Origin of the sequence: Crocosphaera sp. XPORK-15E, from assembly GCF_034931425.1 — a bacterium.
Taxonomy (GTDB): Bacteria; Cyanobacteriota; Cyanobacteriia; order Cyanobacteriales; family Microcystaceae; genus UHCC-0190.
In genome coordinates this window covers 53,589-111,259 of the sequence record NZ_JAYGHQ010000009.1, presented here as the reverse complement: position 1 = coordinate 111,259, position 57,671 = coordinate 53,589, and the positions used below count along the sequence as shown (strand labels likewise).

Below are 57,671 nucleotides of genomic sequence, written 5' to 3'. Positions count from 1 at the left end.
ACTTCCATCCCTCCATATAATAAAATAGCAGTAAATCCGGCTAAAATGACAACACGAATTAAAGGAACAAAGGCAGCACTAAGAGTAATCGCGCTTTGATTACTGCGACGATAAGCTTCACTATCTTCCCGTAAACGTTCAAGTTCATAAGCTTCTGTCGTAAAGCTTTTAATGGTTGTAATACCACTTAAATTATTAGATAAACGGCTATTTAATAAACCGACTTTTTCTCTCACTTCTGCGTAGCGAGGGGCTAATAATTTTTGAAATGTAATTGATCCCCACAAAATAAATGGGATAGGTAACATAGCCATCCATGCCGTTCCTGGGGTTAAAATAAAGAAAGCTGCCCCAATGATAATAACTGTGGTGATTACTTGTAAAATTTCATTAGCACCCACATCTAAAAAACGTTCTAATTGATTAATATCGTCATTTAAAATAGACAATAACATCCCAGTATTACGTTCTTCAAAATAAGCCAATTCTAAATCTTGAAGATGACGATAAGCATCAAGTCTTAAATCATGTTGAATATTCTGTGCTAAATTACGCCATAAACGTTCATAAGTATATTGAAATAAAGACTCTAACCCCCAAACAATAATCGAGAGAAAAGTTAAGACTAAAAGCTGTCCAAAAACATCTTTAACCCCTAAATGAGCAATAAGAGAATCTTGTTGTTTAACTACCACATCAACTGCAGCACCAATTAAGGCAGGAGGAGCTAAATCAAAGATTTTATTGAAGACAGAACAAATAACCGCTTGCCAAATTAAAAAACGATACTTTTTACCGTATTTAAACAGGCGTTGTAAAGGATTGTTAGATAGGTTAGTTTTTTTGTTTTTTGACATCAGATAGTGTATTTGAGTTTTAATCGGTTGAATTCTGGAAAAAATCGGCTCTACCGAACCTATTATATAAAACTATTAAAATCATAAACTTAAACCATTAAGGGTTAAGCTATATAGACAAAACCCGCCTACGCGGGTTCAATTTATCTTCCTTTCGGGAGGCTTAGTTTGTATAGTATCAGCTTCAGTCTGTATGTAGGTGTTGATTTAGCATAACAAGTTCGGTAGAACCATGATAGATTTGTAGCGGAACGTAAATACTTATGGATTCATTATACGCAATCAATTCCAGGAGACTAAACAATGACGACAGAAGAATGCTTGCGTGTTGGGCAACCTGCGCCCGACTTCATTGCGACAGCCGTAGTTGATCAAGAATTTCAGACTAAGAAGCTTTCTAGTTATCGTGGCAAATATGTTGTCTTATTTTTTTATCCCCTAGACTTTACTTTTGTTTGTCCGACTGAAATTGCAGCTTTTAGCGATCGCTATGAAGAATTTACGAAAATCAATACAGAAATTCTGGGGATTTCGGTAGATAGTGAATTTGCTCATCTCGCTTGGATTCAAACCCCGCGTGATCAAGGGGGTGTGGGGGATATTGCTTATCCTTTGGTATCTGATCTCAAAAAAGAAATCAGTAATGCTTATAATGTGTTAGATCCCGAAGCTGGGGTTGCTTTACGGGGCTTATTTATCATTGATAAAGAAGGAATTATTCAACACGCAACCATCAATAATTTGTCTTTTGGCCGTAGTGTGGATGAAACATTAAGGACTCTCAAAGCCATTCAATATGTGCAAAGTCATTCAGAGGAAGTTTGTCCGGCAGATTGGCAAGAAGGAGACAAAACAATGATATCTGATCCGATTAAATCTAAGGTCTATTTTTCCGCTGTTTAACCTAATTTTCCTTTGGTTCTTCTGTTGTTACCTCAGCCTAAATTAAACTCGTTTTTGGGTTGAGGTCGCTTATTTAAACCATTTAATTTGATAGAATTTATGCTCACTTCAACGGATTTTACTGGATTACTTAGCCCGCGTTTTTTTCGGAATTTTTTACCTATTCCTCCGACGAATCAGCTATCAATAGGAAGCATCGCCCCTGATTTTATTTTACCTGATATTACTCACAATTGTACCCTTAAATTATCAGATTACTTTAATCAAAAGCCTGTTATTTTAGCTTTTACTCGCATTTTTACTGAAAAGCAATATTGTCCTTTTTGTTATCCCCATATTATCAGTCTCAATCGGTATTATGAGAAGTTTTTGCAGCGAGGTGTAGAAGTTTTAATGATTACTAGCACTGATGCTAAACAAAGTCAAATTGTGGTCAGAGATTTAGGGTTAAAAATGCCTTTATTAAGTAATCCTGATTGTCGAGTCTTTCGGATGTATCATACCGGACAAGCTTTAGGCGCACCTCTCCCTGCACAGTTTCTGTTAGATAAAACTGGAAAAATACAGTATAAACATTTATTTTCTTTTATAGATACTAATGCTAGTGTTGATAAATTATTACTCAAAATAGTCTAATTACGATACTATTTATTAAAAAATATATTCTACTTTTTCATCTAAAAAAACACAGCGATCGCGGCCTTGTTCTTTCGCTTGATATAATGCTTTATCTGCTGCTGTAATTAAAGTTTTTGATAACATTTCTGGTGTGGGAATAAGGCTGGCAATTCCTACACTTAATGTAAGATTGTCACTCACTTTAGAGCAATGATGAGGAATTTTTAATTGTTCAATTTCATTGCTAATTAATTGGGCAACTTTTCTGGCACCTTTCCCATCAGTATTAGGCAAAATAATGACAAATTCTTCTCCCCCATAACGGGCCACTAAATCCCCTGAACGTTTGACTGTATTAGCGATGGTTTGAGCAACTTTAATTAAACAATCATCTCCTGTTTGATGACCATAGCAATCATTATATTTTTTAAAATAATCCACATCACATAAAATTAATGATAGGGGTTGTTTTTCCCTGATACAACGACTCCATTCATGGGCCAAAGTTTCATCAAAACAACGACGATTTGCGATTTGAGTTAAACCATCTAAATTAGCCTGAGATTCTAATTTTTCTAACAAATTTCCTTGGGCCATAGCAATACCTAATTGAGCGGCCACTGCTTCTAAAATTTCCACTTCTTCTGCTGTCCATTGACGAAAGCGATCGCATTGTTCTAAATAAATTAAGCCATTGGGTTCTAATTGATAAGAAGTTCTCACTACTATTAGTGATTTAACTCCAGCAGCTTTGAGGAAATCTTGACAATCTTCAAAAAAGGGATCTTGATAAACATTTTCAGCATAAATTGCTTTATCTTGAGCAAAAATTCTTTCAATAGCAGTATTATTTTGTAGTAAAATTTCTCGTTCCAACACTGAACTAAATCCCTGATCTAAATATTCGGCAACATAAGGTATTCTGGGAATTGGTTTAGTTATATAGGTATGAATTAAACAACGATTAACTTGAAAAGTATGGCCAATTTGTTGAGCAGCAGTTTCATAAATATCAGAAACTTTTAACGAAGAACGAATTTTTTCAGTGATTTTTTGTAGTAGTAAAGTTTTGCGTAAATTAACTTGTAATGCTGCTTCTGATTCTTGTAACTTATTATTTTGAGCAGCTAATTGTAATTCCATTTCTTTGCGTTGGGTAATATCTCGTACTGTAATAGCAAAACCATCTGCTAATTTAACGGCAATAAAATGATACCAATGATTCTGTTGATTATGTTGATAATAAAAATCTTGTTCTAGAGGTTTTCCTATTTCCACAACCTGTACAAATGAATCAAATAAATCAGAATCAAGTTTATGAAGAAACCGCCTCAGCATTAATTTACCCATTAAATCTTCTTTTTTAACACCCAAAGCTTGAGAGATAATAGGATTAACTAATAAACAACGAAAATCACCAATTTCTCCAGTTACATTACGCACAGACTGTAAAGCAGCAACCCCATCTAAGGAACTATTTAAAACACTATTAATTAAGGCGCGAGATTGATATAAAATTTCCTCTGTTTCTCGGCGTTTTTCAATTTCTTCTTGTAGTTTTTGTTCTTTTTCTTTACGTTTTTCTATCTCCTGTAGTAACTGTCTTTTCTGTTTTTGAATGGTTAATTGACTCTCAATTCTAGCGATAACTTCTTCCGGTTGAAAAGGTTTAGTAATATAATCAACTCCACCTAATTCAAAAGCTTTTATTTTATTGAATGTTTCATCTAAAGCACTGACAAAAATTACGGGAATATCTTGAGTTTTTGGATTGCTTTTGAGTCTTTCACAAACTTCATAACCATCCATTTCTGGCATTTTAATATCTAATAAAATTACATCCGGTGAGGTAGACTGAGCAGACATTAAGGCCAGATTCCCATTAATTGCTTTTCTGACATTATAGCCCTTATCAGTTAACATTTTATCTAAGACGCGCAGATTTTCGGGCTTATCATCAACAATTAAAATATCCCCTGATAAAGTTTGTTTAGTTTCAGAATTATTCATTTGACTTGCTTAATTAATCCTAAGATTTGATCAACACGAAAATCATTAACTAAGTCCCTTAAAGCTTCAGATAAATTCTGCTCTGTTGGAGGAATTTGAGCAATCAGACTTAACATAAGTTTATCATCTAAGTTGATCGCTGCTTGTTCTAACTGCCCTAACCATTCAGCAGACATCACTCTTAAATCTTCTGCTTGAAGTGTATAACTGTGTTCTTGGCTTTCAGGTTCTTTGCTCTCCTCATAAATATAACGCACTCCCAAATGTTTAGCCATAGTTTCAAAGATAACTGATTCTTTAAAAGGTTTTCTGATAAAATCATCACAACCGGCCGAAAGTACCACCGCTTTTTCTTCTTCTAAAACACTTGCTGTTAAAGCAATAACTGCTGTTGCATTACCTTTTATTGTCCCTTTTATCTGCTTTGTCGCTTCATAACCATCCATAATTGGCATTCTCATATCCATCCAAATTAAATGGGGTTCCCAATTATCCCAAATCTTAATTGCTTCTTGTCCATTACTTGCTTCTTTCAGTTCAAACCCCAAGGGTTGTAACAATTTAATTAACAATTTACGGTTATTTTCCTTATCGTCTACTACTAATATTTTATAACAGATTTGGTGAGGAGCAAGAGCAATCACATTAGGTTTAATTTCTGTGCTTTCCACATCAGCAGCATTAACTAATTTAACCGGAATTTGCCAGCAAAAAGTTGTCCCAATTCCTACTTGACTGTTAACCCTAATATCTCCCCCCATTAATTGTACAAATTTCTGACTAATAGGTAAACCTAATCCTGTCCCTTCCTGGGATTTGATACCACTTTTTGTCTGAGTAAAAGCTTCAAATAATTGCTCAATTTCCTCTGTTTCTATGCCTTCTCCTGTATCTTTTACTTCAAAAAATAGGTTTATAGTAGAGGCTTTAGCCTCATAATTATCCCTAATTTCCTGACTATTAACTGTCACTAAAACACCACCATCATTAGTAAATTTAATAGCATTATTAATTAAATTAATCAATACTTGACGTAACTTGATTTCATCGGTGCAGATATATCTAGGAACCTCCTCAGTATAATCAAAATCAAGCTCTAATCCCTTCTTTTCTGCTCTCAGATGGAACAGATCATCAAGCTCATCTAAAAGGTTATAGAGGTCAAAATTGGAGGGGTTAAGGGTGATTTTTTCCGCTTCAATTTTTGACAAGTCTAAAATATTATTAATTAAAGTCAGTAAATATTCTCCACTGCGGTTAATAATGGTGGCATTTTCTTGATTATCTGGGGAAAGAGTTTGGGAACGAGTCATCAATTGAGAAAAGCCCAAAATAGCATTAAGTGGAGTTCTTAATTCATGACTCATGTTAGCAATAAAGGCACTTTTTGCTTTGTTAGCAGTATCAGCTTTTTCTCTGGCATTTTCTAGTTCATAAGTCCTTTCTTTAACTTTAATTTCTAGGTTTTCAAAGGACTCTTTTAATTGAGATGCCATTAAATTAAATGAATTTGCTAGTTCTCCTAATTCGTCATTACGTTTAATTTCTACTGTATTATTCCATTGCCCTTGAGCAATATTTTTAGCAGCATTATTTAATTTTGAAATTGGTTCAATTAGCCAACGCGATATCACAATTCCTATGAGTATTGAAATGATTAAAGCAGCAATTGATAAAATAATTGTTCTGTAAGTATTGGCGTTAACTTCTGCCATAAAATCAGACTCAGGAATCACGGTTATAATCAGCCATTTCAATCCATATTTATCGCCAAAAGGTTGAATTTTAGTAAAATAACATTTACCTTCCTGACAAAATTTAAGTTCTTTTTTCTGATTAATATATTGTAAATCCTTAAAATATTCTGCCAAATATTTAGCTGTAATGACTATTAATTTATTATCCGTTTCTTGAGGTTCTAATCTTTTAATCTTAGTGGCTATTTCCTGCTGTTTTAATATAAATTTATAAGGGGGTTTGCCATCAGAACGAGCAATTAATAAATCATTTTGAGTTTCAACAATAAAAATTTGTGCTGAAGGAGTAATATTAATTGATTTTAAGTATTTACTAATTCCATTAAGACTTAAGTTAACGGAGAATACTCCTAAAATTTGAGATGATTTTTTTTGAAATAAAGGTAAATAATTGTTAATGGCTAAATCGGAAGATTTTCCTATTTGAAAAACAGCAGTCCATCCTGCTTTTTTGTTCTTAAGAGCATCTTGATACCAAGGTCTTTCTTTGACAGGTAAATAATTATAAGAATAAAATAAATCAAGATAATCACCCTGTTCATTTAACCGATAAAGATTCAATTTATTAATATTAGCAGAATCAGAACGACCTCCTTGTAATTGGGGAGTTTTGTTAATTTCAAAAATATTATTTCGATAAAAAGTTCTAAATATTCCCTGTTCATTCCCAAACATGATAGTATCAACTTCTGGAAACTGTATCAGTTGAGAAAATAAATGTTTTTCTAATTGAGGCAAATTGTTTAAATTTAAAAGTCCGGTTTTTACTAGATTGACATTAGTTTGGTTTATTTGAGTAGGAGTAGCTAAATAATTAGTTAAATAAAGGTCAAGGCGATTACCAGTTTCTTCTATTAATTGATTAGCTAAATTTTCAACGGATTTCTGTCCATTTTTAAAAGAAAGATAACCCACTAATCCTACGGTTCCTACAATTTGCAGCACAAAAGGAACAATAAAAACAATTTGCAAAGAAAATTTACTTAAAATATACTTGAAAAAGTTGAGTTTCATGATTAATTAATCCTGACTTATTATCAATGAATAATTATTAATCATTAATTATTCATTGATAATTGATGAATCCTATTCTATCTCTTTAATTAAAGAAATGATCCAAGCTGCCCCTAAACTGATCCATATTATCAATTCTAAGTATTTAATCCAAGAAGAAGATATCCACCAATCTTTAAATAAACTCAGCCGAAAATTTGACCAATATGCCTTAATCTGACTTTTCCACTTTGAGGGACTATCTTGAGATTTATAAGACCAATTAATTATAGACAATAAAAAAGGTAAGCCGCCAACTTTAGCACTCATTAATAGATGGAATGCTAAACTAAGAATAAGCATCAGCCAGGCAATTAGATGTCCATAATACCAACCATGATTAAGTTCTCCATTTGGCAGCCATTTTTCATCCATCATTTTGCCAGTAAACACCGCAAAGGTTAAAGAAAACAAAATTATTGTATTAACCAACCGATGGAGATGATACCACCAACCTTTTTGATTGATTTTGGTTATTTTTTCCCAACTATTAGTTTGAATTAATCGCTTTTGTCCACGATGAAAAGCATAAAACACTAACAAAGGAAAAATCAACAATGTCCATAAACCAAAAGTGCCATGAATGCCTTCGATGTCTTCAAATTTAGGTAAAGGAATTTGTCCCCATCTACCATCATAAACATCATAAGTCCAATAGGCTGTTAATAAGGCTAAAATCGTAAAAACAGCAGTTAAGCCGTGAATAATTCGTAAAAGCAGAGGTTGATAAGGTTGCCACATTTCAACAATGGATAATGAACAATGGATAATGGATAATTATAAACATTATCTAAAAAGTGCCTAGGATAGAAAAGATGATTTATCCTAAAGAATAGTGATTTAATCTTGTTATCTAAGACTATGACAGAAGATACCACCCCAAAAGCCGCTGCTACAGCCAAAAAAGAAAAGCCTCCCGCTCTTGAAGATAAACCCTTCACCGAATTTATGGAGCAACACTTTAACCCTACTCTAAAAGAAAGCTTAACTAAGCAAGGACTGACGGATCTTGAGTTATCCTTTACTAAAGCCCAAGTATCCATTCCTGGGGGAATTTCTGATGACCCCTGTTGGCAAGTTATTGGCACTTGGAAAAATGGTCAGCGTCAGTTTAAGCTATATTTTCCTGAAGAAAGTATCACAGGACAAAAAGCCTTTTCCTATGCTGTCAATGGCAAATCTCCCAGTACCATTGAATCATTTATGATTGATGAGCGAAAAATCACCCTAGATTTAATGGTGTTATACACCTTACAACGTCTCAATGGGCAAAAATGGTTAACCCGAAATTAGGGTTAAAAAATTCCATAATTCCGAACAACGGTAGGGGCGAACGGCTGTTCGCCCCTACCGAATTAAAGAGTAGAAAACTCACCCAAAATTTTAACTTCTGGTTCCAATAATAATGACCAATGAGACTGTACTTGCTCTTGGACATGATTAATAAGTCGGAAAATATCCTCTGCTTTGGCCTGACCACAATTAAGAATAAAATTAGCATGACGTTGGGACACCTCAGCATTTCCCACCCGATAACCTTTTAACCCTAATTGTTCAATTAACCAACCTGCTGTATGGGGGCCAGGATTACGAAACACACTGCCACAACTAGGTTTATCATAGGGTTGGGAACTCTTGCGGGTTTGTAAATTATGTTGAGTCGTGGCCATTACCACCTCCCGACTCAAACCAGTTTGTAATTGGAATGTTGCCTCAATAACTAACCTTTTACCACCCTGTAGAGACGAGGTGCGATAACTATAATTTAACGCTTCTGGGGTCAAGGTTTCCACTGTACCATCAGGGGAAGCAACCACCGCACTAACCAACGAGTCAGCCGCACATTGATTATGGGCCCCCGCATTCATCACCACAGCACCGCCGACGGTTCCAGGGATACCTACAGCCCATTCTAAGCCACTCCAGCCCAGTTTAGCTACTTGCCAAGCCAAACTGGCGATCGGTTGCCCTGCTGCCACTGTAACGCGGCCCATGTCCTCATTAAACTCACGATGACGGAGATGACGGGTACTTAAGACTAACCCTTCAATACCGCGATCGCTAATTAACAAATTAGACCCCGCCCCTAATAACATCAAGGGTAAATCTTGTTGCTGAAACCATTCAAAAGTTCCTTGCAATTCTTCCCAACTGCGGGGGGCCGCATACCATTGGGCCTTTCCTCCCACGCGATAGGAGGTTTGAGGGGCCAGGGAAACATTCGGATAAATTTGTCCTGCGGTGCCTGGAAGTTCAACGGGGGCGCAGGTTTCATAAAAAGCGGTGGTCATGGCTATTTGGACTCAATGAAGGTCAACTGAGAAAGACGACTAAAGGTTCGGCCAATTGTTCCAAAGTTTTGTCAAAAACTCGGTATAACTGGCAATTTTGAGGAGTATGGTTTGGTTTTAATTGCTTGGGTAACTAGCAATCACTTGGGGGATAATCTGATTGAGATTTCCTGCCCCTAAAAACAGGACTAAATCACCTGGTTGAAGGAGATCCGGTAAAACCTCAGTTAAGGTGCTTAAAGACGGCTCATACATCACCTGAGCATGATAATTCTTCACCCCTTGGGCCAGGGTTTCCCCATTAATGTTATGAAGGTTAACCTCTCCGGCACTGTAAATGTCTGTCAAAATGACAAAATCAGCATCCCGAAAACAAGTGGCAAACTCATTTAAAAATGTAGCCGTGCGACTGTAACGGTGGGGTTGAAAGATGGCAACCACACGAGAAACCGCCTTCCCATCTACTTTGGAACGAGCCGCATCTAAGGTAGCTAAAATTTCACTGGGATGATGAGCATAATCATCAATAAAGGTAATGCCATTACATTGGCCCCGATTTTCAAACCGTCGTTTTGCTCCTTCAAAGCTCCATAACCCATCAGCAATGACGGCAAACTCCAGACCTAATTTTCGTCCCACAGCCACCGCAGCGAGGGCATTACTAAGATTATGGATTCCCGGAATCCCTAGACGTAGTTGACCTAAATGGGTTCCCCGTTCCCACACTTGAGCCGTAGTACCATCAGCATCAGATTTAAGATTAGTAACAGTATAATCTGCTCCCTTATTGGGGTTAAGACTATAGGTGATAGCAGGGGTGAGTTGGGTGCTAACGGTTTCACAGTCGAGACAACCAATCAAAATGTCACATTGAGTTTCAAAAATTTGGAACGTCTTGACCACATCATCAAGGGTTTGATAGTGATCAGGATGATCTAATTCAATATTAGTAACAATGCCAATATTCGGGTAATGTTTGGTTAAAGAGCCATCGGACTCATCAGCTTCTGCTACCAGATAACCACTATCTCCTAAACGTGCATTGCCTTCCCAAGCATCCACTTCCCCACCAATAATAATAGTGGGATCAAGACCCGCTTTGAGGAGCATATAACCAATTAAACTACTGGTAGTGGTTTTTCCATGAGTACCCGCCACCGCAATACTTTGATAATCCTTAATTAAAGCCGCTAAAACATCAGAACGGTGAAAAATAGGACAACCCTTCTCGTATGCCGCCGCATATTCAGAATTACTATGGGCGATCGCCGTTGAACAAATTACTTGAGGTAAAGTTTCGTTAACTGGGAGAGTTCCCAGAGGAAAAGAAAATTTATGATTGTCCTTAGTCGCCGTTTCACTTGTTCCAGTCACCAGAGCCGGAACAGTTTCCCGTGCTTGATGGGGTTGAAACAATTCTAAATTGCTGGCCTCTTGACGACTAAAAATATAGGCTCCAACCCCCTCTAACCTTTGAGTAATATGGGTTGAGCGCAAATCAGAACCAGAAACAGGAAGTTGCCGCTTCGCTAAAACATAAGCGAGGGCAGACATCCCAATACCGCCAATGCCAATAAAATGAAAGGGCCGTCCACTAAAATCTACCGTTTTCACAATTACCTCTCCTGACACACCACACAACTAGAATAAACCGATTGGTTATTAATTTACGGGCTATGATATCAAAAACTGACTCATTGGTCATTAAAATAGCCCTGGTGCGTATGACTTACTTTGCAATCTCTAGAACCAACTTAACCGAGATAAGTTCCCAAAATCCTCAAAATTGAGGCGATTTGATCTCAATGATGAGAAAGGGTGGCAAGTCCCAAAAAAATTTTCCTCGGAAAAAAAAATTTCTCAGTTGGGGATCGAATTGATCAACCTTTAGGGTATCATTGGGGTCATTAATAATGTTTTAATCTATTTAAGTAGGACATCGAGGGTAAGACGCAGTGATTAGAGTAGCGATCAACGGGTTTGGACGGATTGGACGTAATTTCTTACGGTGCTGGTTAGGACGGGAAAATAGCCAATTAGAGCTAGTAGGGATCAATGATACTTCTGATCCCAGAACCAACGCTCACCTGCTCAAATATGACTCCATGCTCGGCAAATTAAATGCTGACATCAGCGCTGATGATAATTCACTCATCGTCAATGGCAAAACCATCAAGTGTGTTTCAGATCGTAACCCCTTAAATTTGCCTTGGGCGGAGTGGGGTGTTGATTTGATTATTGAATCTACTGGGGTTTTTGTCTCAGAAGAGGGTGCTTCTAAACATATCATTGCCGGAGCGAAAAAAGTCCTGATCACAGCCCCTGGTAAGGGCAGTAATGTGGGAACTTTTGTAGTGGGTGTGAACCACCAAGATTACGATCACGATACGAACAATATTATCAGTAACGCCAGTTGTACCACCAACTGTCTCGCTCCTGTGGTGAAAGTGTTGAATGACAACTTTGGTATCATCAAAGGCACCATGACTACAACTCACAGTTACACTGGGGATCAACGGATTTTAGACGCAAGTCACCGAGATCTTCGTCGGGCGCGAGCAGCAGCGGTTAATATTGTTCCCACCTCCACGGGAGCAGCGAAAGCGGTTGCTTTGGTTATTCCTGAGATGGCAGGAAAATTAAATGGGATCGCTATGCGGGTTCCCACTCCTAACGTTTCCGTGGTTGACTTAGTGGCCCAAGTTGAGAAAAACACCATTGCTGAACAAGTCAATGAAGTGTTAAAAGAAGCGGCTGAAGGCTCTATGAAAGGAATTATTGAGTACAATGATTTACCTTTAGTTTCTTCTGACTATCGGGGAACGGATTGTTCTGCCATCGTTGATGCTAGTCTGACGATGGTAATGGGTGGCGATATGGTTAAAGTGATTGCTTGGTATGACAACGAATGGGGTTACTCTCAACGGGTTGTTGACTTAGCTGAAGTCGTTGCCAAAAATTGGAAATAATCTCTTTATTTTCAGACGGCTCATTGTTGCTTGAAAGGCAATGAGATTTAGGGGAAGGCTAATATTAGCCTTCCTTTTTTTATTAAATCAGAAATCCGTAGCCCCTGCGGTTGCCCTTATTTTGTTAACTTACTTAGAAACAATGTCTAACCTCATTTCTCCTCCTCCTATTTACCGAGTTAGTCCCCTAACTTGGATAAAAAAAAACCTCTTTAGTACATGGTATAACAGTCTTCTAACCCTGATTAGTCTTTTATTTTTATATGGAATTAGTTCTAATTTAATTATTTGGATTTTTACCCAAGCACAATGGGGTGTCATTAGCGCAAATTTACGCTTATTTTTAGTAGGTCAATATCCCTTACCTTTATTATGGCGAACTTGGACAACCTTGGCAATTATTATGGGTTTAGGGGGCTTTTCTTGGGGGATTTTAACCCGCAGTCAACCTCTATTTACTCCCATTAATTTAACAGGTTTAGGAATTATTGCAATTCTTTTCGCTTTATTAGCAATTCCTATCAGTATTTTATCAAGTTTGAAATTACTGGGAATGCTAATTATGTTAGTTTTAATGGCATTTTTAGGACAAAAATTAAGACAAAAATTTACCAATTTAGGAACTTGGCTACCCCTATTATGGTTATTAACTTTTTTTGTTTTACTCTGGTTATTAGAAGGGGGATTATTTTTAAAACCAGTTAGATTAGATGATTTAAGTGGTCTAATTCTTACGGTTTTAACAGCAGTTGTTAGCATTGTTTTATCCTTTCCTTTGGGGGTTTTATTAGCATTAGGAAGACAAAGTTCTTTACCTGTGATTCGTTGGTTATCTATCGCCTATATTGAAGTAATACGAGGTTTACCTCTGCTTGGTATTCTCTTTATGGCTCAAGTTATGTTACCTTTGATTTTACCAGAAGGACTCCGTGTTGATCGGGTTGTTCGGGCAATTTCTGGATTTACTTTATTTAGTGCTGCTTACTTAGCAGAAAATGTCAGAGGGGGCTTGCAATCAATTCCTAAAGGACAAAAAGAAGCTGCTAAAGCGTTAGGTTTAAATACATTTTTTGTGCTTATTTTAGTGGTTTTACCCCAAGCCTTAAGAACCGTTATACCTACCATTGTCGGTCAATTTATTAGTTTATTTAAAGATACTTCTTTATTGGCAATTGTGGGATTATCTGACTTATTAGGAATGTCTCGTTCCATTTTAGCTAATCCTAAATTTATTGGCAGTGATCGGGAAGTTTATTTATTTGTCGCCATGATTTATTGGTGTTTTTGTTATTCCTTATCTTGGATAAGTCGCAGATTAGAAAAAGAAGGAAACAGAGGTTAACGTAAAAATTGTTATTTAGTGATTACCATAGTCTCAATAAGGTTATATAATACGATGGTTAAATCAAAAATTTACCCAAAAAGAGGTTCATTTGCTAACTTCATCTTCTACTGAATCACCTACTCTTGTTTTTTTCGTCCCTGGTATTATGGGGTCAAGTTTAACAATTCGTAACGATCCACCTCAACCTTGGGATAAAGAGATATGGGGAGAAAATCTCGGCATAAATATCAATACTATTAGTAATAATCCTAGCTTATTAACAATACAGGATAATAAACAAGTTGAAGCAGTTAAAGTTATTAAACGCTTTAAATATATCCCGAAAGACTTGGGAAATGTTTATGGTTCTTTGTGCGATTTTCTTGTACAACCAATATCAGAAGGTGGACTAGGATTACAGTCTGATGTGAACTTTTTTCCCTTTGCTTATGATTGGAGAAAGGATAATGAAGAATCAGCTAAAAAACTAGCGGACTTTATTAAAAATAAAGATCAAAATGGGAATAGTCGATTTCGTTTTATTGTTCATAGTATGGGAGGAATTGTTACTCGATTAATGCTTTTAGATAACCCAAAAATTGCTGAAAGAACAGAGTTACTATTTCAGATTGCATCTCCCCTATTAGGTTCAGCTAAAGCTTATTGTACCCTAAAAAAACGCCCTGAATTTAATCCTATTTTTGATTTGATTTGTCAAACGCTAGGAAACTGGGATAAAGTAGCCCAATTTCGCACGTCTATCATGGGTTTTCCCTCTGTTTATCAACTGTTACCCCCACCTGAAATCAAATCTCTTTGCGATCGCCAGGGTAATCTTTATTCTGCCCTAGACGATAGTGTTTGGCAAAAACATTTCAGGGAATATGTTCAGCAAGCGAGGGATGTTCATCAAAGACTTAAGCAATCTCAAGAGCTTAATACTAGAATTAGAACAAGATGTATTGGCTCTGGGAGATATCCAACCCCAAAACGCTATGTTATTGATCCAGAACAGGATTTTAACCTTATCATGAGACTAAGGCGAGTCCCTCTGTCTGCTGATGGAGATGACACAGTAACCTTTAGCAGTGCGATCGCTTATAGTGTATATGAACCAGAAAATCTGATTGATACTGAGCCTTGTAAACACATGACCATCTGTCATAATCAGGAGGTCTATAATATGCTTAAAATGGAGTGGAATGAAGATGAGTAAAATTGATGATCGTTACCTAAAAGAATTTCTACAAACGCTTCCTAAAGAAATTCCTAGTGTTCTTCTTTTTCATACTCCTTCAATGCCAAAACAGGGGGATAAGGTTGATATTAGATTAGAAGTGGAAGACAATCTTTCTATTAATATTCCTTTAATGATTGAATTTCTTACTCAGGAAGGGGATTTGATAATTGCTCCGATTCCTGTAGATTTATCTAGTTTAACTGCTAGTTTTACGATTCCTGAAACTATTGAACAAGGCAGTTATGTTTTAGAAGTAACCTATAACGACTGCTTTTTAGACAGTACAACGTTTAATATTGTAGATGAAGAATCTGCTCGACAGATGGCAGAATTTGAGCGAGGTTTAGAAACAGAAAATCAAGTCAAGAAATCGATTGAAGAAGGGAACTATGATAAATCTATGCAATTACAAGAAAAAGCGGCGAGACATTATGCCCATAATCCAAAACTTGCTGCACGCTCTTGGGAAGAATTGGCAGAGGTTTTATATGAGAAAGATCAATTAACATTATCTAGAGAAGCTTTAGAGAAAGCTTTAAATATTAATTTGAGTATTGAAGGATTAGAAAACAAACAGGAAATTCTGGATAGAATTAATGAGAAGATAGAAATTTTAAAACCGCCTAAAACTAAGCTCCAATTACTTAGAGAAGAAAAAGGATATTCTCAAATTAAACTAGCAGTATTAATCGGGGTAACACCTGAGACTATTAAAGCATGGGAAGAAGGAAAGGAATTGGAAGAACTAAAACAATTCTTTGAACTTGCTAACAAGTTAAAGTGCCAAATTGATGACTTTATAGAGATTAATCCCAATTTCGATAATATAACCAATAAACTCTCATCTAAACCTCAAATTAACTCAAAAATTAGAAGTCTTAGAGAGAGGAATAAGTTAAATCAAAGTCAAATAGCAAGTTCAGTTGGCAAAACACCTGACATAATTCAAAAGTGGGAAGACGGAGAGGAACTTGAAAAATTAATACAATTCTTTGAACTAGCTCAAGTGTTAGATTGTAAAGTCAGTGACTTGATAGAATTTGTTGATGTTAATGTTAAACAAAAATTACCAGAACAATTAGCAGAACTGTTGTCTAAAGTAACAGATTCTCCCGAAAACTCGACAAAAACTAAAAGTTAGTATATCTTGAGAAAGCGATAGCAGCCTAAGTATTAATAAGTATGCACTTAAATGAGTAATGTAAGGGTTATAGTAGATGCCGACTTCCTGGTTAATTCTCCAAGCAATGCGGAGAAACTGTTGTCTCTAATTAACTCCTACCGAGATCTAGACGTAACAGTTGTTGCAGAATGCTTAAAACGTGCTTGTGAATCCCATAACCCAAGTATTGATGATTATAAGGGGTGGTTATCTGATCATTTCAGAGATAGAATAAGGGTTACTTCTCGCCATGCTGTGACACAAAATGAATCACATGATGCCCATCTAGATATCGCTGGCGAACATATAGACGATTTCGAGGATCAACTTCAAATTGCTCATGCCTTGACTCTAAATATTTTGCATTTTCTTACAGATCGAACAGAAGAATTTATACAAGTTCATCTCAATACAAGGGTAAAAGTTTCATCAATAGATGATTTAGAAAAATTGTTACAAGCTTTAATGCCACCTACAGGACAAACAACACCTATAGAACAAACAACACCTATAGAATCAACAAAACCACGTTTTCCTGAAACAAACATTAAAAAAGTATTGAGTGTTGTGGTATTTGGAGTAATTGCTTTTATTGGAAAAGTATGGATTATGGCATTAGGAGTAATTGCTTTTCCTAAAAAAGTATGGATTTTTGTGGGATTAGCAGTATCTGTTTCTCTTGCTGCTGTATTTATTATTCCACCGATTCTCAACCTAGTAACTTTTCAACATTATTGTCCTTTAGATGATAATAATTCATTCATAAGTTGCGGAGAAAAAACATTAATTCCTGAACAAAATGCCAGTGAGTTATTTAAAAAATATCAAGAGAGTGCTGCTGAATCTTTTCAGAAATCCAATTATAAAGAGGCAGTAAATAATTTTAAATTTGCCTTCAACCAATATAAATATCCTGAAACTTTGATTTATCTAAATAATGCTCTCCTAGAAGCTAATGAAAAACAAGCTAATACCATTGCAGTTGCAGTACCAATTAGTAAAGCAAACGGAACAGCAACCAATGATGAAAAAGATTTAGCGAAAGAAATTCTTAGAGGAGTTGCTCATGTTCAAACCTTAGTCAATCATTGTTTATTACCTAATGATTTTACATTTTTATCAGAGAATTTGATTAAGATTATTAATAATGATACTAATAGATTATGTGATGAAATTAGAAAAGAAGGGAAAGGATTAAGAGTTTTAATTGCTGATGATGCTAATAATAAGGATCAAGCTGATAATTTAGCTTCTCAATTAAATGAATTAGAAAATAAATCTATTATTGCTGTTATTGGTCATTTTGCTAGTGATTTAACTTCACAAGTGATTGATATGTATAACAACAATAAGCTAGTTTTAATTTCTTTTGGTAGTACCAGTGAAAGTCAACAATTTTTGCAACCTGATGACTATTTCTTGAGAACAGTCCCTAGTGTCAGTTTCCATGTTAACAAATTAATCGAATACATGAAAGCGAAAGGATACAAAAATCCGGCAATTTTTTATACTGAAAGTAGTGACTTTTCTAAATCTATTTATGATCAATTTGTAATACAAGTTAAGGATGCTAATAAAAATTTAGGTGACAGTAATCAAATTAAAATCAATCCAAATTTATTGTTTGTGGGTGATAAGAATGACCCCAAGTCTTTTGCAGGGGATAATTTTAATGTTTCACACGAAATCAATAAATCTCAAAATGCAGATGTCCTAGTTTTATTTCCCGATGGACAAACCAGCAACAGTATGAATAACGCAGTCAATATAATGAAAGCAAATAAGGGAAATAAACCCATTTTAGGAACATGGACTCTCCGCAATAATCGGTTTCTTCAAGCAGCAAAAAATAATCCAGATTTTGTGATAAATAAAAAGTTAATCGTTTGGTCTTCCTATGAGAATTCACAAAAAATTAATCAACAATATATCAAAAAAGCTAATGCCTTATGGGGAGATGCTAGTAGTCCGATAACAGCACTATCCTATGATGCAGCATGGGTTTTAATTAACGCATTCCTTAAAACACCAAACCTCAACCGCACTACTTTAAAAGATACCCTAAACAATATAGAAACGGTTAAAGATGGTGCGACAGGAGACATTATTTTTGATAAAAATGGTAATCGGAAGGATCTAGAAGGGTTATTATTGCAAGTAATAAAAGATGACAACAATAAAGAAACTGGATTAAAATTTATGCCTGTACCTGAAGGAAATTAATCACAAGTAATAGTAAATATGTAGTTATACCAAATCCGCATCTCAAAACCCCTTTATTTTTACCTGAGACTCCTGTAGAGACGTTTCATGAAACGTCTCTACAAAAGGGGGTATATAAACTCCTAACACCGAACTCAGGTTAATTGCGTTACATTTCTTTAACATCCGTATCACCGATCGCAGTAATAACCTAAACTATGGTGATGGTTCTTGTTTAACAAATCAACTTTACCCTATGACATCTCTTGCCCCCCACACCAAAGCCAAAGCCCTAAAACCTGGTAGTCGTCGTCCTGCAAAAGAACTCTGTAGCGAATGTGGGTTATGCGATACATATTATGTGCATTATGTCAAGAAAGCTTGTGCCTTTCTTAACCAACAAATTGCCGAATTAGAAACCATTGCTCATGGAAAAAGTCGCAATTTAGAAGACGAAAATGATTGGTATTTTGGTGTCCATCAAGAGATGATGGCAGCGCAAAAAAAAGAACCCATTGAAGGCGCACAGTGGACAGGCATTGTTAGTACCATTGCCTGTGAAATGCTAACAAAAGGAATGGTTGAAGGAGTTGTTTGTGTCCAAAATACTAAAGAAGATCGTTTTCAACCCATGCCTGTAATTGCGAGAACCCCTGAAGAAGTTTTAGCAGCAAAAGTTAACAAACCCACCTTATCCCCCAATTTATCTATTTTAGAACAGATAGAACAATCAGGGATGAAACGCTTATTAGTAATTGGAGTGGGTTGTCAAATTCAAGCATTACGGGCAGTGGAAAAAGAATTAGGCTTAGAGAAGCTTTATGTATTAGGAACTCCCTGTGTGGATAATGTTACCCGTGAAGGTTTACAACTGTTCTTAGAAACTACAAGTAAATCTCCTGATACGGTGGTACATTATGAATTTATGCAGGATTTTCGAGTGCATTTTAAACATGAAGATGGTTCAATTGAAAAAGTACCTTTCTTCGGACTCAAAACCAATAAACTCAAAGATGTTTTTGCCCCTTCTTGTATGAGTTGTTTTGATTATGTTAACTCCTTAGCTGATTTAGTAGTCGGTTATATGGGGGCAGAATTTGGGTGGCAATGGATTATGATTCGTAATGACACCGGAAGGGAAATGTTAGCCTTAGTTCAAGAGCAAATTAACACAAAACCTGTCATCTCAAAAGGAGATCGCAAACAAGCAGTACAGCAAAGTATTCCTGCTTATGATCAAGGGGTAACATTACCAATGTGGGCAGCAAAATTAATGGGAGTTGTTATCGAAAAAATAGGGCCAAAAGGGTTAGAATATGCTCGTTTTTCTATTGATTCCCATTTTACCCGTAATTATTTATATGTTAAACGAAACCATCCCGAAATCTTAGAATCCCATGTACCTGACTATGCCAAAAAAATTGTCTCTCAGTACCAATTACCTGAACATTAACAACTGTATTCAGATTAAAACCTGATACCATGAAAACAAAGGCTGTTTACACAGCCTAATTATCAATAATTTAAGATAAAATACTCTAAAAAAGCTCAAAATTTCATCATGACTATAACCACTCCTAACCAACCCCAACCCCTCAATATTCCCCCCCGATTATTATTAGGGCCAGGGCCATCTAATGCTAACCCCCGTATCTTAGCAGCCATGAGTTTACCTGCTATTGGTCATCTCGATCCTTTTTATTTGAAAATGATGGACGAGATCCAAACTTTGTTAAGGTATGTATGGCAAACTAATAACCCCTTAACTATCTCTATAAGTGGGACAGGAAGCGCGGGAATGGAAGCCAGTTTAGCTAATGTAGTTGAACCTGGAGACGTTGTATTAGTAGGGGTTATGGGGTATTTTGGCCATCGTTTGGTGGATATGGCCACCCGTTATGGTGCAGATGTCAGAAAAATTAGCAAACCTTGGGGCCAAAACTTTAATTTAGCAGAGTTAAAACAAGCTTTAGAAACCCATAAACCTGCTATTTTAGCCTTAGTAAATGCGGAAACATCTACGGGGGTAAGACAACCCTTAGAAGGGGTAGGAGAGTTATGTCGAGAACACAATTGTTTGTTATTAGTTGATGCTGTCACCAGTTTAGGGGCAGTTCCCTTTTATTTTGATCAATGGGGTGTTGATTTAGCTTATAGTTGTAGTCAGAAAGGGTTAGGATGTCCCCCAGGATTATCACCTTTTACTATGAGTCCTCGCGCTTGGGATAAGTTGCAAAATCGCCAAAATACTGTGCCTAATTGGTATTTAGATATGAACCTTTTAAGTCAGTATTGGGGAGAACCGAGAAAATATCATCATACTGCTCCTTGTAATATGAATTATGGGTTAAGAGAAGCCTTAGCATTAATTGTAGAAGAAGGGTTAGAAAATTGTTGGCAACGACATCAAAAAAATGCCGAATTATTATGGGAAGGTTTAGCAGATTTAGGGTTAGTTTGTCATGTAGAAAAAGAGTTCCGTTTACCTACTTTAACAACGGTTCGTATTCCTGAAGGTGTCGATGGGAAAGTAGTCTCTAAACGACTTTTAAATGAGTATAATATCGAAATTGGTGGCGGTTTAGGGGAATTAGCGGGTCAAGTTTGGCGTATTGGTTTAATGGGCTATAATTCTCGCCCTGAAAACGTTTTATTACTCTTACAAGCTTTGAAAAAAGTTTTGTAAGTACATTTTTGACAATCAATTGGCTATCGGTAGGTTAGTATCATTAAAAGTATTATCTTCTAACCATTGTCTTTACAAGACTGAGAAGTTAAGTTAAGCTCAATATTGAGTCAGAAAAACAATTTCATACAAAATAAGGGTGATCAAATGAAACAAATTCATAAAATATTAGCAGGAGCAGGTCTTACCGCATTAGGAGCAGTCGGCACCAAAGCGGCAGTCGATTATTTTCGTAATCGAGGAGAAGAAAAGGTAATTGACGAATCTCAAGGCGATCAAGAGATTTCTGCTCCCGAACAAGAAGTTGCTTATGTTGTGGTTAAAGCTGATTCGGTTCAAGACTTCCTTGATACCAGTTTTGGTGAGGCAGGTCGTTATATTCCCAATCGTCCTCCCAAAATTTTTGAGTATCAAGGAGAAAGTTATATGGTAATTTGGGCCAGGGATAATAAGCAAGAAAAAAACCAAATGCTCGTATTTCAATATACCGACGAAGGACGAGATATGATTGCTAGTGTCGGTTACACTCCCGAAAAAACTGACTACAATTTGCAACTCTCCGCTACTCCCTTTGCAGTAGAAATTAATGAAAAAAAACTAGAATCGGGTAAAGGAGAGACTCAGGGAACTGATAATGTAGATTTTGTCCTATCCTAATTTTTCTCTTCACCTAGCCTTTGTTAAAACTTAACGAAAGGAACAATCCTAGTCAATTTATAGGAAAAAAAATGAGTTTATTTGAGCAAGTTCTTAGTGCCATCAATGAGCCAACCAAACAAGCGAATACAACGCAACTATCACAAATTATCGACATGGTAGAACAGTTATCTCAGATTGGAGATGTGGATAATCAAAAGCGTCAAGTTATTACTTCGATTGTGGGAAAATATGTGAGGTCTGCTTTAAAAGAAAAACAGCAAACTCAAGGAATTGAAGAAGCAGAAACGGTTATCGAAAAGTATAGCGGAATCTCACCCAATGCCGACGCAGTGAAAGCTGTCATGACTCCTCAAAAACAACAACAGATGGCAGAAGAAGCCGCGACTTCCACCGGACTCAACAGAGACGTGATTGAATCGATGCTGCCGACTCTAATTCCTGTCGTCCTACAATTGTTGCAAACAGGCGCAACCAAAGTTAGGAATCCAGGGCAGGCAAATAATTCTGTTCTCCAGAGTTTTCTTGATACAGATGGAGACAAAGATGTCGATATCGCCGACGCTCTATCTTTGGCCAAGCGATTTCTCTCTAATTAAAGAAAGTGGGACAGTCCTGCCGATCCTATCTTAGAAAATTAGCAACATCTGCCTCATTTCTCATAAAATCAAATATATTTAACATAAAACACCCTTTAGCATTAAAGCCCTCAATTTAGTTGACTTTATCGTTGGCCTTTATACATAATTATAAATAATATTTTGTGTCAAAGTCATTATATTTTTAAATAAAGCTTTGGGTTTTACACAACTTAATCATTGATCACTTTTGCCAGATTTTTATTGAATTTGCCTGATATTGGCATTTTGGCTATTTTCATGTTAAGATTTTAAATGATATAGTGGGCTTTTATATTGTCTAATTTTTACGTTAACTCGGTAATAGGCATTATTTCGTTCCCTTCTTCATCATCTGTTGAGATACTCTGACATTTTCAAGATAATTCTCAATAAATTTTAGTTAGTTCATTTTTACTTATATTGATTTTTGTAAATTGTGCCTTGACAAAAAAAGTAAATTGTGATATAGAGATTTTTGTTTTGAAAACGTATTTATAATAATGTTGGATAACATCTTAACTCCTAAACCGACTGATGATGGTTCTTATACCTTTTTTTCAGAAGAATTTAACGAATTATTTCACTCCCATTCTGGGGCCAAACAAGAAGCACAATATAAATTTAGTGAACCCTGTCAATTAAAAGAAAAAGCCTCAAGTAAAAACACCTTAAAAATCCTAGATATTTGCTACGGATTAGGATATAATAGCGCGGCAGCCTTAGAAACAATTTGGTCAATAAATCCCCATTGCCAAGTAGAATTAATAGCATTAGAGAAGGATGAAACTGTTCCTTTACAAGCCATTTCCCATCAATTACTAAACAGTTGGTCATCTCCTGTTGTTGAGTCTTTAAACATTTTAGCCCAAACCCAGGAATTTAACAACAAAACCCTAAAAGCTAAACTTTTATTAGGAGATGCTAGACAAACAATAAAAATCTTAGATGCAATAGATACAATAGATGCAATATTTTTAGACCCCTTTTCTCCCCCCAAATGTCCCCAACTATGGACAGTAGAATTTATGCAATTAATAGCCAAATGTTTGCATAAAGATGGCTATTTAGCAACCTATTCCTGTGCAGCTTCTGTGCGAAATGCGTTACAATTAGCAGGGTTAAAGATTGGGGCAACTAGAAGTGTAGGAAGGCGATCGCCTGGAACTGTTGCTAACTGGACAGGGGAAAATTTACCCATTTTATCTCAACAAGAAATAGAACATTTAAACACTCGTGCAGCTATTCCTTATCGAGATCCTAATTTAGAAGACTCAGCAGAAATGATTCATCAGCGTAGACAGAAAGAACAAGAAAAAAGTAATCTAGAACCCAGTAGTCATTGGAAAAAACGATGGATAAATAAACATTGAAAATGATAGCATAAGGGCATAATATTATTATGCCCCTACCATAATCTAGATTATGTGACATACTCCCAACACTTACCCGTAAGGGAAGTGTTGGCTTCTCTAGGGATTTCTCCTTTCGAGCGTTTTATACTAAATCCAGATCTAAGTTAGAATAAGAAAAGCCATTTGACACTCCACTGCCGTTCATGCGAGTGGATTCTTGAGCTAATCACCGCCTTTTCGAGTCACCCCTACTCAGGTCTTACACGATTATGTCTGAACCGAGCTTACTAGAATATCACTTGCTATCTAGACACCCTTTTTATGGTTCACTCTCCAAGCGTTTCTCTATTTCTAGAGAGGTTTGGGTATGCCCTACCCTACCTGCCTTACGGCAAAAGCTTTTATTTGTATCATTCGGTCTTTTTAAAGACTTACTGCCCTTTTTAAAGAGTTTTCGGTGGCTCTTGTCTATCTATTTTTCCCTCAAAAGTGCTGCACTATTTCAGTGGTCACTGAGCTTGTCGAAGTGCAGAGTTTTCACGATGTGCGACGGCATTTCAACCTGAAGACTCTAATACCATAGCACAAAGTCCCCCTAAAAGGGGGAGGCTTTAAACCCAAATTTTCGGTAATTCTTTAATTTAGAGCATTTTTACCTAACCCTAAAATCAGTGGATATTTTTGGAAGTTCGGAACCCGCTAAAATTCTTGTCGTAGATGATCACCCCTTTAGCCGTGTCATGGCGGTGGATCTCCTCATAAAAGAAGGATACAATGTTTTAGACCATGAGGGCATCTCTGATGTGTTGACAACGGTTTTGGCCACATCTCCTGACCTAATTTTAATGGATATCAAAATGCCTCAGTATAATGGTTTTGAGGTCTGTCAAAGGCTGAAGGAAGATAAGCGTACCCGTTCTATTCCCATTGTTTTAATGAGTGTGGATGATGATAATCAATCCCGTCTCAAAAGTCAAGAAGTGAAGGCAGATGGGTTTATGAGTAAACCCTTAGAACGGATGGTCATTTTACCGGAAGTGGAACTATTAATTCAACGAAAACGGCTTTATGAATGGCTAGAACAAATACAACAAGTCTTATTTTTAATTTCTAAAGCCATTGAAAAACGTTATGCTGTAGACGAAACATCTTGTATTAGATTTGATCAATTAGCACAAGAATTTGGCACATATTTAAACCTTACCCCAGTAGAAATTAGTGACCTCATTTTAGCCTCTCACCTTCATGATATTGGTACTGTTGCTATTCCTGATGCAGTGATGATGAAACAGGGAAAATTAAATGAATATGAACGAGAATTAATTAAACAACACGTTTTAATTGGGGAAGAAATTTGTCGTCCCATGCAAAACCGTCGAGGAATTGCCCAAATTATTCGTCATCATCATGAACGTTGGGACGGTAGCGGTTATCCTGATGGTTTGGTGGGGGAAACTATCCCCAAATTAGCTCAAGTTTTTCAAATTTTAGATATTTATGAAGCCTTAACCAGTCAACGACCTTATAAACAAGCATTTAGTCCCCAAGAAGCCCTAAAAATTATGACTGAAGAAGCCGAAAAAGGATGGCGAAATCGGGAGTTAGTGCAAAATTTTGTTGATTTTATGGAGAAAATACAAGGCAAAGCTTAAGGGCTGGTTTATCAATGGATAATTGACAATTGACAATTGATAATTAATTAATTCGGTTTAATATTAGTTGTGAAGCAACGCCTCTATATATTGAGTGTTTTGGTAGGGTCAATTTATCAATTGACCCTAAATCTTTTGGCCTGTAAGATTATGCCATAGTTTCTTCTGCTTCCCCTTCAACATCAACATCAACATCAACATCAACATCAACTTCCCCTTCTATCCCTTCTTCCCCTTCTTCCGCAGGGGGAACCAAAGCGACAGCAGCGATCGCATCATCTTCATCTAACCGTTGTACCCTGACACCTGTTGCTGTGCGAGACTGCAAGGAAATGGCATTTACCGCCTGACGAATAATGATACCTCGGTTAGACACGATCATTAATTCATCCCCCTCATTGACCACATGAAGGGAGGCTAAGCGATCCTCTGGGGACTTAAACTTAATGGCCCTGACTCCCATGCCGGCCCGTCGTTGTAAACGGAATTTAGACACCGGAACCCGCTTTCCATAACCTCCATTAGTAATAGCAAGTATCCAGGGGCCGGTGGTGGTACCTTCTTCAATTAACTCCTCAGTTTCATTCTCTAAGATGTCCTCATCTTCGTCTTCCTCCGCACTGCCAATACTCGCTATTACCTGACTGGGAAGAATATCCATGCTAATTAATTCATCCCCTTTCTTTAGTTTCATCGACTTAACCCCTCTGGTGGCTCGGCCTAGGGGTCGCAGTTGTTGGTTATCGGCATAGAAATGAATAGCCATTCCCTGACGGCTTCCCAAAATGACACTATCTTCCTCTCGGGCCAGTCGTACCCAACGCAGTTGATCACCCTCAGCTAAGGAAATAGCAATTAACCCATTAGTCCGAATACTACTAAAGGCAGAAAGGGCTGTTTTTTTGATGTAACCGTTGCGCGTTAGCATCACTAAAAAGACATTCTCACTAAACTCACTCACTGCCACAATGGAGGTGATTTTTTCATCTTTGGAAATGGGTAACATTTGTACAATGGGAATGCCTCTGGCGGTACGAGAGGCGGCCTGAATATGATAGGCACTCACATTATAAACAACCCCGCGATCGCTAAAAAAGAGAACATGATCATGGTCACAACAGCTTAAAAAGTGTTCTACCACATCATCTTCTTTAATTTTGGCGGCGGCTTTCCCCCTGGTGGCCCGTTGTTGGGCAGCAAAGGTACTAACAGGCATCCGTTTGATGTATCCTTGTTGTGTGACTAGGATAATAGCCTGTTCGTTAGCAATTAAGTCAGTATCAACAATTTCCCCATCATCTTGAACAATTTGAGTCCGTCGGGGAGTAGCATGAATAGACTTAATTTGGTCCAGTTCTTCCTCGATAATGGCTTCAATCCGTTCTCGTTTGGCTAAAATATCTTGTAAGTCAGCAATTTTAACCTGTAATTCTTCATGTTCAGCGTGAATTTTTTCCGCTTCTAAAGCAGTGAGACGACGCAACTGCATTTGTAGGATGGCATCAGCTTGAACTACGGATAAGCCAAATTGTTCAATTAATTGTTCTTTAGCGGTGGCGGTATCAGCGGCCCCGCGAATTAATCGAATGACGGCATCTAAATTTTCTAGGGCAATGAGTAACCCTTGCAACAGGTGATCTCGTTCTTCTGCTTTGCGTAACTCGTATTGCGTCCGACGGGTAATAGTTTCAACCCGAAATTCTAGGAAAACCGTGAGAAATTCTCTGAGGGTGAGGAGTTGGGGTTCTGAATTGACTAAGGCCAACATATTGGCCCCAAAATTAGATTGAACAGGGGTTTGTTTATAAATATTGTTGAGAACGACTCTGGGATAAGCATCCCGTTTGAGTTCGATCACCACCCGCATTCCATCACGATCGCTTTCATCCCGAATATCGGAAATGCCTTCAATGCGTTTATCATTGACTAATTCGGCAATACGTTCAATTAAGGCTGCTTTATTGGTTTGATAGGGTAATTCGGTGATAATAATGGCATCTTTATCTGGCCGGCCTTTGTGTTCAATGGTTTCAATTCGGGCCACCCCACGCATGGTAATGGAACCCCGTCCCCCATGGTAGGCATCTTCAATTCCTGATCGCCCTAAAATCTGTCCTCCGGTGGGAAAGTCAGGGCCGGGTATAATTTTAATTAAGTCCTTGTTGGTTAAATCTGGATTATGAATTAAGGCGATCGTCCCGTCGATTAATTCCCCTAAGTTATGGGGGGGTATATTGGTAGCCATGCCTACTGCAATGCCAGAGGAACCATTGAGGAGAAGTTGGGGAATTCTGGCGGGAAGAACGACGGGTTCTTGTTGCGCTCCATCAAAGGTATCGGCAAAATCAACGGTTTCTGCTTCAATATCTCTTAAAAGAGCATTGGTTGATAGGGTTTGTAGACGACATTCGGTGTAACGCATGGCTGCCGGAGGATCATTATCCACCGAGCCAAAGTTTCCATGGCCTTGAATGAGGGGATCGCGCATGGAAAAATTCTGGGCCATCCGCACTAAGGCATCATATACGGCCGTGTCCCCGTGAGGATGATATTTCCCTAAGACTTCCCCCACTACACGGGCGCATTTACGAAAGGGGCGATCAGGGGTCAAACCCAGTTCATACATCGCGTAGAGAATGCGGCGATGGACTGGTTTTAACCCATCCCTCGCGTCGGGTAATGCCCGCCCTACAATGACGCTCATGGCGTATTCTAGGTAGGAATGGGACATCTCATGGCTCAAGTCTGTGGGAATGATCCGATCTTGAGAGGTTGTCATAGGGGGGGAACTCCGTTTAAAGAAGGCAAATTAGGGGAATATTGTCTTAAAAGTTGACAAAAAAAGCCCAATTATAATTGAAATCGTTAGATTGACTCTTATCTTCAATATTTTAACATAACTAGACCAGAGAATCTGGTAATTGTAGAGGCAAAGGAGGGGTAATTCAATTTATCTTAAAATATCGTTAATTTTTGTAGCCTATCTATTTAATGATGGTCAGGATCGCGCTTTAATAAAAGCAAGAAGACTCATACTAATACAATTTTATTGCTGTGATAGAGAAATATTCATGAAAAGCCTACGCCTTTTAATTCTGGTATTTTTAAGCTTTCTGCTCTTGCTTTTTCCCATTAATAATGCTCTCGCATTTTGTGGATTTTATGTAGCCAAAGCTGATGCAAAACTTTATAATCAAGCCTCTCAAGTCATTATTGCTAAGGATGGCAATCGCACGGTTTTAACTATGGCTAATGATTATCAGGGGGCGGTGAAAGATTTTGCGATGGTTGTGCCAGTTCCAGTAATCTTAAAAGAGGAACAAGTACATATTGGTGAACCTCAAATTATTCAAAGATTAGATGAATTTAGCGCACCAAGATTAGTGGAATATTTTGATAGTGATCCTTGTAATCGTAATTACTTTGAGGATGGAGCCTTAAGAATGCCATCGGCTCCCTCAGCGTCATCTGAGATGAAAACGGGAAGACGTAATGCCTTGGGAGTGACGGTTGAAGAAGAATTTACTGTCGGGGAATATGATATTGTTATTCTCAGTGCAAAAGAGTCTAATGGTTTAGAAATTTGGTTGCGAAATAATGGGTATAAAATTCCCAATGGAGCCAGTCAACTTTTACGACCTTATATTCAGCAGAATCTAAAATTCTTTGTAGCAAAAGTTAATTTAACCGAATATGAAAATACAGGTTTTAAATCTCTACGTCCCCTAATGATGGCCTATGAATCACCTAAATTCATGTTACCCATTCGTTTAGGAATGCTCAATTCTAGCGGAGAACAGGATTTAATTATTTACTTACTCTCTCCAAAAGGACAAGTTGAATTAACCAATTATCGAACGGAAAAAGTGCCATCTGATGTAGACATTCCTGAATTTATTCAAGGGGAATTTGCCCCATTTTATCAGGCAATGTTTAAAACAGCTTATGATAAAAATGGCAAAAAAATTGCCTTTGTTGAATATGCTTGGAATATGGCCAGTTGCGATCCTTGTTCTGCTCAACCGTTAAACCCTGATGAACTCAGAAAAGCCGGGGTATTTTGGTTAGATTCTAATTTTTCTAATCAAGTATTTATCACTCGTCTTCATGTGCGTTATTCTCGCTCAACTTTTCCCGAAGATTTACAATTTCAGGAAACCGCTAACAATCAATTTTTCCAGGGAAGATATGTAATTCGTCACCCGTTTAGAGAAAAAAAGGATTGTCAGGCAGCACAAACCTATTATCAATCAGTGAAAGAACGACAAGAAACAGAAGCCAAAACCTTAAGCCAGTTAACGGGCTGGAATTTGACAGAAATTCGCAAAAAAATCAATTTTATCGATGTAGAAAATGTTCCTTGGTGGCGAAAACTTTGGGGATTTTTAAACCATAATTAATAAGGTAAGCCCGAAACCATTGTTCCGAAAAATTGTTGAGGGCAAACCGAGGGCCATTGCCCCTATTTGCCAATCTTACCGCTATGATGAAATAAAGAGCCAGGAGAGGAATAGTATGGTGTCTCCTGATATGAGAGATCGCCCCTTGATTGAACGGGGATTAACTGCTGAACAAGTCCGTTTGAACCGTCAACGTTATGGTAGCAATAGTCTAACGCCTCCTCAAAGCAAACCTTGGTGGCATCTTTACCTAGAAAAGTTTGCCGATCCGGTGATTCGTATTTTGATGATTGCGGCAATTATTGCTTTGGGTATTGGTATTTTTCAGGATGAATATGCTGAAGCTTTGGGCATTTTAATGGCGATTTTTTTGGCCACAACCTTAGCTTTTTTCAATGAATATAAAGCAAATCAAGCCTTTGAATTGTTGAATCATGTTTATGATCAAACTCCGATTAAGGTAATTCGTGATGGTAAGTTTGCTCAAATTCCGCGTCAAGATTTAGTAGTTGGGGATATTGTTTTTGTTGAACAAGGGGAGGAAGTTCCGGCGGATGGTGAATTGTTAGAAGCGGTAGCTTTATTGGTGGATCAATCTAAAATTACAGGAGAATCTAACCCAATCAAAAAGTTAGCAAAAACCTCTGGGTATTTTGATATTTCTCATAATGGAACCTATCCGCCTTTTCATCTGCATCGTAGCACCATTGTGGCTCAAGGTCATGGAGTTTTTGAAGTAACTGCTGTGGGCGATCGCAGTGAAATTGGCCAACTCGCACAGGCGGTTATTTCTATTGAAGATGGTCAATTAACGCCCTTAAATCTTCAGTTGGAAAAGCTAAGTCAATTGATTGGTATTGTTGGCTTATTGATTGCGAGTTTAACTTTTTTTAGTTTGTTGTTACGGGGTTTATGGACAGAAGAAATAAATCTTATTTCTTCTCAGATTTATTTGCTATTTTTACTAATTATTAGTGGTATTATTGCCTTAATTCCTGTCTGGTTGCCGATTCTAGAAGATGGGTTAAATGCTCTTAATATCTCTTTTAATTTTTCTCACTTTCTTCCGAATAATTCCCTTACTCAATGGTTGATGAGTTTAGGACTAGGGATTTTATTATTGATGGCAGGTGTTGCTGTTAGTTATTTGGGGGGATGGAACATCCCGTTAGGAACAATTTGGCTCCCCAAACAAGTTGGGATAAGTCTTCTTAATTATTTCATGATTGCTGTGACAATTATTGTGGTTGCTGTCCCTGAAGGGTTGGCTATGAGCGTCACTTTATCTTTAGCTTATAGTATGAAAAAGATGGCAGCAACCAATAATTTAGTCAGACGAATGCACGCTTGTGAAACTATTGGAGCAGCAACGGTTATTTGTTCTGATAAAACAGGCACATTAACTCAAAACAAAATGCAAATTGAATCAGTTAATTTTCCCTGTCTTAATTGTTCTGATCCTCAACAAAAAGAAGTATATCAGAATCTAATTTTTGAGTCTATTTGTGCTAACAGTACCGTAGACTTAGAAAGAAAGGCAGATAATATTGTTAACCCGATTGGAAATGTTACTGAGGGTGCATTATTATTGTGGTTAGAGAATCAAGATATTGATTACCTCACCTATCGCCAGAATTTTAATTTACAGTCAAGAATCCCTTTTTCTGCTGATAATAAATATATGGCAACGGCGGGGAAATCAGCAGTTATTGATGAAAATATTATCTATGTAAAAGGTGCGCCTGAAATAGTTTTATCTAAATGTTCTCATCAATTAACTGAGGCAGGAATAAATAAATTAGATTCTATAAATTCCTGTTTAGAAACTATCCATGAATATCAAAAACGAGGCATGAGAGTTTTAGGCTTTGCTTATCATTCTTTAGAGATTGAACCTACTGAAAAAATAATTGATAATTTAGATTATGATTTAACTTGGTTAGGATTTGTTGCTATTACTGATCCCTTACGTCTTGATGTTAAAGCAGCGATTCAAAGTTGCTTAAGTTCAGGAATTAAAATCAAAATTGTGACAGGAGATAGTCAAAAAACAGCAGAAGAAATTGCCAGACAAATTAATTTATATTCCTTAGAGGAAAGAGAAAATAATCCTCAGCTTCATTTAACAGGTTATGAATTTAATCAACTCAATGATCAAGAAGCAAAAGAAGTAATTAAAACCTTAAAAGTGTTGTCAAGGGCAACCCCATTAGATAAACTAAGATTGGTGAAATTGTTACAAGAAAATGGGGAAGTTGTGGCAGTAACTGGCGATGGAACTAATGATGCTGCGGCGTTAAAACAGGCTCAGGTAGGGTTATCAATGGGTAGTGGAACAGCTATTGCCAAAGAAGCTAGTGATATGATTTTATTGGATGATTCTTTTAGTAGTATTGTCACGGCTGTCATGTGGGGACGCTCTTTATACGAAAATATTCAACGGTTTTTAGTATTTCAATTAACCATTAATATTGTCGCTTTGGGAATTGCTTTTTTGGGGCCATTTATTGGAATTAATTTACCCTTAACAGTGACACAAATGTTATGGATTAATTTAATTATGGATACTTTTGCTGCGTTAGCATTAGCAACGGAACCACCCCATAAAAGTGTTATGAATAAGCCCCCTCGTCATCCCCAAGATTTTATTATTTCTCCTAAAATGTTTAAAATTATTGTGGGTACAGGTTTAATATTTTTGCTCTTTTTAATGGGATTTTTGGCTTATTTACAAGCTGATGGAATTGTTAATGATTATGAATTATCTGTCTTTTTTGCGGTGTTTGTATTTTTGCAATTATGGAATTTATTTAATACCCGTTGCTTTGGTTTAAAGCAGTGGTTTGGGTCAGGAATAGGAAAGAATAAAGCTTTTTTAGGAATTGTTGCTGTGATTTTTCTCGGCCAAATTGCTATTATTCAATGGGGTGGTAAGGTATTTAGAACTGTCCCCCTTTCTTTACAAGATTGGCTCTGGATTATTGTCGGAACATCTGTGGTATTATGGGTAGGAGAATTATGGCGTTTTCAACTTAGGATGAAAGATTTAACGATGATGAAACCCTGAAGGGTTAAGCTATAAAAATAAAGTCCGCCTTCGCGGACTAATGTTAAAGCTCAAGATAATTATTTGCTAGAATCGCCACTATAGGGTTGTACACCAATAGCAGGAGGAGCATTGTCATGATCAGGGCTAAATGCTTCAGCGATCGCCTCTGCTAATTTACCAAAAAAACCTGGTTTTTGCTTTAACTCATCTAAAGCTTCATCCACGTTTTTTGAGGAAAATTCAAACCCTTCTTTTTGAGCTAATGTGGTTAACTCATCAGGATTTTTAACAGTCTGTAACTTATTTTTGAGGTCTTGATTTTGGGCAGCCTCATTCAGAAATTCAATAACTTTCTCTTTAGCCATAATAATGATTGAGGGGGTAACAACATCAACAAATCTTCTGTTAAGTTTTATCCAAAAGATCTGCTTGCTATTCCTATTATAACCTTGGTTTTATCCCTAAATCCTTCGTAAAGCAAAACTTAACTGAAAGATAATCATTAGTTAGGAATCTTCATTATTCCTTCACTGACTAAAACTGATGCCCCTCCGACGCGAATTTTAGTGATTTTCCCTTGTTTTTTCTCAGTAAAGACTTCTAAAATACTAGGCCTACCCATTTCAAACCCCTGTTCAACTCGCCAATTTAGGGTTCCCTCGGTTAAGGTGTCACGAATGCCTAAATAGCCCCCTAAAGCGGTTGCTGCTGACCCCGTTGCCGGATCTTCTACAATACCCATTGAGGGGGCAAACATCCGCGATCTCAAGTGAGATCCGTCTCGTTCAGGATCGCAACAAAAAACATAGATAGATGGGGCCCAAGTCTGGGATAAAATCTTTTGCCAGTAGTCGTGGTTAAATTTAATTTTGCCTAATGCTTTTCGGTTTTTGAGAGGAACAAATAGGAAGGGAAGCCCACAGGAAACAGCTTGGGGTGAATAGTCATCATTTCTTAAGTCTTGGGGGTCTAAACCTAAGATTAAGCTAAGGTCAGAAATATCTGGGGTTGATGACTGAAATTCCGGCAATTGTGCGGCTGTTAATTCTGTATAGACGGGCTTTCCTGCTACGGTTTTAATATTAACAGGAACTAAGCCTACTCCTTCCTCAAAAATAATAGTAAAGTCTGCTGTTTCGGCAGTAATTTCGCCAATGGCGGTTAATATATAGGCAGTTCCTACGGTGGGATGGCCCGCAAAAGGTAATTCAGTTCCAGGGGTGAAAATGCGTAATTTTCTGGTTCCGGTTGGGGTTTCTGGGGGCAATACAAAGACGGTTTCTGAGTAGTTAAATTCAGCCGCAATTTTTTGCATTTGTTGAGAGTTTAATCCGGTTGCTTGAGGGAATACTGCTAATTGGTTGCCGCCGAAAATTTCATGGGTAAAAACGTCAGCAGTGTAAAATTTATATTGATTCATAATTACTTTTTAGCTTCTAAATTAGCAAGACGACTTTGCAATTCTTGATTTTCTTGTTTAAGTTTTTCAATCTCATCTCGTAGGGACTGAATACCTTTATCTGACCCTAATTTTTTCTGGACTTTCTTGATAGCTTCTTCTGCTTTTCTTTTCACTCGTCCGTCAGGGGTTCTTTCTGCTAAACTTTGTAAAATACTGATAGCTTTTGGGGTTTCCATTTGTCCTAATGCGGTGGTTACAGAAACTTGAGTTAAAAAGAAACTTTCTTGAGAAATAGCATCTAATTGTTCGAGAATTTCTTCAACTTTATTGGGGGTTTGTCCAGTAGAAACTGTTCCTAATGCACGAATAGCAGCTAACCGTAAAGCTTGGGGAATTCCTAATTTGGTATACTCAGCAATAATATCAACTGCAACTGGATCGTTTTTTAGGTTACTTAACCCACTAATTGCCCCTGATCTTACCACTTCATTCCAACCAGAACGGGTTTCTAAAACTTTTTTTAATAAGTTAATAACCTCTGTTGTTTTGTCTTTCAATGTTCCCGATAAAATTGACCCTAAACTACTCGCTGTTGCTGCTTCACAATAATAACTTTTGTCTTCTGTTTCTAAGCAAGATTTTAGGGTTTGATAGCAATGGTTGTTTTTTATATTACTTAAGCTTTCAATCACCGCACGACGGACTTTTAAATTATTATCAGATAGGCCCTTTGTTAATGCTTCTCCTGCTTGATCTAACTGGATTTTTCCTAACTGTTTAGCTGCTTCAAATCTTACTCCCCAAAAGTTATCTTGAGTTAAGGCTTCTTCTAGTGCTTTAATAGCTTCTAGGTTGCCTTTTTTTCCTAATGCAATGGCTGCATAAATTCGAGAAACAGGATCAGTATCATATTTTAGTTGTGCCTTTAATTCGGCAATAGGATAATCTAATTCTACGGTTTTTAAGAAGTAATTACCCACATCAAAACTAATAAATTCTGGTTTTCTTTCTAAGGGAATATAAAAAGTTTGTTGCTTCTCATGAAGACGTAAGGTAAAGGTTTTTATTGTGGTATTGCTGTAACCAAAACCAATGGGTAGTTTTAGATCGAAAATGTCTTTATTCTTACCATTATCTGTGTCTTTTACTTGAGTTTGAGTAATGGTTATTTTACCCAAATTATTATCATTATCCCAACTATAAGAAATCTTATAATCAGGATGACCACCTCGAAAAACATATTGATCAAACAAAAATAATAAATTATAGCCTGTCGATTTTTCAATTGCCCTTAATAAGTCAATGGTTTCGACTGTTTTGTGGGCGTTTTCATTAACAAAAGTATGAATGGCTTTATCAAATAATTCTTCTCCTAAAATTCCGCGAATCATGTGATAAACACAAGCACCTTTTTCATACAAATGGCGGTCATATAATTCGATAGCTTCTCGATAAATATTGGTAACAATGGGACGACGATAACGAGATGAATCTTCTTCTAAATAACTTCTTGCTTCTTTTAATAAATAGTAAGAAGCGTCATCTTTTCCGTATTCATTTTCTGTCCATAATACCTCAGAATAAGAAGCCATTCCTTCTTTGATCCAAGCGTGTGACCAATGTTTAATAACGACTAAATCACCAAACCATTGATGAGCTAATTCATGGGCGACTAAACTCTCTGTCCCAGCATTATCAAGGGCAGCTTTTTCATCTAATAAACAACGATCTGTTAATAAGGTAGTTGAGGTGTTTTCCATTCCTCCAAAAATGAAGTCATCTACACAGACTTGGGCATATTTAGGATAGGGATAAGGATAACCAAATTTATTAGAAAAATACTCAATCATTTGGGGAGTTTTGCCCATGCTTATTTTACCTTGTTCTTCCCTTCCTTTTTCTACATAATAGGTAACAGGAATACCCTTCCATTCGTCTTTAATTTCGCTAAATTCTCCCACTGCTAAAGTCATTAAGTAAGTAGGATGTATTTGTTCCTGTGACCAATGATAAATAGTCTCATTTTTAACAGTTTCTTGGTTAATTAATTTTCCATTAGAAATGGCTATAAAGTTGTTAGGAACCCTGACTTTAATTTCGGAGGTTGCAAGCTGTCCAGGATAGTCAAAACAAGGAAACCAAAAGCGGGAATCTTCATCTTCTCCTTGTGTCCAAACCTGGGTTGGTTTATTAGGATAATGTTCATCTGGCCCCACAAAATAAAGACCCCTTTGCGGTTGTTCAACTTGATAATTAATGGCAATATTAATGGGTTTTTCTGTGGTAGGTTGTAAGAGGTTAATTGTTAACTGTTCTCGGTTATAATCAAAGGGTTGACTAATTTGATTTATTAAAACAGATTGAATGTTTAAATCAACAGCATCAAGAATTAATTGATTAATTCCAGGACGCACGGGGGTTAAGGTAATGGTACAAGTTCCTTCAAATTTTTTCTGAGGAATATCTAAGGATAAGTCAAGAAAGATATGATTAACCTGTCCACAACGATCAGGGTTATAATGGGGTTTTGCACCAGGCAATTCAAATTTGCGGTTATTATCTTCGCTATCAAAGTTTTTAATACTCATAACCCTGACTCTTTCCTTGTATTTTAGCGTAATTTATTTTGCGTCTGTTATATTATAACCTGAGAATGTTTGAAACAGATCATAAAAAATCATGAGTGAACATCTAGCATATTTTATGTCAAACGGCAATAAAGTTAAAGGAACTTTAACTTTACCAGACGGCATCAATAAACCTCCTGTTTGTTTATTTATTGGGGGATCATTCCCTCAAACCCGTGATGGTAATTTAGATAACTCAAAAACCGATTTTTTTCCTGTTCCCTTACCCCAAAGAAACTTATTTAAAGATGAAGCAAAAATCTTTCAAGCTCTCGGAATTGCGACCTTTAGATATGATAAACGAGGCTGTGGAGAAAGTGAAGGAGATTGTAAAGATGTTAGCTTATTGGACTTGTTAGATGATGCTAGAGAAGCCTTAAACTGGTTAAAACAATTACCAGAGATTGATCATAATAAAATTGGTGTTTTAGGGCAGAGTGAAGGGGCGTTTATTGCTTTAATGTTAGCCTCTGAAAGCTCTGATATCTCTTTTTATATTTGGCAAGGCGGTATTTATCATGACTTAGAATATATTTTAACTTGGCAACGAGATAATTTTTGGAAATTAGAGCAAGAAACAATCAATAATTTAAAAGAAATTTTCCCTTTAATTTATTGGGTTTATGTTGACTTGGATCAATTATTTCAACAAGCAAAACAAGGAAACAATTATTATAAATTAGGGGATGAAACTTGGTCACAAGACTTTTATCTTCCTCTCTGGAAAGAACATCTAGAATATCCTCCCCATAGCTTTATTCATCAAATAAAATGTCCTGTTTTATTGTTACATGGAGAATTAGATCATAATACTCCACCTACTGAAGCTTTATTAACACAAAAAGCCTTAATAGAAGCGGGAAATATTCAGGTTACAACTCATATTTTTCCAGGGTTAGATCATAGTTTTAGAAGATTAGGGACACCAGATGAAGATTTTATTACCGCTATGAAACGGCCCCTTGATCCTGTCCTTTCCCAAGCTATAATAAAATGGTTAACAGATAATGACTTAACCCAATGAATGAACAACAGTTAAATGATATTAGACAAAAAATTGTTGACTTATCTCTGGAATATCAAAAACAAGATGATTTTACAGGATGGTTTGATGTAATTTATCAAGAATCATCTGGTAATACGGATCAAATTCCTTGGGCAAAAATGAGTCATCATCCTGCCTTGGAAAACTGGTTAGAAACATCTGATATTTCTCAAAAAAAAGCCTTAGTTATTGGCTGTGGATTAGGAGATGATGCAGAAATATTAGCGAATAAAGGTGCAAGTGTTACCGCTTTTGATATTGCTCCCACTGCTATTGAATGGTGTAAAAAACGTTTTCCTAATTCTTCCGTTAATTACTTAGTTGCTGATTTATTAGCTTTAGATGCTAGTTGGCAAAACAGCTTTGATCTGATCTTTGAATCAAAAACGATTCAAGCCTTACCCTTAAGCATTAGAAAGCAAGTCATAGCAGCGATCGCATCTTTAATTAAACCAGGAGGAACCCTATTAATTATGACAAGAATTAGAGCAACAGAAGACACCCCAGAGGGGCCACCTTGGCCAGTTTCAGCATTAGAATTATCCCAATTTCATCAATTAGGCTATAAAGAAATTTCTCGAACCCCTTACCATGATGTTAATAATCCATCCGTTGAACAAGTTTTGATTGAGTATCAACGAATTAATTAATAGTATGAATAATCGCCCTTATACCGTTGTTTTGCTCGTTCCGACAGGCATTGGGGCTGCTATTGGAGGTTATGCAGGAGATGCCTTACCCGTTGCGCGGGCTATCTCACAAATCTGCGATCGCCTGATCACTCATCCCAATGTTCTCAACGGGGCCCAACTTTACTGGCCCCTACCTAACACTTATTATGTCGAAGGCTATGGACTCGATCGCTTTGCCCAAGGAAAATGGGGACTGCAAAGCGTACATCAAAACCGCGTTGGCCTCATTTTAGACCAAGCGATCGAACCCGACTTAAAAACCCGCCATCTCCAAGCTGCGGAAGCCACCAGAGCGACCCTAGGACTCGATTTAACCGATTATATTGTAACTGATGCCCCTTTAAACGTCGAACTCCGTACAGCCCATTCTGGGGCAAGTTGGGGAACCATTGGCAACCCCGACAGCTTATTGAGGGCCGCAGAAACCCTGATCACCAAAGCAGAGGCAACGGCGATCGCAGTTGTGGCCAGGTTTCCCGATGAAGTTGAGAGTCTCGTCTTAGAAAATTATCGTCATGGCCAAGGAGTTGACCCCTTAGCGGGTGCAGAGGCTGTTATTTCTCACCTCATAGTGCGTCAATTTCGCCTTCCTGCCGCCCATGCCCCCGCCTTACGACCGCTACCACTTGATCCCACCATTTCACCCCGTGCAGCGGCTGAAGAATTGGGCTATACATTTTTACCCTGTGTCTTGGTGGGGTTAAGTCGCGCCCCTCAGTTTTGTACCGAACGTTCAGTCGGGGAAATTTGGACAGAGGCTGTGGATGCGGTGGTGATTCCTGAGACAGCTTGTGGGGGAAGTGCTATGCTGAGTTTTAGTCAACATAATGCCCGCATCATCGCCGTTACGGACAATCAGACTCAACTTCATGTTACCCCTGAATCTCTAGGAATTGAGGCAATTAAGGTACACTCGTATTTGGAGGCGTTAGGTGTTTTAGTAGCTCATCGGGCTGGCATTAGTGTCGATGCTTTGCGTCCTCAAATATCCTCTTTAGCGTGTTTGTCTCAAACCTGTGAGTAATCAGAATTCATCCGATATCGAACCCTTAACCCGTACTCAAATTTTAGTGGTGATGGGAGTAACTGCCATCATTTTATTAATCATTGCCAAAGTCTGGCAAAGGTTGGGATCAGTTGCTTTATTAGAAGTAGAATTAACGAGCCAAGCTTTCTTATTTGGCATGGGCTTATCTGGGGGAATTATTGTGGCCAGTAGTTTAATTTATCGACTCTGGCCAGCTTATCGTCAAAGTGCTGATTCCTATTTAGAATTAGTGATTAAACCCTTAGTTTGGCCTGATTTAATTTGGTTGGGTTTATTGCCTGGTTTAAGTGAAGAATTGTTATTCCGTGGGGTGATGTTACCCGCTTTGGGTTTTGATTTATTAGCAGTTATTGTCTCAAGTATGGTGTTTGGGGTACTTCATTTAAGTGGAGTTCAACAATGGCCTTATGTTGTCTGGGCGACTGTTGTTGGTTTTGCTTTAGGTTATAGTGCCTTAGTTACAGGTAATTTAGCGATTCCCATTGTAGCCCATATTATTACTAATTGGGTATCAAGTAGTTTGTGGAAACTGGGAAAAAGCCAGGGTGATGTTGTTTCTTAATTGGTGAAGATTTATCCTATGGAAGTACAATTTAGAGAGTTTAATCCTTTTGATTTATGGATTTGGTTGGAGTTTGAAACGACTCCTTCTTCTATGGAACAACAATATATAGAGGAGGTGTTTAATTCCTGGTTTTATTTGGGCAAATTAGGGGCTTTTAACGCAGAAAATCTGCAAGTACAAGATATGGGGGTTGATATTAGTTATATGGAATATAACATAGAGATGTCTGATCATATTATGATGGCCCCCATGCACAATATGGCAGAATTTCAGTATGAAGGAACTTGGGGAAGGTGTTGGTTTGATTTGGGAACCAGTGATTTAATTTCTCTGGATATTTTAATTAATTCTCTCAATCAATTAAGCAAGGAATATGTCAACATTAATAAGTTAATTATTGGGGGAGAAAATGAAGATTGGAGGGTTGATCGTAGACAAGATGCGATGTTTTCTGATAATTAATTTTAGTTAAAAGATCATAATGAAATAGATCAATTATGTTATAGATAAATTGTTTCCAATGGATAATCATCAACTTCAATTATTTGAACAAACACAAGCAACTAATCAACGAAAGCAGGGAGGAAAATCAACATCTCAAGTTGTTGTTTCTGCTTATGTTGGCACAAGTGCTGAAATTTTTCCAGAAATTCTATCCCTTCACCTTCCTCTTGGTTCAATTGTCGCCGATGTTACTTATGGAAAAGGAGTATTTTGGCGCAATATTCCTCATGAACTTTATCAAATAAAAGCGACTGATATTGCAACTGGTGTTGATTGTCGTCAGTTGCCTTATGATAATGATTCAATTGATTGTGTTGTTTTAGATCCTCCTTATATGGAGGGATTTTATCGTCAAAAAGGAGAAAAAGCAGGTTGTGGTAGTCATCATACTTTTAGAGAAGCTTATTCTCATGGAAATGAACAAAATTGTGATACTCAGCATCAAGGAACCCCAAAATGGCACGGTGCTGTAACGGATATGTATTTTCGTGCTGGAATAGAAGCTTATCGTGTCTTGAAAAAACAGGGAATTTTAATTATTAAATGCCAAGATGAAGTTAGTGCTGGAAAACAGTGGTTAACTCATGTTGAGATTATTAATCAATATGAATCCTATGGATTTTATACTAAAGATTTATTTATTTTAGTCCGTAATAATAAACCGAATATTAGTCGTTTAAAAAAGCAAAAACACGCTAGAAAAAATCATTCTTATTTTATTGTCTTTGTAAAAAAGCATTAAATTATTCCTGATTAATGTGACTTTCCAATAAAGGTATTATGTCAAGATAAAATGGAGGTTTAGGAGGAAACGTTACAGGTATTAAAGAAGCTATAAGATGACTTCTTTGTAAACTTGGATTAGTTTCAATTAATTGATTTAAGTCTTCACGACTAATATCCCAAAGGTCAAGAATTCCCATCTTTTAACTGCCTAATAAATTCATAGGGATCAATCATAAGAGCATCAGCAATGTCTAAAAATTCAATTAAGTCTAGTCGTCTTTCTCCCCGTTCATACTTAGAAATGTAAGATTGTGGTTTACCTAATTTTTTGGCTAATTCTACTTGAGTGATGTTCTTTTCAAGACGAGCTTGAATCAGCAATTCTCGAAAACGTCTATATCTCGGACTAAAAATCAAAGTCATTTAAGGTGACTTAAAGCTCTATGATGACTATGTTTTAATTTAATAACCTTTTTGGGAATATACCAAAATAGGATATTGGTTGACAGCAGAAGGAATTAGAACTAACTGAAGTTTTTTTAAAGCAAAAATGACATGGAAAACCCAACCCAAAAAAGTAGGGAAAACCGCCTTAACCTTTACATTAACCCAGATTACAATAGCAATATAATGAACTATAGATATTTCTAACAATGCAACCCACTAACCCCAATCAATTTACCGAAAAAGCTTGGGAAGCGATAGTCCGAACCCCCGATATTGCCAAGCAAAATAGTCATCAACAAATTGAAACCGAACACTTAATGAAATCTCTCTTAGAACAAGAGGGACTTGCTATCAGTATTTTTAATAAAGCTAACATTAGTGTTCAAAAATTACGGGATAGAACAGATGATTTTATTCGTCGTCAACCCAAAGTATCTAACCCTGGTGAATCTGTTTATTTAGGACGCAGTTTAGACAGTCTTCTTGACAAAAGTGAACAGTTTCGGAAAGAATTTGAAGATGACTATATTTCCATTGAACATCTTTTGTTAGCCTATGCAAAAGATGACCATTTTGGTAAAAATTTATTCAAGGAATTTGGTCTAACAGAAGCTAACTTAAAAGACATAATTAAAGAAATCCGAGGCAATCAAAAAGTGACCGATCAAAACCCCGAAGGAAAATATGAATCCTTAGAAAAATATGGGCGAGATTTGACCCAATTAGCCAGAGAAGGTAAACTAGATCCAGTCATTGGTAGGGATGATGAAATTCGTCGAACCATTCAAATTTTATCCCGTAGAACCAAAAATAATCCTGTTTTAATTGGGGAACCTGGAGTCGGTAAAACTGCCATTGTCGAAGGTTTAGCCCAACGAATTATTAACAGAGATGTCCCCGAATCTTTGCGGGATAGAAAGTTAATTGCTTTGGATATGGGAGCATTAATTGCCGGGGCAAAATATCGCGGAGAATTTGAAGAAAGACTGAAAGCAGTTCTCAAAGAAGTAACAGATTCCCAAGGCAATATTGTCATGTTTATTGATGAAATTCATACCGTTGTGGGAGCAGGAGCAACCCAAGGGGCCATGGATGCAGGGAACCTCTTAAAACCCATGTTAGCACGGGGAGAATTGCGCTGTATTGGAGCAACAACTCTAGATGAATATCGCAAGTATATTGAGAAAGATGCAGCCTTAGAACGGCGTTTTCAATCAGTATTAGTAGATGAACCCAATGTAGTTGATACAATTTCCATTTTACGGGGACTAAAAGAACGTTATGAAGTCCATCATGGGGTAAAAATTGCCGATACAGCAGTAGTCGCTGCGGCCATGTTATCTAACCGTTATATTAGTGATCGTTTCCTACCGGATAAAGCCATTGATTTAGTGGATGAAGCTGCTGCTAAATTGAAAATGGAAATAACCTCTAAACCAGAAGAATTAGACGAAGTTGATCGCAAGGTTCTTCAGTTAGAAATGGAACGACTTTCTTTACAAAAAGAAGAAGATAGGGCTTCCCGTGAACGGTTAGAAAAGTTAGAGAAAGAACTCGCTGATCTCAAAGAAGAACAATCTCAACTAAATGCTCAATGGCAATCGGAAAAAGAAGTCATTGATCAGATTCGCAAAGTCAAGGAAACCATTGACCAAGTTAACTTGGAAATTCAACAAGCTGAGCGAGATTACGATCTCAATAAAGCGGCTGAATTACGCTATGGTAAACTAACAGATTTACAGCGACAAGTTAAAGAACTAGAAAGCAAAATTGCCGAACGCCAAACCACAGGTAAAACCTTATTACGGGAGGAAGTATTAGAGTCAGATATTGCTGAAATCATCTCTAAATGGACAGGAATTCCCCTCAGTAAATTAATCGAATCTGAGAAAGAAAAACTATTAAATTTAGAGGAAGAACTTCACCAGAAAGTTATTGGGCAAGAAGAAGCTGTAACTGCTGTATCAGAAGCAATTCAGCGTTCTCGTGCAGGACTTTCTGATCCCAATCGTCCCACAGCAAGCTTCATTTTTTTAGGGCCAACAGGGGTCGGTAAAACAGAATTAGCAAAGGCACTTGCACAAAATCTTTTTGATACAGAAGAAGCTTTAGTTCGTATTGATATGTCCGAGTATATGGAGAAGCATAGCGTATCTCGTTTAATGGGTGCGCCTCCCGGATATGTAGGCTATGATGAAGGGGGACAATTAACCGAAGCAATTCGTCGTCGTCCCTACTCCGTTATCCTCTTTGATGAGATAGAAAAAGCCCATGCTGATGTCTTCAATGTGATGTTACAAATCCTTGATGATGGACGTTTAACTGATTCTCAAGGTCGCACTGTAGACTTTAAGAATACTATCATTATCATGACCAGTAATATCGGTTCTCAATATATTTTAGATGTCGCAGGAGACGATTCTCGTTATGATGAAATGCGTTCCCGTGTAATGGATGCAATGCGTAATAATTTCCGCCCAGAATTTCTCAACCGTATTGATGAAATGATCATCTTTCATGGGTTACAGAAGTCTCAATTACGGGAAATTGTTAAGCTACAAGTTCAACTGCTGAGAAGTCGTTTAGAAGAGCAAAAAATGTTTCTCAAATTAGCAGAAGCTGCCTTAGATTTTGTAGCAGATATCGGTTATGATCCGGTGTATGGTGCAAGACCTTTAAAACGTGCAGTACAAAAGTATTTAGAGACTTCCATTGCTAAGTCAATTCTTAAGGGAGAATTTAAAGCAGGAGACACGATCTTTGTAGATGTAGAAGATGAAAGATTGAGCTTTAAACGTTTACCTTCTGAGATGTTAACGGTTTAATCAAAAAATCCCATAATAAGGGCATAATATTATTATGCCCTTACAATTTTTTCACTGAACTGCTATTACAAATGAAAGGGAAAATGTGTTTAACTACATAGAAAAAAATCTAAAAAAAAACTATGATCTCAACCAGTATTAAATTGACATTTGAAGAATATCTTAGACAATATCCTCAAGGAGAAGGAAAATTTGAATTAATTCATGGAGAATTTGTTAAAGTGGAAGCAATCAGGGCGCATAAAAATGTTGCTAGATTCTTAGTAAAAGCTTTTGATCGAGAAAGTGAACGTCTAAAATTAGACTATATTGTTGATAAAGATATTATCATCAGAACTTTAACAAAAGAAGAACAAGAAAGGGGACGTATTCCTGATGTTAGTGTGGTAAAAGGTTCCATCTGGAATGCCAATGTTACTACTTATGGAGCAATTATTGAACCTCTTGAATTAGCTGTAGAAGTTACTTCGACTAATTGGGATGATGATTATATTGATAAATTAGATGAATATGAAAGATTAGGAATTCAAGAATATTGGATTGTGGATTATTTAGCGATTGCTTCCCGTAATTATTTAGGTAATCCCAAAGTACCCACAGTTTTTGTTTATAATCTTATTGATGGTAAATATGAAGTCAAATCTTTTCGGGAACAAGATATTATCACTTCTGCTATCTTTCCAGAATTAAAATTAACTGTAGCACATATTCTTGATGCTTCGGGAATTGGAAAAATAGGTTATTAAAACTATTAGAAATGAGGGGTAAGTTTAGTCAAAAAACTGCCCCTACAGTGTGTTTAGAATTTATTTGTTACGACGACGACGCAACCAACCTAATAAGGGTAAAACCCCTAAACCAAAGGTCATACTTGGTTCGGGAACAGATGCGGCCTCAAGCTCATCAACGGTTTGACGACAAGTTCCAGGATCATCACAGAACAAACCATCAACCCCAATACCGACTAACTGTTTTACCTCATCAGCTAATGTTTGAGGAGTTCCGTCAGCATTTAAGGTCAAAAAGACTTCTTCTGGCCGTAAAGTATAAGGATGCACCACTAAACCAGCAGCATGAGCATCATCAACAAAGGGTGTAACTTCTCCCGTTAATTGGCTGGTAATTTGGGCATTTCCGTCCCCATTTCCATCGACAGGAGGAATAGAAATACGAGGTAAAAGACTGTTTTTCCAAGGGCCAACTCCTTCCGCATAAGTATCACCCATACACTGCAAAGTCGCAGCATTATCTAAGTTGCCATAACCCGTATTAACATCAAGTCCACCCCCTTCAGCAGTGGTAAAAACACAGCCATAAATTGCGGACAGATCTGCCCCATTTTGAGCATTGAAAAAGATATCATAGGGACGATCAAAACTACTAGCAGTAGGTAAATTAGTGGAACCATAAAGCTGTACTAAAGGAATATCAACTCCCGCATTAGGCATAATAGTATTTTGCAGTTCAATCAAGTTCGCAAACTCAAAGGACTGAATAAATACCCGATTAGGATCAGTAAAATTATTAGCAACTAAAGTATTAATTAATAGTTGTCCTAAAGAGATATTAATAGAATCTCCATCTTCTGCACCCCCGAAAAATGTTCCTTCTTCTGCAAAGAAAGTAGGATGCTTAGTTTCGGGATAAATACCAATATCTCGGCCTGTTTCTGCGCTTTTTTGATTGACTAAATCAATGATTTCTTCGAGGGTGGGAATTTCAAACATTCCATCATAAATAGTGTTACCAGGACGAGTCCCAGGAATTCTTTCTACTGCTCGTAACGTCTTTAATTCTGCTAGGGTAAAGTCCTCGGAAAAGTATCCGGTAACCATGTCTCCATCAATCATTTTTGTTGTTAAACGATCAGGAAACTTACTAGCTACATCTGTTGTTCCTGATAAGTCATTTTCATGACGTGCAATTAAGACACCATCTCTAGTGGAAACTAAGTCAGGTTCAACAAAATCTGCCCCTAAATCAATGGCTAATTCGTAAGCAGCTAAAGTGTGTTCGGGACGAAATGCACTAGCACCACGATGGCCGATAACAAGAGTGTTTGCCATAACTTTTGCAGTAGGCATGATGGACAATGTTGCTGTAACTAATAATAATACTTTTACCAAGCGAATCATCATCTCTCCTCACAATTTTTCATTAACATGATGATTCTATAGGCAAAGTTTTAAGCCTGAGTTAAGGGTAAGTAAGCATCTTATTAACAATTTATAAATAGTCACTAAGTAGAGAGAAAGTTTTACTTCTGACTTCTTTAATGCTGTCGCTGTTGGATTCTTGCAAACAATCCTAAACCCAACAAAATAGCTAAGGGTGTCGCAGTCGAGGGTTCAGGTGTAGAAGCTGCACTTATTACCTCAAATTCCTCTGCCAAGGGGATATCTCCTATCTCAAATAGATTACCTATCAAGAAATTTCTTGCCCCTAAACCATGCAAAATTGCGATCGCTGCGGCAATATCGTCTACAGGTTGTTGAGCATTGGTAGTGAAATCATTAAACGGTGCGAAAGGATTATCAGGAGTCATGGGTGCAAACGCCCCTAAAAAGTTGTTAGCTCCTGCCCAAATAACATAGAGTGCGTCAGGGTTGGCCTGCTCCCCTGGGCCAAATAAACCAGCAAAGGTATTAATTTGGTCTGTAACCCCTGGTAAATCCACAGGAAAGGGAGGATTCATCGTATTGCCCGCATTATCTTGTCCTGTCGTTGAGCCAGAAAGAGCAAAATTAATGCCACCAGTGGGATCTGTGGGTAAGTTTTGGTAGTAAGCTACCGGATTTGACACCCCTAGATCGCTGATGAGGTTTTCCCACCATAATAGATTATTAGTAAAGGCCCCAGAACTATAAAGGGGACTTCCTGCCAGGGGGCCAAAAGGGGCGATGGTTGGCGGGATCATGCCACCGGAAAAACTAAATAAATTGTTGCGATCGCTGAGACTGTCACCAAAGATAAAAATTTCATTCACCGAATCAACTACGCCCATATCAAGAGCTTCTAGAGCAACATCTGCAATGCGTCCCGCGGCTGCTGAAGTTGGGTGAGTGTTATCAATATAAACAAATTCATCAGGATTGTCACAAATACTGGTTGGCGCAATGAAAGGAGAGAGAGGAGGCCCTTGAATACAACCGGAAGTAAAATTAGTAAACTCGTTGGGAAACACATCCTTATAAAGTGTGTTGACATCAAATAGGGCAATATTGACACCAGCTAATTCTGAGTTGAGGTCGGAGATTTCCTGCTCTAATAGTAGATTAAATTGTGTCGTAATCTCATTGAGTTGGCCTGTAACATCTTGAGCTAGTATTTTCGTTGTCGGTAAGAGGCTACATAAACCAACCAAAACACTGACAATCGTGCGAGAGTGCTGCTGATTCATAATTTGGTTAAATTAACTGTCCAATTTTGCCTCTACCCTAACCCACCATTAAAAAATTTTCAACCCGTTTTAGGATTCATTTCAAAAGGAACGTACAATAATGGCAATGTCTATAAAATCTCTTATATAACCTTGTTTTTCTTTATTCTAGGTTTATTGGTTGGCATCGCTATTCTTTTGTGGAACCGTTATGCCCTAAAATCTCAACTAAAAAACGTTTTAACCGCATCGCCAGATACAGAAGATTTGTTAGGATCATTACCAACTATTTCTTTGATCAAGCGAGAAATTCTTTATCTCAAACAAGAATGCGATCGCCAACAACAAGAACTACAATTAAGACAAGAATCTTTAGATCATGCACCGATCGCCTATTTACGGGTTGACGAAGAAAATCAACTGCTTTGGTGTAACCAAAAAGCTCAAGAATTGTTACAAATTGATCGCTGGAAACCTGGACAAATTCGCCTTTTTCTGGAATTAGTCCGTTCCTACGAACTCGATCAACTGATTGAACAAACCCGTCAAACCCAAACCCCTCAAATCAATGAATGGGTGTTTTATCCTATCACTTATGCCCCTCAAAACATCACCATAGAAAATTATCAAACCAAACGCCCGATCGCTGCTTCTATCGCACTCAAAGGCTTTAGTTATCCCCTCTCTCAAGGACAAATTGAGGTATTTATTGAAAATCAACAGCCTTTGATAGAATTATCCCGTTCCCGTGATCGCGCTTTTTCCGATCTTACCCATGAATTACGCACCCCTCTAACCTCTATTTCTTTAGTTTCTGAACGGTTACAAACCCGTTTACAAGAGCCAGAGCGTCGTTGGGTTGAGCAAATGTTAAAAGAAACCCGTCGTCTTATTAGTTTAGTTAAAGATTGGTTGGATTTAAGTCAACTAGAAGAAAACCCCTATCAAACCTTGTCCCGTCAACCTTTGCAATTACGAGAAGTCATTTTATCTACCTGGCAAATCTTAGACCCCTTAGCACAACAAAAACAGATAAACTTAAACTATCAAGGACTAAATGAACTGGAATTTTTAGGCGATCACTCTCGCTTAATGCAGGTTTTTATCAATCTTTTAGATAATAGTATTAAACATAGTCCCCCTAACACAGAAATTACGATTTATGGCACAATAAATCCTGAAAATAATGCCATAGAAATTAATATTTTAGACGAAGGAGAAGGATTTTTAGAGACAGATTTACCCCATATTTTTGATCGCTTATATCGCGGTGATCCTTCTCGTACTCGTCAAGGTTCTCCAGAACAATCATTACACAAGGGAAGTGGTTTAGGACTGGCGATCGCTCAAGAAATTATTCACGCTCATGGAGGAACAATTATTGCTCAAAATCACCCAGATACAGGAGGAGCTTGGACACAAATAATTTTACCAGTAGAAATTTGAGACAAGCTACAATAAAAATGGATACTAAATCTCAGCTTAGGCTGTTATGTTAGGGATAGGTTAAGGATAAATAAAATGAACTTATCTACTCAGAATAATTATCCCGAACGTACCTACTTTGAACGATGTCTTAAACGACTCGAACAGGAAGTTTTACGAATGGGAACCTTAGTAGAGGAATCTTTTCGTCTCAGTCATAAGTCCCTATTTGAAAGAGAAATTGAGGCAGCCGAGAAAATTTCTGCTCTTGACAAACAAATCGACCGTTATTATCGCAAAATTGAACTAGATTGTGCCACATTGATGACGCTGCAATCTCCCGTTGCTCAAGATTTGCGTTTGTTGAGTGCCTTTATGCAGTTGGTAAGAGATTTAGAGCGAATTGGAGACTATGCGAAAGATCTAGGAGAAATTGCTGTAAAATTGTTTACTTATGAGCCTCATCCTTGTATGTCAGAGATAGCGGCAATGTCAGCCCATGCTCAAATGATGTTAGCAACAAGCTTAGTGGCCTTAGCAGATTTAGACGCAGGTGCCGGGCCAAGAGTTAAGGGATTAGATGACACTGTAGATGATGCCTACGAAGAACTCTATCAACTTTTAGCCTATCAGCGAGACATTAAAGGGGTAATTGAACCCTTTTTATTATTAGCCCTAGTGATTCGTCATTTAGAAAGAATGGCCGACCATTCTACTAATATTGCTCAGCGTGTTTCTTATATTGTTACTGGTCATCGGGGTTAATCACAATTAAAATCGAATTGATATATGTGTGAGGATTGTATTTATGTGGAAATTAGTTTCCCAATTGATTAAAATAACCCCGATAGCAACAGGATTATTTTTGTTTGTTGCCCAAAATACCCTGGCCCAAAGTTTGCCATCTCCTGAGTCTGAGGTTATTTCTCCTCAAGAAGCCTTAGGAATTCTGCAAAATCGTCCTGAACTAAAAACCCCCTTAAATCAAGATAATAGTAAACAGTTTACTGATGGGACTTCTGCTGCCCCTATGTCTCAAGTAACCAGTATTTCTGAGTTACAAGATGTTTCCCCCACCGACTGGGCCTATGAAGCTTTACGCAGTTTAGTAGAACGTTATGGTTGTATTGTCGGTTATCCTGACCGCACTTTCAGGGGCAACAGGGCCACCTCTCGTTGGGAATTTGCGGCGGGGTTAAATGCCTGTTTAAATACCATTGAACGGTTATTGCAGGAAAATGTAGCCGTTTTACGGGAAGATATTGAAAAGCTGAAACGGTTGGCCCAAGAATTTGAAGCCGAATTAGCGGCCCTGGGTGCAAGAGTTAGTAATTTAGAAGAACGGGTTTCTTTTCTGGAAGATCATCAATTTTCCAGCACTACCAAGTTAAATGGAGAAGTGCTATTTACCGCCTCTGCTGCTTGGGGAGAAAGGGCCTTAGACGCACGGGAACAAGATTTGTTTAATCAAGGAAGGCTTCGTGGTGAACGCCGTCGGATTGATGATAATGCGACTCTCGGCTTTCGGACTCGGCTAAATTTAGATACCAGTTTTACCGGAAAAGATCGCCTGAGAACAAGGATAGAAGCGGGAAATCTCGTAAACTATGCCAACTTTACCGGAACCGATATGGCCCGCTTGGGACACGATATCTTTAATGATGCCAATGCTCGCATTGGGGATCTCTACTATCGTTTCTCTGTAGGTAACTTAACCACTTGGGTAGGAGCTAACTCCCTTGATATTGATGACATTTTTGATGTAGGAAACCCTTTCTTAGCTAGTTCGGGAACAGGAGGCTTATCTAGGTTTATTCGTTATAATCCTCTGGTTTTTCGTGGCCCTGAAGGCATAGGAGGCGGTTTTGCCTATAAACTCTTTGATGATCTAGTGGTAATTAGAGGACTTTACCTGACAGAAAATGGGAATAGTCCAGATTTAGGAGAAGGGATGTTTAATGGTAACTATAGCGCGGGGGGTCAGCTAGGAATTTATCCCGCGGATAATCTAGATTTCACCTTTACTTATCTGCTTTCCTATTTCACGGAAGATGATGTTAATACCTCCTCTAGTAATGGAAGTTCAGTAGAAAGTAACTTCCGTACCAGTCAAACCGGCCGAGGGGTTTCGAGAGATCCCTTCTTAGGTGCAGCAACGCTGCGGGATAGCTATGGCATTCAAGGAGACTGGCGCATTAATGAGATGTTTCACCTGACTGCTTGGGGCGGTTATGCGTTGGCCCGGGCCCAAGGCGAAGATCTCAACGGTGAAAATCGTCGTGGGTTCGGTGCGGATTTGTGGACATGGAGTGCCGCCCTGTCTGTGGTAGATTTTGGCAAAGAAGGGGCTGTTTTGTCTGTGGCCGGGGGTCAATATGTTACGGCCCGTCGCATTGATGCCATTCCGGGAGATTTGGCCGTGCCTGATAAGGATACGCCCTACATCATCGAAACTCAGTACAAGTATCCCTTAAACGATAATATCTTGTTAACCCCTGGTTTCTATGTGGTTTTGCGCCCTGATGGCAATGAATTAAACAATAGTATCTGGGTGGGTGCGATTCGGACTACCTTTACGTTTTAAGGCAAAGGCTTGAGATTGAAGGTTAAAGATTAGTTAAGAGTAAAAATCTTTAATCTTAAGATTTTTCTGCTTGATGTCAACTGGAATACATGATGATTCCAGGGAAAGGGGAAAATTTTCCTTAAGAAAAAAAAACTTGCTATTTTTTAACCTTTTATTAAAAATAGACATTTAGGATAGAATTTATTAGTCTGTCCAGATTCCATGATTAAGCTGGCTTAATTCCAGGTGTGAGGATTGTATTTATGTCAACGTTATTAACGCGAATGCTGAAGTCAATGTCAGTCGCCCTAGGATTTTCCCTCCTAGTAACCCAAGGCGCAATGGCTGGCCCTAACCCTACAATTGAAGGGTCTACCGAATCGGCCCCCACTGCTGATATGATTTCCCCCGAAGAAGCTTTAGGGGTTCTGCAAAATCGTCCACAACTGAAAACTCCCTTAAACCGCGATACTAGCAAACAATTCACCGATGCTGGTTCTACTGAGTCTATGTCCCAAGTAACCAGTATTTCTGAGTTACAGGATGTTTCCCCCACGGACTGGGCTTATGAAGCTTTACGCAGTTTAGTCGAGCGTTATGGTTGTATTGTCGGTTATCCTGACCGCACCTTCCGAGGCAACCGGGCCACCTCTCGTTGGGAATTTGCGGCGGGGTTGAATGCCTGTTTAAATACCATTGAACGGTTATTACAAGAAAATGTAGCCGTTTTACGGGAAGATATTGAAAAGCTGAAACGGTTAGCCCAAGAATTTGAAGCCGAATTAGCGGCTTTGGGTGCCAGAGTTAGTAATCTCGAAGAACGGGTTTCCTTCCTCGAAGATCATCAATTTTCGACGACAACCAAATTAAGAGGGCAAGTCCTCTTTACTGCCTCCTCAGCATCAGGGGAACGGGCAATTGATTCTCGCCAACGAGATTTATTTAATCAGGGCAGACTGGGCGCAAGCACCCGTCGACGCATTGATGATAATGCGACTCTTGGGTTTCGGACTCGTCTCAATTTTGATACCAGTTTTACCGGAAAAGACCGTTTGAGAGTTCGTGTTCAATCTGGTAATATCGTCAACTACAATACGGCAACCGGAACCAACATGGCCCGCTTAGGACATGATATTCCTGAGAATGCTAACGTTGCATTGGACGATGTTTTCTATCGCTTCCCCATCGGTAACTTCACCGGTTTTGTCGGAACCAGTGCCATGGACATCGACAACATCTTTGATGTGGGCAACCCCTTCCTGCAAGAGTCGGGGACAGGTTCCTTGAATCGATTCCTGCGTTATAATCCCCTGGTTTTCCGGGGTAATGAAAACATTGGGGGCGGTTTCAACTATAGCTTGTTTGACAAGAAAGTTGTTGTCAGAGGTTTGTATTTAACGCCAACTGGAGATGGGAATAGTCCCGATCTCGGACGAGGTATGTTTAATGGTAGCTACAGTGCTGGGGGTCAGTTAGGGGTTTATCCTACAGACAGTCTAGGTCTAACCTTTACTTACCTTAACTCTTACTACGCTGAAGATCGTGTCAATACGAGTAATAGTAATGGTAGCCGTGTGGCCAGTAATCCGTTCTTAGGTGCGCCTGTCTTACAAGATAATTATGGGATTCAAGGGGACTGGCGCATCAACAAGACGTTCCACCTAACTGCTTGGGGGGGTTATGGTTTAGCCCGCGCCCAAGGAAGAGATACCAGTGGACGCGATCGCAGTGGGTTTGGTGCTGATTTATGGAACTGGAGTGCTAACCTTTCTGTCGTTGATGTCTTCAAGGAAGGGGCTGTTTTTAACGTTGCTGGCGGTCAATTTGTCACAGCCCGTCGTATTGATGCGTTTACGGGGGATTTAGCGGTTCCTGATAAGGATACCCCTTACATTGTTCAAGCCCAGTATATGTACCCTCTTAATGACAACATATTGTTAACCCCTGGTTTCTATGTGATCATCAATCCTGAAGGGGATGAGTTCACTAATAGTATCTGGGTGGGTGCTTTGCGGACTACTTTTGAGTTCTAAGACTGCTTACGTCTTGAGCTAAAATTAGTCTAATTCTGTAGGGGCAATTCATGAATTGCCCCTACTTTTTATTTTTTACAAAACCAACTCATCTAATTCACTATAATCAGGTAAGGTTGTATCAATGGATTTTCCTTGACGCAAAACAATGCGATCACTTTGATGACGGGAAAATAATTCACTAAAATAACGAGCTTTAAAAATCACTAAATCTGCACTTAAATCTACACCAATTCTTCCTAAATTGCTTAATCCCATTATCTCAGCAGGGGTTTTATTTACGCTACAAACCCAGTCATCATAAGCAGTATCTAAATGGGCAATTCTCACCGCTTCTTTTAATACTTCTAAACCATCATGATCCCCAAATCCATAAAAAGGATCTCGGCAATTATCACTAGCAAAAGCAACAGGAATTCCTGCTTTGTTTAAGCTATGAACATCAGTAATACCTCGCCAGTTTGGAGTGTGATTTGGGTTTCTATCCTGTAAATATAAATTACACATAGGTAAGCTGACAATACTAATATTGGCTTTTTTTACTAACTTAATTGTTTGGTTAATAACATCAGGAGATTGAACTGATAAACTACAACAATGACCACATAAAATCTTCCCTGTAAATTGATTTCTGATGGCTGCTTGAGCAATTTTTTGTAAACAAATTGAATTAGGATCTCCTGTTTCATCTGCATGAAAATCTAGATCTAAATTTCGTTCTTTTGCTAAACTAAAAAACCGATCTAATTGTTGATCTAACTGGGGATTCATATAAGCAACGCCCCCTAAAATTGATTGATTTTCAGCGACATAATCGGCTAATTGTTCTCCTTCATCTGTTAAAAAATAATCCAAGCCCACTAAAGAAACTGCTTGAAGTATAAGTTTATTTTGCCATTTTTTTTGTAAAAATTTAAACACCTCAAAACTTATTTTTGCCTGTTCCCCAAACGAATCTAAATGAGTTCTAATAGCAACGGTTCCCTGAGCATAACTACATTTTAATCCAAATTCCATCCGTTGATAAACATCTTCGGGTTTCCAATAGGTTTGAGCATCTTTTTTAGCCGTAATTAATGCTTGATCAAAAGTCCCTAATAAATTCGGCGATCGCTCCCAAATATGTCCCTTATCTAAATGAGTATGAAGATCAATAAATCCAGGGAAAATAATCCCTTTTTTTAGATCAATCCCAGGAAGATCTGGTAAAGTAGAATTACTCGGAAGAATTTGACTGATTTTACCTTGATAAATTTCTAGATCAATATTACATAATCCTTCTCTAGTTTGAGGAAAATTAGTCATATTTTCTAACAAACAGAAAGGAATATGAGCATTTTTGAGCCAATAGCGATCGCCTAAATTATTAAACATTTGTTGTGAGAATAAATTATATTAAAGTATACTTTTTAAGTAAGGGTTTTATAAAAGAACAAAAATTATTGTATTTCTTGAAATTCTCCTTGCAAGTATCTATGCAAGATTTCCTGACTTAAATCAACAACAGATGTACCTAGTTGATGGGCTAACCCTTGAATTTTTCGAGCATCTTCTACTGATAGCATAACTTCTATTGTTTGCCGATTTATATGACGATTTGCATACTCTCGATAACGATTAATTTCTTCAGAAAGATGATCGACGCTTTGCCATTCACCTTGTTCAACACTATCTAATATATTTTTTTCTTCTGGGTTTAGGGAGTTCATTGTTTAATTATCTCCTAAATATTTTTTGGTCATTTTACGACTAGGAATAATTGTTTTAAGAAAAATTTCCAAGTCAGTTTCTACAAAAGGAACAAGATAAACATAACTATCTAGTTGAACAATAAAAATTTTTTGATTAGGGTATTTATCAGCATTGTAATGTTGAATAACATCTAGTAGGTTGCCTTGTTGAATTAATTTTATAATATCATCAAAGGTAATTCCTCGTTCTTGCTGAAGTTGCCTGTTTTTATCCTCATTCCAGTTAAATTGTTTCATGGTTTGAAGTTTCTGCTTCAAGAATAGCAATTTTCGGGATGCACAATTTGATTGATTAATCAGATAAGCTATAGTTATGCTTTAGTTTAAAATAACCCTATCAAGAGCCATTTAGCCAATCCCTAATGTTACCTGAGTCTACCCTAAACCAACTCAAATCCGCCCTTCCTGATGGTCAACTACCCTCAAGTTATGGTGTTTACTTCAAAAATACCCTAGTTGCCCTTTGTCACGCCTTAGAAGACCATATTTTACAGAGTACCCCAGAGACTCCCGAACAATATCCCTTAGTGCTTGTCACTTTCCAACGAGGTAAATGGTATTTACAAGAGGCTGATCGTTATTATGACATTGCTCAATGTTCCCGTCATATTGCGATCGCAGCAGTGGCCGATAGTGGGTTTGAGAGTCATAAAACAGGGAAATTAGACCAGGTTTCCTTAGTTAATTTGGAAGAAGATGATCCCCTGATTCATGAATGGAATCTGATCATTTTAGCCCCAGACTATGCCGCTATGCTGCTATGTCATGAACTTTCCCCCGAAGAATATCGCGCAGATACCCAACCCCAAGTTGATACAGAGCGAAAATTCTACGGACTTTGGACATTTGATCGCACACCTGTAGAAAAGGCTGCTCAAATTTTAATCGAGGAAATGCGTCCTTATAACCCAGAATTAGCCGATAAATTAACTGAAATTCAAAGCCAAATCGCCACAATGCCTAGTGAGGGAAAAACCGATCTCAGTAGTGTTGTCTCCCGCATTGTCACCTATTTACAAACCAGTCAACAAAAATTAGTCACCATTAACCGTCAAACGCGGGAACTGGTAGACTTAGAAGGTCAGGCTCTGAGATTAAACCGCAATTTAGCCGCCAGTAAGTTACAAGCCTTTTTAAGAATGGCTCAACGGGTTGATGAAAGAGATAAAGATAATCCCATCGCCTCCCTACAGGTATCGGCCTTAGCAGAAACCCTGGGACAATTAATCGACTTACCTACCCTAAAACTCAGAAGACTCCGTTTGGCCGGTTTACTCTATCGTATCGGATTAGCAGAAGCCCCGTCAGAGGTTTTTAGACAAACCCCAAAACAATTAAACGATTCGAGTTATGCCTTTTGGCGCGATCGCTCAGTTTTAGGGGCCCACTTATTATCTACCATGCCCGAACTTGATGCTATCAAAGAGATTGTTAAACATCAATTAGAGAATTGGGATGGTAGCGGCAAACCCAATGGGTTAAAAGGGGAAGAAATTATGATAGAGGCCCGAATTTTAGGGTTAGTTGCCCACTTCCAAGAATTAACCCAACCGAGGGGCGATCGCCTTCCTCTGAGTTTAGGGGAAGCTTTAGAAAAATGTCTGGACTATCGAGATACTTGGTTTGATCCTACCTTACTCGACTCCCTGACTACGATCATTCGTCTCACGGAAATGGGGTTAATGGCGTTACCAGATAGGCCTAGTCAACTTCCCGCTATCTGGTTAGAAGAAGCGACAAAATGAAGTGCTGACTTCGACTTCGCTCAGTCAGCATTCCCTCAGTCAGCATTCCCTCAGTCAGCATTCCCTCAGTCAGCATTCCCTCAGTCAGC

General features: G+C 37.8%; 46 protein-coding genes (1 of these 46 only partly in view). 29 read left to right on the top strand and 17 right to left on the bottom strand.

From position 1 onward, the window contains the following. On the bottom strand, positions 1 to 857 hold the beginning of the coding sequence (locus tag VB691_RS11210; protein ID WP_323291577.1) for an ABC transporter ATP-binding protein. Its footprint begins 946 nt before the window's first position; only the first 857 of its 1,803 coding nucleotides appear in the window; it begins with the start codon at positions 855 to 857; its stop codon lies beyond the left edge, outside the window. Positions 858 to 1,160: 303 nt separating this feature from the next. On the opposite strand from VB691_RS11210, the gene VB691_RS11205 reads away from it, so the two are divergent. Together VB691_RS11205 and VB691_RS11200 are read left to right on the top strand one after the other, a co-directional pair. Next, a complete protein-coding gene (locus tag VB691_RS11205) occupies positions 1,161 to 1,760 on the top strand; it encodes a peroxiredoxin (protein ID WP_323291576.1) in 600 nt (199 codons plus the stop codon). 99 nt (positions 1,761 to 1,859) lie between these two features. Further along, positions 1,860 to 2,396, top strand: a complete 537-nt coding sequence (locus tag VB691_RS11200) for a peroxiredoxin family protein (RefSeq protein ID WP_323291575.1) — start codon at positions 1,860 to 1,862, stop codon at positions 2,394 to 2,396. Positions 2,397 to 2,411: 15 nt separating this feature from the next. On the opposite strand, the gene VB691_RS11195 is transcribed toward VB691_RS11200, so the two are convergent. The 3 genes from VB691_RS11195 to VB691_RS11185 form a co-directional block, all read right to left on the bottom strand. Further along, the gene (locus tag VB691_RS11195) at positions 2,412 to 4,388 is read right to left on the bottom strand and encodes a diguanylate cyclase domain-containing protein (protein ID WP_323291574.1); all 1,977 of its coding nucleotides are present in this window, start codon (positions 4,386 to 4,388) and stop codon (positions 2,412 to 2,414) included. Further along, on the bottom strand, positions 4,385 to 7,159 hold the full coding sequence (locus VB691_RS11190; RefSeq protein ID WP_323291573.1) for a hybrid sensor histidine kinase/response regulator: 2,775 nt from the start codon (positions 7,157 to 7,159) through the stop codon (positions 4,385 to 4,387). Before VB691_RS11190 ends, VB691_RS11195 begins: the two co-directional genes overlap by 4 nt. A gap of 72 nt (positions 7,160 to 7,231) precedes the next feature. After that, a complete protein-coding gene (locus VB691_RS11185) occupies positions 7,232 to 7,939 on the bottom strand; it encodes a cytochrome b/b6 domain-containing protein (RefSeq protein WP_323291572.1) in 708 nt (235 codons plus the stop codon). Between the two features lie 120 nt (positions 7,940 to 8,059). Here VB691_RS11185 and VB691_RS11180 point away from each other — a divergent pair, with 120 nt between their 5' ends. Further along, positions 8,060 to 8,491 (top strand): DUF2996 domain-containing protein, encoded by a 432-nt coding sequence (locus VB691_RS11180; protein WP_323291571.1) that lies wholly within the window; start codon positions 8,060 to 8,062, stop codon positions 8,489 to 8,491. A 62-nt stretch (positions 8,492 to 8,553) separates the two neighbouring features. Here VB691_RS11180 and murB read toward each other — a convergent pair whose 3' ends face one another. Continuing rightward, complete coding sequence (murB, locus tag VB691_RS11175; protein WP_323291570.1) at positions 8,554 to 9,489, bottom strand: UDP-N-acetylmuramate dehydrogenase; 936 nt, start codon at positions 9,487 to 9,489, stop codon at positions 8,554 to 8,556. A gap of 117 nt (positions 9,490 to 9,606) precedes the next feature. Further along, positions 9,607 to 11,106 carry a UDP-N-acetylmuramate--L-alanine ligase gene (gene murC, locus VB691_RS11170; RefSeq protein WP_323291780.1) on the bottom strand — a complete coding sequence of 500 codons (1,500 nt, stop codon included), beginning with the start codon at positions 11,104 to 11,106 and terminating at the stop codon, positions 9,607 to 9,609. A 338-nt stretch (positions 11,107 to 11,444) separates the two neighbouring features. Between murC and VB691_RS11165 the strand changes: the two genes are divergently transcribed. From VB691_RS11165 to VB691_RS11115, 11 genes are all read left to right on the top strand, one after another. Continuing rightward, positions 11,445 to 12,458, top strand: coding sequence for a type I glyceraldehyde-3-phosphate dehydrogenase (locus VB691_RS11165; protein WP_323291569.1), 1,014 nt, complete (start codon positions 11,445 to 11,447; stop codon positions 12,456 to 12,458). Positions 12,459 to 12,600: 142 nt separating this feature from the next. Beyond that, a complete protein-coding gene (locus tag VB691_RS11160; protein WP_323291568.1) occupies positions 12,601 to 13,800 on the top strand; it encodes an amino acid ABC transporter permease in 1,200 nt (399 codons plus the stop codon). A 148-nt stretch (positions 13,801 to 13,948) separates the two neighbouring features. After that, complete coding sequence (locus VB691_RS11155; RefSeq protein ID WP_323291567.1) at positions 13,949 to 14,998, top strand: lipase/acyltransferase domain-containing protein; 1,050 nt, start codon at positions 13,949 to 13,951, stop codon at positions 14,996 to 14,998. After that, positions 14,991 to 16,163 (top strand): helix-turn-helix domain-containing protein, encoded by a 1,173-nt coding sequence (locus tag VB691_RS11150; RefSeq protein ID WP_323291566.1) that lies wholly within the window; start codon positions 14,991 to 14,993, stop codon positions 16,161 to 16,163. The genes VB691_RS11155 and VB691_RS11150 overlap by 8 nt, the downstream gene beginning before the upstream one ends. A 51-nt stretch (positions 16,164 to 16,214) precedes the next feature. Beyond that, the gene (locus VB691_RS11145; protein WP_323291565.1) at positions 16,215 to 18,407 is read left to right on the top strand and encodes an ABC transporter substrate-binding protein; all 2,193 of its coding nucleotides are present in this window, start codon (positions 16,215 to 16,217) and stop codon (positions 18,405 to 18,407) included. A 235-nt stretch (positions 18,408 to 18,642) separates the two neighbouring features. Then, positions 18,643 to 19,839 (top strand): Coenzyme F420 hydrogenase/dehydrogenase, beta subunit C-terminal domain, encoded by a 1,197-nt coding sequence (locus VB691_RS11140; RefSeq protein WP_323291564.1) that lies wholly within the window; start codon positions 18,643 to 18,645, stop codon positions 19,837 to 19,839. A 108-nt stretch (positions 19,840 to 19,947) separates the two neighbouring features. Beyond that, on the top strand, positions 19,948 to 21,072 hold the full coding sequence (locus VB691_RS11135; RefSeq protein WP_323291563.1) for an alanine--glyoxylate aminotransferase family protein: 1,125 nt from the start codon (positions 19,948 to 19,950) through the stop codon (positions 21,070 to 21,072). Between the two features lie 147 nt (positions 21,073 to 21,219). Continuing rightward, the gene (locus tag VB691_RS11130) at positions 21,220 to 21,729 is read left to right on the top strand and encodes a hypothetical protein (RefSeq protein ID WP_323291562.1); all 510 of its coding nucleotides are present in this window, start codon (positions 21,220 to 21,222) and stop codon (positions 21,727 to 21,729) included. Between the two features lie 71 nt (positions 21,730 to 21,800). Next, a complete protein-coding gene (locus VB691_RS11125; protein WP_323291561.1) occupies positions 21,801 to 22,328 on the top strand; it encodes a hypothetical protein in 528 nt (175 codons plus the stop codon). A gap of 521 nt (positions 22,329 to 22,849) precedes the next feature. Further along, positions 22,850 to 23,719, top strand: a complete 870-nt coding sequence (locus VB691_RS11120; protein WP_323291560.1) for a tRNA (5-methylaminomethyl-2-thiouridine)(34)-methyltransferase MnmD — start codon at positions 22,850 to 22,852, stop codon at positions 23,717 to 23,719. Positions 23,720 to 24,372: 653 nt separating this feature from the next. Continuing rightward, positions 24,373 to 25,353: an HD-GYP domain-containing protein gene (locus tag VB691_RS11115; RefSeq protein WP_323291559.1), complete on the top strand. Its 981-nt coding sequence runs from the start codon at positions 24,373 to 24,375 to the stop codon at positions 25,351 to 25,353. A gap of 148 nt (positions 25,354 to 25,501) precedes the next feature. Here the strand turns inward: VB691_RS11115 and gyrA are convergent, their stop codons facing one another. Further along, the gene (gene gyrA, locus VB691_RS11110) at positions 25,502 to 28,132 is read right to left on the bottom strand and encodes a DNA topoisomerase (ATP-hydrolyzing) subunit A (protein WP_323291558.1); all 2,631 of its coding nucleotides are present in this window, start codon (positions 28,130 to 28,132) and stop codon (positions 25,502 to 25,504) included. Between the two features lie 292 nt (positions 28,133 to 28,424). Between gyrA and VB691_RS11105 the strand changes: the two genes are divergently transcribed. After that, positions 28,425 to 29,753: a DUF2330 domain-containing protein gene (locus VB691_RS11105; RefSeq protein ID WP_323291557.1), complete on the top strand. Its 1,329-nt coding sequence runs from the start codon at positions 28,425 to 28,427 to the stop codon at positions 29,751 to 29,753. Between the two features lie 115 nt (positions 29,754 to 29,868). After that, positions 29,869 to 32,820, top strand: a complete 2,952-nt coding sequence (locus VB691_RS11100; protein ID WP_323291556.1) for a calcium-translocating P-type ATPase, PMCA-type — start codon at positions 29,869 to 29,871, stop codon at positions 32,818 to 32,820. 59 nt (positions 32,821 to 32,879) lie between these two features. Here VB691_RS11100 and VB691_RS11095 read toward each other — a convergent pair whose 3' ends face one another. The 3 genes from VB691_RS11095 to VB691_RS11085 all read right to left on the bottom strand — a co-directional run bounded on the left by VB691_RS11095 (position 32,880) and on the right by VB691_RS11085 (position 36,792). Then, positions 32,880 to 33,167, bottom strand: coding sequence for a Nif11-like leader peptide family natural product precursor (locus VB691_RS11095; protein ID WP_323291555.1), 288 nt, complete (start codon positions 33,165 to 33,167; stop codon positions 32,880 to 32,882). Between the two features lie 137 nt (positions 33,168 to 33,304). After that, a complete protein-coding gene (locus tag VB691_RS11090; protein WP_323291554.1) occupies positions 33,305 to 34,222 on the bottom strand; it encodes a PhzF family phenazine biosynthesis protein in 918 nt (305 codons plus the stop codon). A gap of 2 nt (positions 34,223 to 34,224) precedes the next feature. After that, complete coding sequence (locus tag VB691_RS11085; protein ID WP_323291553.1) at positions 34,225 to 36,792, bottom strand: M1 family metallopeptidase; 2,568 nt, start codon at positions 36,790 to 36,792, stop codon at positions 34,225 to 34,227. Positions 36,793 to 36,883: 91 nt separating this feature from the next. On the opposite strand from VB691_RS11085, the gene VB691_RS11080 reads away from it, so the two are divergent. The 6 genes from VB691_RS11080 to VB691_RS11055 are packed head-to-tail and all read left to right on the top strand — an operon-like array spanning position 36,884 to position 41,427. Continuing rightward, a complete protein-coding gene (locus VB691_RS11080; RefSeq protein ID WP_323291552.1) occupies positions 36,884 to 37,855 on the top strand; it encodes an alpha/beta hydrolase family protein in 972 nt (323 codons plus the stop codon). Then, positions 37,852 to 38,526, top strand: coding sequence for a class I SAM-dependent methyltransferase (locus tag VB691_RS11075; protein WP_323291551.1), 675 nt, complete (start codon positions 37,852 to 37,854; stop codon positions 38,524 to 38,526). The genes VB691_RS11080 and VB691_RS11075 overlap by 4 nt, the downstream gene beginning before the upstream one ends. A gap of 4 nt (positions 38,527 to 38,530) precedes the next feature. Next, on the top strand, positions 38,531 to 39,592 hold the full coding sequence (locus tag VB691_RS11070) for a DUF3326 domain-containing protein (protein ID WP_323291550.1): 1,062 nt from the start codon (positions 38,531 to 38,533) through the stop codon (positions 39,590 to 39,592). After that, positions 39,585 to 40,178, top strand: coding sequence for a CPBP family intramembrane glutamic endopeptidase (locus VB691_RS11065; protein ID WP_323291549.1), 594 nt, complete (start codon positions 39,585 to 39,587; stop codon positions 40,176 to 40,178). The genes VB691_RS11070 and VB691_RS11065 overlap by 8 nt, the downstream gene beginning before the upstream one ends. An 18-nt stretch (positions 40,179 to 40,196) precedes the next feature. Next, on the top strand, positions 40,197 to 40,643 hold the full coding sequence (locus VB691_RS11060) for a DUF3531 family protein (RefSeq protein WP_323291548.1): 447 nt from the start codon (positions 40,197 to 40,199) through the stop codon (positions 40,641 to 40,643). Between the two features lie 58 nt (positions 40,644 to 40,701). Then, positions 40,702 to 41,427, top strand: a complete 726-nt coding sequence (locus VB691_RS11055; RefSeq protein ID WP_323291547.1) for a DNA methyltransferase — start codon at positions 40,702 to 40,704, stop codon at positions 41,425 to 41,427. A gap of 1 nt (position 41,428) precedes the next feature. Here VB691_RS11055 and VB691_RS11050 read toward each other — a convergent pair whose 3' ends face one another. Both VB691_RS11050 and VB691_RS11045 read right to left on the bottom strand, forming a co-directional pair. Further along, positions 41,429 to 41,608 carry a hypothetical protein gene (locus tag VB691_RS11050; RefSeq protein WP_323291546.1) on the bottom strand — a complete coding sequence of 60 codons (180 nt, stop codon included), beginning with the start codon at positions 41,606 to 41,608 and terminating at the stop codon, positions 41,429 to 41,431. Next, positions 41,595 to 41,834, bottom strand: coding sequence for a helix-turn-helix transcriptional regulator (locus VB691_RS11045; RefSeq protein ID WP_323291545.1), 240 nt, complete (start codon positions 41,832 to 41,834; stop codon positions 41,595 to 41,597). Before VB691_RS11045 ends, VB691_RS11050 begins: the two co-directional genes overlap by 14 nt. 230 nt (positions 41,835 to 42,064) lie before the next feature. Between VB691_RS11045 and clpB the strand changes: the two genes are divergently transcribed. Beyond that, on the top strand, positions 42,065 to 44,683 hold the full coding sequence (gene clpB / locus VB691_RS11040; RefSeq protein WP_323291544.1) for an ATP-dependent chaperone ClpB: 2,619 nt from the start codon (positions 42,065 to 42,067) through the stop codon (positions 44,681 to 44,683). 122 nt (positions 44,684 to 44,805) lie between these two features. Continuing rightward, positions 44,806 to 45,429, top strand: a complete 624-nt coding sequence (locus VB691_RS11035; protein WP_323291543.1) for a Uma2 family endonuclease — start codon at positions 44,806 to 44,808, stop codon at positions 45,427 to 45,429. 60 nt (positions 45,430 to 45,489) lie between these two features. Here VB691_RS11035 and VB691_RS11030 read toward each other — a convergent pair whose 3' ends face one another. Continuing rightward, entirely contained in the window at positions 45,490 to 46,821 is a 1,332-nt protein-coding gene (locus VB691_RS11030) for a glycerophosphodiester phosphodiesterase family protein (RefSeq protein ID WP_323291542.1), read from the bottom strand. A gap of 134 nt (positions 46,822 to 46,955) precedes the next feature. Then, positions 46,956 to 48,083 (bottom strand): SGNH/GDSL hydrolase family protein, encoded by a 1,128-nt coding sequence (locus VB691_RS11025; protein ID WP_323291541.1) that lies wholly within the window; start codon positions 48,081 to 48,083, stop codon positions 46,956 to 46,958. A 126-nt stretch (positions 48,084 to 48,209) separates the two neighbouring features. On the opposite strand from VB691_RS11025, the gene VB691_RS11020 reads away from it, so the two are divergent. The 4 genes from VB691_RS11020 to VB691_RS11005 all read left to right on the top strand — a co-directional run bounded on the left by VB691_RS11020 (position 48,210) and on the right by VB691_RS11005 (position 54,086). Beyond that, the gene (locus tag VB691_RS11020) at positions 48,210 to 49,508 is read left to right on the top strand and encodes a sensor histidine kinase (RefSeq protein ID WP_323291779.1); all 1,299 of its coding nucleotides are present in this window, start codon (positions 48,210 to 48,212) and stop codon (positions 49,506 to 49,508) included. A gap of 75 nt (positions 49,509 to 49,583) precedes the next feature. Next, a complete protein-coding gene (phoU, locus tag VB691_RS11015) occupies positions 49,584 to 50,252 on the top strand; it encodes a phosphate signaling complex protein PhoU (protein WP_323291540.1) in 669 nt (222 codons plus the stop codon). Between the two features lie 43 nt (positions 50,253 to 50,295). Next, entirely contained in the window at positions 50,296 to 52,071 is a 1,776-nt protein-coding gene (locus VB691_RS11010; RefSeq protein ID WP_323291539.1) for an iron uptake porin, read from the top strand. Between the two features lie 245 nt (positions 52,072 to 52,316). Continuing rightward, a complete protein-coding gene (locus VB691_RS11005; protein WP_416244986.1) occupies positions 52,317 to 54,086 on the top strand; it encodes an iron uptake porin in 1,770 nt (589 codons plus the stop codon). A gap of 75 nt (positions 54,087 to 54,161) precedes the next feature. Here the strand turns inward: VB691_RS11005 and VB691_RS11000 are convergent, their stop codons facing one another. From VB691_RS11000 to VB691_RS10990, 3 genes are all read right to left on the bottom strand, one after another. Then, complete coding sequence (locus tag VB691_RS11000) at positions 54,162 to 55,460, bottom strand: cytosine deaminase (protein WP_323291538.1); 1,299 nt, start codon at positions 55,458 to 55,460, stop codon at positions 54,162 to 54,164. 65 nt (positions 55,461 to 55,525) lie between these two features. Beyond that, the gene (locus tag VB691_RS10995) at positions 55,526 to 55,795 is read right to left on the bottom strand and encodes a hypothetical protein (RefSeq protein ID WP_323291537.1); all 270 of its coding nucleotides are present in this window, start codon (positions 55,793 to 55,795) and stop codon (positions 55,526 to 55,528) included. 3 nt (positions 55,796 to 55,798) lie between these two features. Beyond that, positions 55,799 to 56,074: a BrnT family toxin gene (locus tag VB691_RS10990; RefSeq protein WP_323291536.1), complete on the bottom strand. Its 276-nt coding sequence runs from the start codon at positions 56,072 to 56,074 to the stop codon at positions 55,799 to 55,801. A 125-nt stretch (positions 56,075 to 56,199) separates the two neighbouring features. Here VB691_RS10990 and VB691_RS10985 point away from each other — a divergent pair, with 125 nt between their 5' ends. Next, on the top strand, positions 56,200 to 57,582 hold the full coding sequence (locus tag VB691_RS10985; RefSeq protein ID WP_323291535.1) for an HD domain-containing phosphohydrolase: 1,383 nt from the start codon (positions 56,200 to 56,202) through the stop codon (positions 57,580 to 57,582). Positions 57,583 to 57,671 lie beyond the last annotated feature (89 nt).

Excerpts from the sequence above, each read along its gene's own strand:
- VB691_RS11205 (WP_323291576.1), top strand. The coding sequence starts at position 1,161 with ATGACGACAGAAGAATGCTTGCGTGTTGGGCAACCTGCGCCCGACTTC.
- VB691_RS11200 (WP_323291575.1), top strand. The coding sequence starts at position 1,860 with ATGCTCACTTCAACGGATTTTACTGGATTACTTAGCCCGCGTTTTTTT.
- VB691_RS11195 (WP_323291574.1), bottom strand. The coding sequence starts at position 4,388 with ATGAATAATTCTGAAACTAAACAAACTTTATCAGGGGATATTTTAATT.
- VB691_RS11190 (WP_323291573.1), bottom strand. The coding sequence starts at position 7,159 with ATGAAACTCAACTTTTTCAAGTATATTTTAAGTAAATTTTCTTTGCAA.
- VB691_RS11185 (WP_323291572.1), bottom strand. The coding sequence starts at position 7,939 with ATGTGGCAACCTTATCAACCTCTGCTTTTACGAATTATTCACGGCTTA.
- VB691_RS11180 (WP_323291571.1), top strand. The coding sequence starts at position 8,060 with ATGACAGAAGATACCACCCCAAAAGCCGCTGCTACAGCCAAAAAAGAA.
- murB (WP_323291570.1), bottom strand. The coding sequence starts at position 9,489 with ATGACCACCGCTTTTTATGAAACCTGCGCCCCCGTTGAACTTCCAGGC.
- VB691_RS11160 (WP_323291568.1), top strand. The coding sequence starts at position 12,601 with ATGTCTAACCTCATTTCTCCTCCTCCTATTTACCGAGTTAGTCCCCTA.
- VB691_RS11155 (WP_323291567.1), top strand. The coding sequence starts at position 13,949 with ATGGGGTCAAGTTTAACAATTCGTAACGATCCACCTCAACCTTGGGAT.
- VB691_RS11150 (WP_323291566.1), top strand. The coding sequence starts at position 14,991 with ATGAGTAAAATTGATGATCGTTACCTAAAAGAATTTCTACAAACGCTT.
- VB691_RS11145 (WP_323291565.1), top strand. The coding sequence starts at position 16,215 with ATGAGTAATGTAAGGGTTATAGTAGATGCCGACTTCCTGGTTAATTCT.
- VB691_RS11140 (WP_323291564.1), top strand. The coding sequence starts at position 18,643 with ATGACATCTCTTGCCCCCCACACCAAAGCCAAAGCCCTAAAACCTGGT.
- VB691_RS11135 (WP_323291563.1), top strand. The coding sequence starts at position 19,948 with ATGACTATAACCACTCCTAACCAACCCCAACCCCTCAATATTCCCCCC.
- VB691_RS11130 (WP_323291562.1), top strand. The coding sequence starts at position 21,220 with ATGAAACAAATTCATAAAATATTAGCAGGAGCAGGTCTTACCGCATTA.
- VB691_RS11125 (WP_323291561.1), top strand. The coding sequence starts at position 21,801 with ATGAGTTTATTTGAGCAAGTTCTTAGTGCCATCAATGAGCCAACCAAA.
- VB691_RS11120 (WP_323291560.1), top strand. The coding sequence starts at position 22,850 with ATGTTGGATAACATCTTAACTCCTAAACCGACTGATGATGGTTCTTAT.
- gyrA (WP_323291558.1), bottom strand. The coding sequence starts at position 28,132 with ATGACAACCTCTCAAGATCGGATCATTCCCACAGACTTGAGCCATGAG.
- VB691_RS11105 (WP_323291557.1), top strand. The coding sequence starts at position 28,425 with ATGAAAAGCCTACGCCTTTTAATTCTGGTATTTTTAAGCTTTCTGCTC.
- VB691_RS11100 (WP_323291556.1), top strand. The coding sequence starts at position 29,869 with ATGGTGTCTCCTGATATGAGAGATCGCCCCTTGATTGAACGGGGATTA.
- VB691_RS11095 (WP_323291555.1), bottom strand. The coding sequence starts at position 33,167 with ATGGCTAAAGAGAAAGTTATTGAATTTCTGAATGAGGCTGCCCAAAAT.
- VB691_RS11090 (WP_323291554.1), bottom strand. The coding sequence starts at position 34,222 with ATGAATCAATATAAATTTTACACTGCTGACGTTTTTACCCATGAAATT.
- VB691_RS11085 (WP_323291553.1), bottom strand. The coding sequence starts at position 36,792 with ATGAGTATTAAAAACTTTGATAGCGAAGATAATAACCGCAAATTTGAA.
- VB691_RS11080 (WP_323291552.1), top strand. The coding sequence starts at position 36,884 with ATGAGTGAACATCTAGCATATTTTATGTCAAACGGCAATAAAGTTAAA.
- VB691_RS11075 (WP_323291551.1), top strand. The coding sequence starts at position 37,852 with ATGAATGAACAACAGTTAAATGATATTAGACAAAAAATTGTTGACTTA.
- VB691_RS11070 (WP_323291550.1), top strand. The coding sequence starts at position 38,531 with ATGAATAATCGCCCTTATACCGTTGTTTTGCTCGTTCCGACAGGCATT.
- VB691_RS11060 (WP_323291548.1), top strand. The coding sequence starts at position 40,197 with ATGGAAGTACAATTTAGAGAGTTTAATCCTTTTGATTTATGGATTTGG.
- VB691_RS11055 (WP_323291547.1), top strand. The coding sequence starts at position 40,702 with ATGGATAATCATCAACTTCAATTATTTGAACAAACACAAGCAACTAAT.
- VB691_RS11050 (WP_323291546.1), bottom strand. The coding sequence starts at position 41,608 with ATGGGAATTCTTGACCTTTGGGATATTAGTCGTGAAGACTTAAATCAA.
- VB691_RS11045 (WP_323291545.1), bottom strand. The coding sequence starts at position 41,834 with ATGACTTTGATTTTTAGTCCGAGATATAGACGTTTTCGAGAATTGCTG.
- clpB (WP_323291544.1), top strand. The coding sequence starts at position 42,065 with ATGCAACCCACTAACCCCAATCAATTTACCGAAAAAGCTTGGGAAGCG.
- VB691_RS11035 (WP_323291543.1), top strand. The coding sequence starts at position 44,806 with ATGATCTCAACCAGTATTAAATTGACATTTGAAGAATATCTTAGACAA.
- VB691_RS11030 (WP_323291542.1), bottom strand. The coding sequence starts at position 46,821 with ATGATGATTCGCTTGGTAAAAGTATTATTATTAGTTACAGCAACATTG.
- VB691_RS11025 (WP_323291541.1), bottom strand. The coding sequence starts at position 48,083 with ATGAATCAGCAGCACTCTCGCACGATTGTCAGTGTTTTGGTTGGTTTA.
- phoU (WP_323291540.1), top strand. The coding sequence starts at position 49,584 with ATGAACTTATCTACTCAGAATAATTATCCCGAACGTACCTACTTTGAA.
- VB691_RS11010 (WP_323291539.1), top strand. The coding sequence starts at position 50,296 with ATGTGGAAATTAGTTTCCCAATTGATTAAAATAACCCCGATAGCAACA.
- VB691_RS11005 (WP_416244986.1), top strand. The coding sequence starts at position 52,317 with ATGTCAACGTTATTAACGCGAATGCTGAAGTCAATGTCAGTCGCCCTA.
- VB691_RS11000 (WP_323291538.1), bottom strand. The coding sequence starts at position 55,460 with ATGTTTAATAATTTAGGCGATCGCTATTGGCTCAAAAATGCTCATATT.
- VB691_RS10995 (WP_323291537.1), bottom strand. The coding sequence starts at position 55,795 with ATGAACTCCCTAAACCCAGAAGAAAAAAATATATTAGATAGTGTTGAA.
- VB691_RS10990 (WP_323291536.1), bottom strand. The coding sequence starts at position 56,074 with ATGAAACAATTTAACTGGAATGAGGATAAAAACAGGCAACTTCAGCAA.
- VB691_RS10985 (WP_323291535.1), top strand. The coding sequence starts at position 56,200 with ATGTTACCTGAGTCTACCCTAAACCAACTCAAATCCGCCCTTCCTGAT.